Origin of the sequence: Chryseobacterium pyrolae (assembly GCF_025153485.1) — a bacterium.
In the GTDB taxonomy this organism is placed as follows: domain Bacteria; phylum Bacteroidota; class Bacteroidia; order Flavobacteriales; family Weeksellaceae; genus Chryseobacterium; species Chryseobacterium antibioticum.
Window position 1 is genome coordinate 1 of the sequence record NZ_JANZQH010000011.1, and the last position, 57,671, is coordinate 57,671.

Here is a 57,671-nt window from a genome sequence, read left to right on the forward strand (position 1 = left end):
ATTATATATAAATATTTTAAAATCAATTAATTACGACTTAAAACAAACATTTTGTCCTATTTTTGGTTTGAACCCAACCTAAAGAAAATGAAAAAACTAAAGGACTAAAAATTGATTATTCTAATCGCTCAAAAAAGTTTAAACGTATTGGAGACAGAGGTGAACAAATTGTTTTAAGAGCCGAAAGACAATTTTTAAAGAAAAATGGCAAAATGGATTTGGCAAAATTAGTTGACCAGGTTTCTGATAGAGATGATAGTGCTGGATATGATATAAAATCCTATGATTTAGATGGAACTGAAAAACTAATTGAAGTTAAATCAACTTTAAGAAAGATAGGAAAGACTAGTATCTTTCTTTCTGCAAACGAGTTACAAGTTGCCAAAAATAAGAAGAATTATTATTTCTATATTATTTACGAGGTTGGGAGTACAAGACCCAAAATATGGAGAATTAAAAGTTCGGATTTATTAGAAGATGAAAATATAGTGAAAGAACCTATTTTATTTAAATTGAACATGAGTACAAAATAAACTGGGAACAATGTCAGTGGAATAAAATGAAGAGTTGGTGTAAAATTCAAATTAAATTTTCTGCTTCGATTTCAACCACTTAATCATTCTGAAAATAGAAATAGTTAAAGTTAATCTCAAAAAACGATCATTAAGAATTGAATGGTTTTATTGCAATAATAATTCATTTAATAAAAAAAATAATTTTGAAATGTCTTTAGAAAATGTAATTATGTTGAATAACGAGGAGTTTTACCCCAAGTCTTTCTATGATTTTAAAATTGAGGACCAAATGACATATTTAAATTTTGGAAAATTTTATTTAAATGAGGAATTAGAGTATTCTCATTATAGTTCAGAAATTGATGAACTCCTAAGGAGATAGCTTTATATATATTTATCTGATGAGAATTAAAAAAAGAGGCTTTAAGCAATATCAATACTTTTTTTTAACCTTGAAATATTTTTAAAATTTGGATTTTAAAAAATCATCTTTCTTCCTCTCTTTATACATATGCTTTTCTTTAGGTTTATTATTTTCATCCAACCATTCTTTTTTACCCCAAACAGTGTCTTTATATGCTTTAGAATATTTGTAACTTACTAAATTAGATATTGTTTTTTTCTTTTTATTAAGTATAATAGAGATCTTTCCTTGTAGTCCTACAATATCATTGTGCTCCTTATTATACTTTAAAAAAAGTTGAGATATTTCTTTATTATGAAGAAATCTATTCTCCTTGTTTATTATAAAAAGTATCTGATCTAGATAATTGTTCTGAGGAAAAAGATGATGATCATTTTGCAAACTATTTTCATAGTTATACAAGTTTATTAAAATATCAATTCGTTCAATTATGCCTTGGTATAACTTTTTTTCATAATCTAAAAACTGGGGTACATCCATAGTAAATTTATTTAATATTAAATAAATAATATATTAAATAAAAAGCGTGGCACTAAGCACAGTCTGTGTAAGAGGTACCGCTAAGAACCCACAATCCAGAAAGACTTAGCCCACGCCGATATAAGGCACGGGCGTAAGTCTATCGAATTTGGATTGTTATGAAAATTAGCGGTTTTCTTACACCAATACGATAGCTTACGCTTGATATTAATTTCTTAAAAACAAAGATATAAAAAGATTTCGGTTTATATAAATTGAATAGGAGAGACAATTATATTAAATTCTCAATGGTATCATTATCTCTTCAACATCTAACCCCTTGGCATTTAGGTTATAAATTATTGCAGCCATTTTTAGAATTAAAACTTCTTTCTCTTTTTCAGATTCTTCAAGTTTTTCCTTATAATAATCAAGCTGTTCCTGTAAATTTTTCCTTTTTCTTTTACCTGTAGAATCTAACCCTATATTTTTCAGCTGCGTTATTCTGGCATTATCAATTAATTCGGCTCTATTATTTAACAACAATGTACTACGACTTTTTAGTCCAAGTTTTTTTAAAATAACTGAGCGTGAAATAGGAGAGAGAGCAAATCCATCATTTAGCATTTCATTTAAAATTTTCTTAAGATGAATATCAATTTCTTCTCCTCTTAACTTCTTATTTTTTTCCATTAATTAAATCCGTTTTTTTATTCGTATTCGAAAAATCAATTCCATTAGGAAATAATTGATGCTTTACACCCTTAGTTGCTAACTGCTGAACAAATTTCATGTTTGACAATTTTTTTTCGATATCTAAAATCCAGATATCAGATCCAAAGTCTCCTTCACCTTGATTTTTCATTTGCTCTAAAGCTTTTTCAGTACTATCAATTAGCTTATTTAGATTATCAATTTCATGCTTAGATCCGGTCAAATTTAGATTATTACAACCATTCCAACACTGCAAATGTTTTGGACATGGACTTAGGCTAAAATCATTAGAGCATGCACCAAAAGGAGTAATATGTAATGCATTTGTATGGGTACTAATAAATTCCTCAGCTATTACCAAACCTTGACTTTGTTTTAGTTTATGATAAGTATCTGTTAAATCTCCAATAATTGTTTTATCTCTAATACCTGTACGGAGAAAATTAATTTTCTCTGCAACTGAATTAAACGTAATAAAGTCTTTATGTACTTGTGTTGTCTCTTTAACTGTTAAATGTTTATATACTGTATTTTGATCAATTAACTGCCTTCCTAATGCCAAAGCTTGGTTGATATTTGACATTCCTGCTAATTCATACAAAGTATTTCTCCAATGTCTTGGCTGGTGGCTTGTAATTTTTATTTTACTCCCATCTGCTTCTTTTAAACCACGTCTTTCAAAAATTGATTCTGTTTTAGAACCACTCCCTAATGCCGCATTTATATCTTCTAATGTCAACTTACAAGGAACAACTCGAAATGTGTTTGCTTTTCTCTTAAACCTAAATGCACCTTCAAATTTTATAGAAAGTAAATCTCCAACTCTAAGAATTACTTTATTATTATCTTTCAATATGATGTTGCTTTCATATTTTTTGAAAAATAAATTTTCAATATCACCTGCTAAATAATAATGCTGGCATATTCTTTTTCCAGAATTATTAATGGGGTGCTTAATCTTTTTATCAATAGAATGTATTGCAATATTATTCCTTTTTAAGTATAAACTAAGATTATACGTATTTTGAAATCCTAAATATTGCAATAATCTAACATCTGAAATAATTTCATCCTTGTCATATTTCCACATTCGATTATATTGCTCTTGAAACTTTGCAACTTTTCGTACTTCTTCTGTAAACACTTTTAAATCATTGACTGCTCGATATGCAAATTGGACATCCTGCTCTGCAAGCCAGTGAACTCGTGATTCAAATTTCTTCTCAGCATAATATCTTATGCCTACATCTTTAATTGGTTTCTTTTTAGCATCTAATATTATTTTCCCATTCTCATCTTTTTTTTCTATTTCAACCCAACAATCATATGGAATATATGTTACCTCATTTGCTCTTTGTCCCATTGCAATTAGAAGGTCAATTGTTCTAAGAAGAATTTTTTCATCATTATTAATTGGTTTATTAGTACAAATTGCATAAGCAACCATTGCTTCATAAGAAGGAAGTTTTTCTTTACCTATTCTATCATCTTCAGAGTTTAATTCTGATAAACTTTTATAATCATGATAATAATGATTATTTTTCTCACAATTAATATAATTTATTGCTAGGGGAGTTATATCTAATTTGTCTAATAAGTCAGCTACTACTTTCAAATTAGCCGCTGCTTCATATATTTTTTTAAATTTATTTTCCTTTAAATCATCAATAACTTGATCGAAATGCCATTTTGTTAGCTGTACAGGGGAAACCTCATTTCTATTCTTCAAAACAACAGATAATTGTCTACATGCAATCACATAGTTTCTTATTGCCATAAATCCGACTTTTTTTGATCTATATAGATAGATTGCCAAAGCTTTTGTAAAATCACCAAATTCTTTCGGCATTTGAGAATCTAAAACTCTGGTTTTAAACTTATAAAGATTAAAATTAATGTGATGATCACTTCCTCTGTGAAACAGCCATTCTTTGGTATTCCATTGCATAGCATCCCAACTATCACTAATTGGGAGACTATTAAAGAATACTTTTTCTTTCTCTACAAAATTTACTAAGTTTTCATAACATACATTTATATTATTCATAATCTTTTATGTAGTTAATAATCTTTTTGACAGCAATAATTGTGTCTTCAAGCTGCCCAATTGTACGGTTATATTTTACATCCCCAGAACTAGTTCCTATATCAATAAATTTTTGGATATTTTCTTGTAATCCTTTTAATACTTTCTTATGTTCACCATCTTTAAAAGGATTAAATTTATCACATGTATAACAAGAATAAACTGGATTTTTGGGGCAAATCTTATCCAATGTACATCCACCTATTTCACCAATATATTGCATACCAGCAATGCCTTTGACCCATTTTTCTTTTTCAATATCAGATTTATTGATAACCTTCCCCGTGGTGAACATTTTCATTATATCAATATAATTATTATTTTTCCCTAAAGCTCTCGTTTTTATTTCAGCAATTTTGGGGGTAGCGGCAATGTATGCTCTTGCAGGAACAGTAGAGTTATGCCCCATTATATCGGCAATAATTTCAGCCGATGCACCTTGATCTGCTAATGACTGTGCAAGATTATGCCTTAATTGTATTGTTGATTCATCAATATCAAAATCTCCATGGATCTTTAACTGCTTAGAAATAATTATAATTAATTTTGTTGCTGATAACCTCTTACCTCTTTTATCTATAAATAAAGCAACATTATTAGGAAAAAACTCTTTTTGCAGATAAATTAGTCTTTCAATTTTATTCGCCAAATTTTCGCTTATCTGTCTATTTCTTACCTCTTTTTCACTCAGAAGTCTTTTTTTTGACATTGAGAGAAGTAATGATGAATAAGAATGATTTTCACCATTGATTCTTTTAAAATCTATATGATTTAGCATATAAATTTGTGATGGTCTAGGTGCTAATTCAAAGCACAATTGTAATAATACTAAATTTTGAAGATCATTGATTTTTAATAAACTATATTGTTTATTACTGTTAAAATAATTTACAAGCTTTAAACACTTTTTCTCTTCCAAATAAGTTTGACGTAAAAAAATCTTACTATACTGATTTTTTTGGGGCATTTTAATATCATTTATTTCAGAGAGTATATTTTTTTCAAAACCTTCAAATTTTTGATTATACCCCCATTTATAAAATGATTTTAAACAATAATAACTATTGGGATATTTTACCATTATAATATTAAAAAAATTAAGGATTTCGGCTAAATTCCATGGGAAGAATTTAAATTCATTATAATTATTTAATTGACGTAGGAAGGGGATATATGAATTTTTTATTGTTGTTGGTGAAAGATTTCTAAATTGACAATAGAAAAAACCTTTTAATAACTCTTTAAGTTCAACACTTATATTTTTATAATTATCCCAATGTATACAAGCTACTTCTCCATTAACATTAAATTTCCAATTATCAATGTCAATATTAAGTATCATATCTAAACCTGTTGGATCCTTACCGTAGATCATATCAACACCTAGAAAATAGTATTTGCTATCATTTGATACTATATTTTGGACTAGTTTCTTATTTTTAAAATTTCTTTTATTCATAATATTGAGAAATTCTTTTGATATTATGTCCATTAGATAATTCCCAAATATATTTTCCCGTATAATGCAAAGGAAGTGAGGAATTATTTTTCCAACCGCAAATTTTCCTAAGTTCATCTTTTGCTCTCTCCATATCATAATTATGTACTTCTATTAAGTACTTTAATAAATCATACGCAAAAGTATGCCTTAGAATGTGTGGAGTAATTTTTTCCCAAGTGGGAGAGGAAAGTATACCTACATTATTTATTTTATTAAATACATCATAAATAGCATTTATTGAAATAGGATCATTGTTTTTTGCTGTAAAAATATATGGATGACTGATTTTTGAATTATTCCTACGGTCTTTCTTAATATATAATAATAAGTTTTCATATAAATTTTTAGAAATTGCTACTAAACGATTAGATTGGTCTGTCTTAATACTTGGTCTTCTAGTTCGTTTATCTGTTGCCATATATTCATGTCGACCAATAACTAAATAGGGGACATCAGCAATGATCTTAATGTCTAATGTTGTCAAATTAAGAAGTTCACCGATCCTAATCCCAGTATCAAGCAAAATTCTTAATATTAAGTAATTACGATTCTGCAAGAAAACTGTAAATGGATTTAAATCAGAATTTACTTGAATAATTTCATGTAAAGATTTCAATTGTGAAGATGTCAAACTTTTAAATTGCAATCCAGTATTATTTCTTCTTAAAATAAATGTATTAAAAAAATCATCCAAGTTTACAGACTTAATATAATCAATATCAATTGGATTAGCGTTTCTATTCAAATGTCTATCAATAGACCATTTTATATAGTTTTTAATGCAATCAAGCTTTATTATTTGGTTTTGAATTTTAATCTCATTTTTAAAAATAAATAACTGAGCAGATCTACCAAATTCACTGAAAAATATTCTAAAATCTCCATTTAATAAAATATTATCAAGATTATAATCCAATATTTTAAAAGCATTGTATAATTCTCGAATTGTTATTAAATAGGAATATTGAGTATTATATCTAAGTCTTATGAATTTTGAAGTAATACAGAAAATAAAAGTATGTAACAAGGGTGTACCATCATCTTTTATTAATAGTGGTAATCTTTTATATGAAACTTTATTAAAAGTTCTAATAAACATACAATTAATTCATTAATATAAATATAGTAATTAATTAAATATTAAGCTTTTAATTAATATGAACAAATATGCCACCATGAATAATTTAACATAATATAAATTATAGGACAAAATAAACTTCCGAGATCATACCCCAAAAAGACATCTATATCAGCTACTTCCCAAATTTCCGCTCCATATACTCTTTTGTAACTTCTGTAAATTCTTCTCTGGTCATGTATCTGTCCAAAAAGTTTTCCAGACTTCCTTCATTCTCAATCTCCTGGAAATACGTTTCATGGTCTGTACTGTAGACTGTTGGATTCATTGGGTCTGGATCTGTTGTACATACAAAATAATGATCCGGATATCCGTAGGAATAAAATAGACAGATAAAATCCATTTCTGTTCCCTGTACAATTTCTCTGACTTCAGATTCCTCTACAAATCCCTCAAGCTCTCCATAATCTTCTGAGCCTTCTTTAAATGGCGTAAACAACCAGCTCTTATGAAAATCCTGTCCATAAAAAAATTCATGATTTGAAAAATAATGTTCCAGCAGATTTTTGTAGAAAATTTCCCTGCCATTCATGTACAAATCTTTGTTCTTGTCATAGAACTCATCAATCCCGTAAACATCCCATTCTTTATCATACAAATGATTCCTGAACGTTATGCTCTGCCAATTTTCAGCAAAACTCTTAGTTTCGCTTATATGATCTGTATGTCCGCCTAAAATATTCAGTTTTTCTATTATCTTCGTATACATTATGTTAAATTAAATACTGTAAATTATTTAAAATCAATGCTAAATTACATTATTTTTGATGTCATCCATATCTTCCTTTCAAAGGTTTTCGCTATATTTGATCTCAATATTCTAGATATGAACCACGCGAGCTGTTTGCCTCCTCCAAGATTCTAATATTTTCAAATTTATTTGAAGTATGCTCATGCCGTTAAATTTTTATTGACCTAAAGGGTAATGCTTCAGATTCTTACAAAAAAATATTAATTCAAATCTTTACAGTTCATTCTCAATGAAAAAATCATATTTGCTATTGCATCTGGCCGTGATACTGGCTGGCTTTACAGGCGTATTCGGAAAACTCATATCTCTCAATGAAGGATTACTGGTCTGGTACAGGCTTTTATTTTCCTCTGTCATTTTATTTGTTATTCTAAAACTGCTGAGAATCCCCTACACTATTTCTGCACAGGAAAAAGTGCGTATAATGAAAGCTGGGCTGCTCATCACATCCCACTGGTTATTTTTCTACGCCAGCATCAAGTACTCCAATATTTCAATTGGCGTAGTTTGTTATTGTCTGACCAGTTTCTTTACCGCTGTATTCAAACCTTTGATCGATATGGAGAAATTCAAAACCTCAGAATTGCTTCTCAGTACATTTACGTTATTAGGAATCAGCCTGATCTTTCACTTTGACACTTCTTATCAGCTGGGAATTATCTTAGGCGTTATTTCTTCCGCTTTTGGGGCACTTTATACCATTTATAATAATCGGCTGGTGAGACACTTTGATACGAAAGTCATCAACTTTTACCAGATGATTGCCGGAACTCTAGGCCTTGGAGCATTGTTGCCTGTTTACCTCCTCATTTTCCCGGCAGATAGCATAGTCCCTGACTTAAAAAACACCGCTTATTTGGGTATTTTAGCGCTTTTTTGTACCGTAGGATTATATGTGGCATTTGCGGAGGTTCTAAAGAAAATTCCTGCCTTCACCGTGAATTTAACCTTTAATCTGGAACCAGTCTATGCAATTATTATGGCGTTCTTATTTTTTGGCGAAAGCAAAGAAGTTGGTCTTTCATTTTATATAGGAATTTCATTGATCATTGCTTCGGTTATGCTACAGACGCTGATTTCAATTCGGAAAAAGTCTTAGTTAATATAATCAATGAATCGATCATATTAACAATATCAATATGTATACTATAAATTTTAAATCAATAATTTAATTCACTATTATTTTTTTCACTTAAAATTATATATTTGCTCATTACATAAACATATGAGTAAACCCATTATTTTTGGTGAGATTGAAGGTATTGATGAAGGGTATCATTTTAATAATAGAAAAGAAATGATGCCAACGAGTTTTCACAGAAATTGGGGGACAGGAATTGATGGCAATGGAAAAGATGGTACCGCTGCCATTGTTATTTCTGGAGGATATGAAGATGATTTAGATCTTGGTGAAGAAATTGTTTATACAGGTGCAGGTGGTAATGATGCTAATACAGGAAAGCAAGTAAAAAATCAATCTTGGGAAAATAGAGGTAATGCAGGACTTTTAGTAAGCATGGATCAAGGATTACCTGTAAGAGTTATCCGTGGTTCGGCACATAAATCTGAGTTTTCACCTCAAAAAGGTTATTCTTATGCTGGATTGTATAGTGTTGTAGAAGCTTGGGAAGAAATAGGAAAAAGTGGTTTTAAAATTTGTAGATTTCGTCTAAAATATTCTGGTAATAGTCATGTAAAAAAAGCAATTCATCAAATTGAACTAGATTATTCTCAAAGAGCAAAGAAAAGAACCGAAAGTACTGTCTTAAGAATCGTAAGAGATACCAAAATTGCATGGCAAATAAAAAGATTATATAACTTCAAATGTCAAGTTTGCCAAGTTGCTATTCCTACAAAATCTGGTCACTATGCAGAGGGAGCGCATATTAAACCATTAGGAAAACCACATGATGGAGATGATAACCCAGATAATCTTCTTTGCCTTTGCCCTAACCATCATGTAATGTTTGATAAAGGTGTATTTTCTATTACAGATCATTTACAACTCATTGGAAATATAACGGGTGAATTAGCAATGAATTCTAATCATCTATTAAATATTTCAAATTTAAAGTATCATCGTCAAATACACGATTTCGAATAAACTGTTAACCTCTCATCATCAATATTTTGAGAGGCTTTTTTATATTTTCTCAAAAAAAACTTGCGTAGTCAAATAACTTCATTTACATTTGTAGTCAAATAACTACACAATGAATTTAAGAAGAGATGTATTCCAGGCTATCGCAGACCCTACCAGAAGATCTATCCTGATGCTGGTGGCCGCGCAGTCCATGACCGCCGGGGCCATCGCTTCCAATTTCGATACCGCCAGACCTACCGTTTCCAAACATCTTCAGATCCTTACAGAATGCGAACTGCTAAGGTCTGAACAGAACGGCCGTGAAATTATCTATCACCTTAATCCCAATAAAATGAAAGAAATAGCCGATTTTATAGAACCTTTCAGCCAAATGTGGGACGACCGGTTCAACAAGCTGGAAAGTATTATGAAAGTTTATCAGAAGGGGAATTAGATTTTAGACTTCAGATGTCAGATTTCAGACTGTTGCAGTCGAAATTAGAACTCACAACTCTTATACTCTAATACACTCAAACTCTCAAACCCAAAACATCCTCAAAATATGGAACTCAAAACAAAAATTCACGCCGAAGACGGCAAACAGGAAATATTCATCACCAGAGAATTTGATCTTCCGGTTGAACTGCTTTTCAAAGCCTACACGGAAGCTGAAATTGTTGAACAATGGATGAGCACCAAAGTCCTGAAACTGGAAAACCATCCACATGGCGGCTACCAGTTTGAAACGTCCAATCCTCAGGGCGATGTCGTTTTCCGGGCCAACGGAACGATTCATGAATTTGTTCCCGAACAGAAAATCACGAGAACTTTTCAAATGGAAAATACACCTTTCCCTGTTCAGATCGATTTTTTGGAATTTGAAAAACTGACCGATACCACCAGTAAAATCACCATCCACACCGTTTACAAATCTGTTGATTTCAGAGACCAAATGCTAAAACTACCCTTCGCACAGGGACTTAATATGGCACATAACAGACTGGAAAAGATTTTTAAATAGATGTCAGATATTAGACGTCAGATCCCAGATATTGGAAGTTAGAAGTTGACATACCCTCAATACCCAAAAACTCTAAAACACTAATACCCTACTATTCTCAAACCCTCAAACACACCACCATGAATCCAAAAATTGATTTTTTCTTTGATAATGCCAATCAATGGCAGAAAGAATTTGAAAAATTAAGAACCATTATTCTGGGCACTGGCCTTGAAGAAGAACTGAAATGGGGCTGTCCATGCTACACACATCACAGCAGAAATATAGTCCTGATCCATGGATTTAAAGAATACTGTGCCCTGCTCTTTTTCAAAGGTGCTTTATTAAATGACACCGAAAATATTCTGATCCAGCAAAGCGAAAATGTACAGGCAGCGCGACAGATCCGTTTTACGGGTCTTAAGGAAATCACAGATCTTCAAAAAGTAATCCCCACCTACGTTTATGAAGCCATAGAAGTAGAAAAATCAGGGATAAAAGTTCCTATGAAGAAAACAAAGGAATTTGATATGCCTGAAGAATTTCAAAATAAACTGGATGAAAATCCCGAATTAAAAGAAGCTTTTGAAGCCCTCACCCCCGGAAGACAGAGAGCTTACCTGCTCCACTTTTCTTCAGCCAAACAGTCTAAAACTAGGGAAGCAAGAATTGAAAAATATATTCCACAGATCCTTACCGGAAAAGGACTAAACGATTAACCATAAAAAATCTACTCATGGAAACACAGAACAAATCACAAAAAAGAAACAGAATCATTTACTGGATCTTCACGATCTGGATGGCACTGGGAATGGTATCAACAGCCATAGTCCAGCTGATGAAAAATAAAGATGAATTGGCCAATTTCACCAACCTCGGCTATCCTGCTTACCTGATGACCATCATCGGAGTATGGAAAATTCTGGGCGTTATCGCTGTACTGATCCCCAAACGCCCGCTGCTGAAAGAATGGGCTTATGCCGGATTTTTCTTCGTTATGTCTGGCGCTTTTATTTCGCATATCATTATTGGTGATACTTTCGGGCGAACTTTTCCGGCCTTATTATTGTTGATTTTAGTGGGTATTTCCTGGTATTTCAGGCCAGCAGACCGAAAAATTTCAACAGACCATTAAAATAGATCTCAGGAACATCTGAAATATTCAAAAACAACCAAAACAAAACTTAATATGAACCAAAAGAAACTAACAGCCGAACAAAGCGGAGCACTTTTAAAGGTTTTAAAAAACCGTTTTGAGAAAAATATGAACCGCCACAAAGGCCTGAATTGGGAAAAAATCCAGCTAAAACTGGAAGCCGCCCCCGAAAAACTCTGGTCATTGAATGAAATGGAGGAAACGGAGGGTGAACCCGATGTAGTCAGCTATGACAAAAAAACAGACGAATACCTCTTCTTCGACTGTTCCATCGAAAGCCCGAAACGCAGAAGCCTCTGCTACGACTACCAGGCCTGGGAAGCCCGGAAAGCGAATAAACCGGAAAGCAATGCCATTGATAAAGCTTCTGAAATGGGCATCGAATTATTAACAGAGGAGCAATATCGCCAACTTCAGGAACTGGGAAAGTTTGATGTAAAAACATCAAGCTGGGTAAAAACACCTGCCAATATTCGCGAATTAGGCGGAGCCATTTTCTGTGACCGCCGTTATAATACCGTTTTTATGTATCATAATGGGGCAGATTCTTATTATGCTGCGAGAGGTTTTAGGGGAATGTTGAGAGTTTAGAGAGCTTTATTTGGTTCGGGTTTCAAGTTCCCGGTCCTCAAAACTTGTATTTTCTAATATTTGATTAAATATTAAACTCCCGCGGATTTCGCAGATTCTATTTTAATGCTGTAAAATTTATTAATCACTAAACGGAAGCATCTGCTCAATCTGTGAAATCTGCGGGAGATAATTGAAGCTAGTTATTTTTTAGCCAGGGAGATTCTACACTCCAGAAAATAATATTCACGCCCAGATAGTTTTCAGCGTAGTCTACAAACTCTTCTTTGGTAAAAGGCTTCTTAGTTTTCGGATTTTTATAGGTTAAGGTCGGCTCTTGTACCGCCATGGCCACTAGGGACAATTTTCCTTTGTACTGGTTAAAAAACGGATAGGAATTTTTCATCTGAGCATTTTTGTTCGGAACAATATCCGGCCCGCCTAATCCTATATTATTGTTATTAGCAAATTCGAATAACCTCAACATATATTGATGGTCGTTCTCCCATTCACAAGGGAAAAAGTTGACATATTGTAAAACATAAGATTTTTTGAAAGCATTTCTGGCAAATTTTAAATTATCCAGTTCAGCCTGAAAATAACGATCACAGCTGAAGCCCGTTTTATCTCTTTTCATGTCAATATCGATGGCCGTTTCCGGTAAATTGATTCCCTGAATTTTTCCATCAAACTTTTTAGCCAGCTCTCCTATCAACTTCTGATACCTTTCTTGAACTGCAGGATTCCACTGTTGTGTTACCCAGCCATTTCCGATAGGTTTATTTTCGCCCGGATTATCATATTGAGGTACAAGGCCGCCGGTATATTCTTTTTCATTTAAAATGTAATCCGGAACATATCTGGCTTCTGGTTCAAAAAACCTGTCCTGAAGCTGAATGAATAATTGTCTGTCTAATTGGGTTAGATATTTTAAATCATCTTCAATTCTTGAAAAATCGTAAACATCTTTTGAAGTTTCCAACGATCTCCAGTTGTATACAATCTGTACTCCGCCAATATCTTTCCGTGTAATCATTTTTTCGATGCTTTTCAGATCGCCTGATGAAGTGTAAATATAGTTTTGCGGAGTCTGTGCCGTAAAATAGTGTAATCCAAAAATAAGCCACCCAAAAAGGGCAAGTTGAAATGAACGTGTCATAAGTATAAAATATAAGCTATCATTCATCACTTTTCGTGCCTAAATTCTTCCTACCCGATAAAAATGCTTTTGAAAAAATATTATCAATCCTATGTATTGAAAAGAAATTATAAATTATTTTTATGGAGAATTATTCCTATTTGTATCTAATATTCTTTCATATTTAAATACTATTACTAATTTAGTAGATTGAAATTTGAATTTAATCTAACAACATTAGGTATGAAAAAATTAATCTTACTGGGTTCAGTATCGGTTTTTCTTGTAAACTGTAATAAAAAAACAGAAACACCAGCTCCAAAGGCTGAAACCGACACTACTGCGACAGTTGAGCCTGTAGTAGATACACTGGGGCCAAAATCATTCTGCTATATGGGCGTTACCGGAAAAGACAGTGTTTTTGCATCCATTGATGATAATCTGGGAACCATTACCGGAAAATTAAGCTATAAAAACAGCGAAAAAGACAGTTCAAAAGGAGATGTAACAGGCTTTAAATCAGGAGACACCTTGAAACTGACTTACGAATTCCAGTCTGAGGGTACAAAAAGCAAAAGAGATATTTTCTTCATTCAAAAAGACAATATTTTAACGGAAGGAATCGGGGATCACAAAGAGGAAGACGGACAATCCAAGTATGCCGATGAGAAAAAGATCAGCTATAAAGACGGCCAAAAACTGGAGAAGACCGACTGTAAAATCGTTGCTAAAGCTTTAAAGTAATCTAAAAACTAAATTATTCTCTGTTATTTGAAATATTCTGCATGGTATTTGCTATTTAAGAGTTTCGCACTTATAACAAAAAAACTATCAATAATCATGCAGCACATCAATGTAAGGCCATTTTCAAAAACTGAACTCATTGAAGGACTCAGGAAAACATTTCCTAAATACAAAATCCAGACAAGTTTTGGAGCATTGCAGGTTCGGACCAGCGGTTTTACTTTAACAGGAAACGTGAAAATAGATGCTCATCCGGAATCCGGAAAAATATCTACACAGACTCAACTGGATTCTACTTTTTTTCTCATCCTGTTTTTCCCTATCGGACTTTATGTGATGATGAAAAAAGAGAAAATAAGAAGACTTGAAAATGAAGTCATTAAAGGAATAAAGAAAATACTTGCTGAAGACCAATAGTTACGGTCTATCAATTAAAAAGAATACAAATGTGGCTTAGGAACTCTAAGCCACATTTTCTTTATATTTTACGGAAGTTCTTTTTTAATGATCTCTATAAAACGTTCTACCGCTTCATCACCCGTATTCCATGAAGTAATCAGGCGGATGGCAGAAGATTTCTCATCAATTTTCTTCCATACGAAAAATTCAAAATGTTGTAACAGCATTTCGATCAGTTCATTGCTGATAATCGGGAAAATCTGATTGGTATAAGTATCAGACAGAAACTGCACTCCCCTTTCCGTCATCGCATTTTTAATTTTCATAGCCTGAACATTCGCATGTTTGGCAAGATCAAAATACAGGTCATCTTTCATCAGCTCCATAAACTGGATTCCAAGAAGTCTTCCCTTGGCGAGTAAGGCACCTTTCTGTTTAATATTAAATGCAAAATCCGGCTGTAACTCTTTATTATTAATCACAATAGCCTCTCCTATCAATGCGCCGTTCTTGGTTCCGCCCAGATAAAAAATATCCGTCAGTTCCGCTACTCTTTCCAAGGTAAGATCGTTGATTTCACAAGTCAGTCCGTGTCCTAATCTGGCGCCATCCATAAACAGATACAGCCCCTTTTGACGGCAAAATTCTGAAAGTTCTTCCAGTTCCTGAGCCAGATAAACGGTTCCCAGTTCTGTAGAATTTGATATGTATACCAGCTTCGGCATGACCTGATGCGGAATATTACTATGGCTTTCCAAAACAGGAATAATATCAGAAGGTCTCAGTTTCCCGTCCTGCGTATCAATACTTAAAACTTTGTGTCCCGTAGCTTCAATAGCTCCCGTTTCATTATTTAAAATATGGCCTGGTGCTGCAGATATAACACATTGATAAGGCCTTAGAATAGCAGAGATCACAATAAGATTGGCCTGTGTTCCTCCGGAAACCAAATAAATTTCAGAATCTGGTTTTTTAATTTTCTCTTTAATGAGTTTTTTGGCCTGCAGAGAATATTCATCTTCTCCATATCCGGCTTGTTGCTCAAAATTCGATTGTACAAGTGCTTGTAGAATATTCGGGTGGCATCCCTCAGAATAGTCGTTTTTAAATGAAAATTTCATAGAGTAAAATTAAAAAAAGTTAAAATAACAAGCCCTAATTTTACATAATATTTTGTTAGATTTGTATTGAAAATCATCTAACATTTTGAAAACGACATTAACAGAAGAAAATTATCTGAAAGCTTTGTTTCATTTAGTTGACAATGAAGGGAAAGTGACGATTAATGAGCTTAGCAAATTTTTAGGCGTTAAAATGCCTAGTGTCAATAACATGATGAAAAAATTTGCCGACAAAAAATGGGTTATCTACGAAACCTACAAACCTTTGGGGGTTACAGAAAGTGGAAAACGCGAAGCTGCGTTGGTAGTCCGTAAACACAGACTTACTGAGATGTTTCTTGTGAAAAAAATGAACTTCGGCTGGGAAAATGTTCATGAAATTGCAGAACAGCTGGAACATGTACATTCACAGGTCTTTTTTGATAAGATGGATGAGATCCTGGATTATCCCAAATTTGACCCTCATGGAGAGCCTATTCCTGACAAAGATGGAAATATTATTGCACAGGATCTTCAGAAACTAAGCGGCTGTACAGCTGGAGAAACCGTAACCTTTGCTTCCGTTACCGTTTCTGATGATGGTTTCTTAAGTTATTTAAATGAAAGGAAACTTCTTCTGAATACCAGAATCAAGATCATTAAAATTGAAGAATTTGATAAATCAATGACCATAGAAATTGGTAACAATAAAGAAGTGATCAGCAGAAAAGCCACTGAAATTATATTGGTGAAGAAGTAAAAAAAGACATCATATATGTCAAAAACTCCAATCTGGTGGCTAAGATTCTCGAAGCCACCGGATCCCAACAATATTCTATACTAATAATTTTTTCACATAAAAAAATCCCGAAATTGAAGTTCGGGATTTATATTATTTATTGTTTTCATTAATCTAAAACGCTCCAGCCTCTCTTCGGATTGGTATTTGAAGAAACTTCCTGTTCGTTAACGATGATATTTTCTTTTCTCTGACCGATGTAGTCAAGCTCGCTCAGTTTAGAGAAAATGATTTCCAGGCTGCGAAGCATCTGCTGGATGTACAGCAATGGTTCTCCGCAATTGTGATGGTCATAATTGGTTTCTGCCACAATAGAAAGCTGGTTCAGTAATGTATGGGGTGCAATCTCGCTCCATTCCAAACTATAATTCAGCATTTCTTCCAGTTCGGCAGGTACCAGAAGCTGGGTAGAATTATAAAGATGAAGCGCCAGTTTTGCAAATGATTCAATTAAAAATACAGGTGGCTGCCATGGAATAATATTTCTGAACTGGAAATACATATCTCCAAACGTATTCACCAGAGTAGTACAAAGGAATTTAACGTTTTGGGCCAGTGCCGTATTTTGGTTTTTATGAGATGCCTTTTGAATGATCTTAAAGGCATACTGCTGAAGGTTTCCTATAGATTTTGCATAGCTGCTGTAGTAATCGATCAAAACAGGATGGCTCTGAATTGAGGTACACGGCGGAATAAAATTAGAATCTACCTGGGCAATATTCGCTTTTAAATCTACTTTTCCGATAATCAGATAATTCCCTCCGGAATAGCTGCTGTTGAGTGAAGTAACGGGAAGCAGTTCGATGTGGTGATTGGGCTGTGCATTTGGATGACGGGGTGGAATTTCCTCAGGGTCAATATCTCCAAAAGGCACCTTATCAAAAGGATTCACAGAGATAAGAATATAGTACTCTCCATCTGCCTGTTCTTCGGCCATAGATTTTGCCAAAGATTTCACGCTGACTCTCCTATCGCTTAAATCTATACGGTAACCCGCCATGGTAATCGCGCTGCATCTTTTGATAACAAGCTGTACATCATTGGTTGCGGTATTATGAACATCAAAAATTGTTTTGTCTGTAAATTCGTTAGAAATAGGCAGAAGTCCATAATTATATGTGTTGATCCCAAGTGAACTGGAATCTCTGATCGTATCAATTAAAAAATTGTCCTGATCATTAAGGTGTCTCTGGGAAACTTTCATCCCATCCACCCAATTGATCGCAAAATGTTTAATAGGCTGTATCATATGTAATACTTTTTAAATTTTGTGTGGTTATGATTTTTTCAATACTCCTTCTTCCTCATGCTGAATCACTCTTTTGCAGATCACGACTTCATTTTCGGAAATGCTGTTGGTAGAGATATCATGGTCGAAATCAATATATTTTCTAAAACTGAAAAATGATTTTTTGGTGTAAAAAATCCAGTAATAAGGTTCTTTTTCTATATCGGAAAGATGGATGATAGAGTTTGGGTTTTTATGGTTATAATCGTCCACTACTCTATAGAACCAATCCCCGAATGTTACCCCGGTCGGCAGTGTTTTAGCTTTGATTCTAAATCTGTTTGTATCTTCCAGATTTTTGCTTAATTCAACATTCAATACCATTAACCTGTCAAAATCAACCCCTTCAAAATCAGGCAATTTCTGGTCAGGAGAATATCTCCATGTCTTATAGATGTCAAAAGGAATACTGATAAACTGAACATAACAGTAATAAAATACCATGGGAACAACGAAGATCACCATACTTGTGGCTGCCATTACAGCATATCCCGCTCCTTTGCTTATCCAGTTAAAGATCAGGGTAAATAAAAATCCGCCGAAGGCAATACACGTCAAAGAAAGTATGGATTCAAACAAAATACTCATTCCTACTGAGTCAATATGCTTTCTGAAATATCTGTGCAGCAAATTAACATGAATAATCCCAAAAATAAGATAGAAAACCTGTGCAATAAGGTACCAGTAAGGATTAAAAAGATTTCCGGCAAAACCAAAAATCCCGGGCAGAGCCAGACACAGACTGCAGAGAAGGACATATATAATAATTACTTTAATTTTGATCGCAGGTTTGTTTCTTCTGAGCAGGCCCAAAATAAACATCATAATTACCGCGATTAAAGGCATTAAAATATACCTTAAAAAAATACCTTTTACTGAAGAAATTTCCATTAGTTTCTTTTCAAATTTATACTTGGTTGGTCGTTGTAAATATAATAAATTATTTTACAGAAATGTAGAGTATCCGAGACGGCTGGCATTTCTTTCATCATCTTCCAGGCTGAATGAATATTCTTCTTTTTCTGTAACAAAATTTTCCTCCACGTCTACCGTTACAGGAAGAAAATAATCATATAAAGCCTGCAAAACATTTCTGAACGGACTTCCTGAAATATATTTTTTCATATCCGCATAAGGAATGGGGCCAATATTTACCACCCAGTTCCGCTGTCCATCCATATGTTTTCCGCTTGGAATATAGGTAACCCCTAATTTTGAATTCCCCAATAACATAGAATCGTCATTCCTTTCTATTCTATCGATAATATTCGGTGCAAAAGTAACTTCTACCGGTACCTGCAGAAAAGCCGTCATACATCTTTCAAACCATCTCTTATTGCCTCTGATCTGGTGGAAAAAAGGCAAAATATAGATAAAAATATAAGCATTCTGTTCGTCAAGCATTTTAATAAGAGGCCAGAGCTCGCTCACGGTTTCCAAAAGCGTATCTGTACTGCTTGAAATATCAAACTCAGATTCTTTAAGCAGAGAACTGATTTCTGTAAAAAAAACTTCAAGTTCAAAAGGGCGGAAAAACTTCCGGGCATCTTCTTCTACTCTTTTCTGTTTACGGATCTCACGAACGACTGTATCCACATTTTTTCTGGAAGCTCCCAAAGACGGCGGATGAAACAGCCCTTCCGGGAGATAGTCATAAATACCCTCTCTATACGTTTCTATCGTAAAGACTTCTTCATCAAATCCTAAATAACTGCTCGAGATACTTTTGATATCCTTCAGGTAAGCACGGTCATTGATTCCGATCCGTTCTATAAATATATTACTTACCGCACGCTGATATTTCAAAAGGTTCACCGCCACGGCTTCAGCTTTGAAGTCGGTCTGCAGTTTATTGTAATACATGTCTACAATATTATTCTCATACATAGTGTTTCCTGTGATTATGACTTGTAAAGATAATATATCTCATAAGTTTGAAAAAATAATTTACCAATAATTTTAGTTTAAAAGTACTAATTTATTAACATTAATGGGGATACTATATGACAAATTCCGTGAAAATACGGTAATACAGCGTTTTTCCAAGTTTAAGCGTCAAAATTTTAATATCAAAGCTTCTCCTTGAGACATAGATATTTATAATGCAATATCCTTTTAATTTTCGAATTTCGGAGAATTTTATACCGGGTTCCCGTTATTTAGATTAAGTTTTATTAACATATCTGGGATAAGAAATTAATCATAATTGATGGAGGTTCGGAAACCGGACCGTATCTTTGCAGCTTGTAAAATGTTATTTATAATGAAAAGTATTTATTCTAAAATTCTGATTTTAGCATTCATTTCATCTTCACTTTACTCTTTTGCATGGGGCTTAACGGGACACCGTGTGATCGCAGAGATCGCAGAGAACCATCTTTCGGGTAAAGCAAGAAGAGAGATCAAAAAAATAATGGGTAAAGAACGTCTTGCTTATTGGGCAAACTGGCCGGATTTTATCAAATCTGATACCACCGGTGCATGGAAGCAGGCTTCATCATGGCATTACGTAAACATTGATCCACAGGCAGATTTTAAAGCTTTTGGTCAAAACCTGAAAATGCAGGCAGGTCCAAGTCTTTATACACAGGTGAACACTTTGTCCAGCCAGATCAAAGACGAGAAAACCTCTGAAAAAGACAGAAAAATTGCTTTGATCTTCCTTATTCATATTATGGGAGACCTTTCCCAGCCTCTTCACGTAGGAAGAGCTGAAGATCTTGGTGGAAACAAAATCAATGTTACTTATTTCGGCGATAAAACCAATCTTCACTCTGTATGGGACGGAAAACTGGTAGATTCTCAGAAATACAGCTACACAGAATATGCAAAACTTCTGGACATTAAATCTAAGGATGAAGTGGCGCAGATTCAGGCAGGAACTGTAGAAGACTGGTTGTATGATTCGCACAAGATCGCCAATAAGATCTATGCACAGACTCCAAACGATTCAAAATTATCGTACGATTATCAGTACAAATTCAATGAAACCCTTGAAAGACAGCTTCTTTACGGAGGTCTTAGACTGGCAAAATTATTGAACGAATTGTTTTAATGATTGTGGGTTTCCGGTTGCTCATTAATTGAGTTACCGATTCCTGATTAATAACTTAAACGATAAAAAGAATTTTTAATTTTTAATTATTCATTCTTCACTATAAAAGCGGGACTTTGGTTTCGCTTTTTTTTGTTGGGAATTTAAGGTTGAGGCTGAGAAAATAAAGGTAAAAAAATGATCATATAAATTTACGTTCAAACAACTCTGTCTGAAATCTGAGGTCTCTCATCTTGGCTCTTGGTTCTAGACTCTTGACTCTTTTATCTACCTTCCACCCCTTAATTTAAAAAATAATTAAAACTGGTGTAACCTTTTTACCCCTTCATACGTATAATATATAGTAACTCTTTTTTGAGGATAATAATAGATGAGACAATTAAAAATCACTAAGCAGGTAACCAACAGGGAAACTGCTTCATTAGACAAGTATTTGCAGGAAATTGGTAAAGTGGAACTGATCACTGCGGACGAAGAAGTAGATTTGGCACAAAAAATACGTGCGGGCGACAGAGCTGCACTTGAGAAATTAATCAAAGCCAACCTTCGTTTCGTAGTTTCTGTATCTAAACAATACCAAAATCAAGGTCTTTCTTTACCCGATTTAATTAATGAAGGTAATTTAGGATTGATGAAAGCAGCAAAAAGGTACGATGAAACTAGAGGTTTCAAATTTATCTCTTATGCGGTTTGGTGGATTCGTCAGTCAATTTTACAAGCTTTAGCTGAGCAGTCAAGAATTGTAAGGCTTCCGTTGAATAAAATCGGCTCCATCAATAAAATTAATAAGGCATACGCTCACCTTGAGCAGGAAAATGAAAGACCCCCTTCTCCGGAAGAATTGGCTGAAGTTCTTGACATGAGTGAGGAAGATATTAAAGAATCTATGAAAAACTCCGGAAGACACCTGTCCATGGATGCACCTTTAGTAGAAGGTGAAGATTCTAATCTTTATGACGTATTGCGTTCAGGAGAATCTCCAAGTCCGGACAAAGATCTGATGCTTGAATCTCTTCAGATTGAGATTGAAAGAGCATTGAATACTTTGACTCCAAGAGAGGCTGATCTGGTAAGATTATACTTCGGATTGAACGGAAAACACCCGATGACTTTGGAAGAAATCGGCGAAACTTTCGATCTTACAAGAGAGAGAGTCCGTCAGATCAAAGAAAAAGCGATCAAGAGATTGAAGCACAATACCAGAAGTAAGATTTTGAAATCTTATTTAGGTAAATAAATTTTAGCGCAAAACAATGTATGCGGAGTCTGTTTTCAGGCTCCGTTTTTTTATTTTTGTATCTATGAATGCAGATGTATACTTTTTGATCGGAGGGATCATTCTATTTTTTATTCTGATTAATCTCGTGCTTTATTTTTATCATAAGAATAGACGCACCCTTTTTTTTAGGTATATCAAAGACAGAAATTATACGGTAATAAAAAATATTGAAACCAATATCGAAAGCTATTCAAAAATGAGTACAAAACTTACTTATTGCAAGGCAGATATCGTTTTTTTAGAACATGAGGTCTTTATCATTCCTTTCAATAAACCGATTTTACAAGTGAGTAGTAGCCCGGAAATTTTCCCTTACGTTTCCCTAAACTTTAAAACTTCTTATAAAAAGATACATGATAATATACTGGAAATAAAAGGAGATACAGGCCTGGGAAGTTTTAAGATCACTTTAAATTTTAAAAATAAAAACTTCGATTTACATTCGGTTGCATAAAGGATGTAACAATTTTTAAAGTATTACCAACTAATAAGGAATACAACCCAATCTAAAAATTATGAAAAAAATACTTTTCGCTTCTGCACTGGCCTTATCAATACTTTCCTGTACAGAAAATAAGCCTGAGAATACTCCGGCTGTAGAAAATGCTGTTGATAATGCAAAATCATCAGTTTCAGGTTCTCTTGAGAGTTATCGTGATGAAAATATGGTTCACCAGATTTATGCTGAACTGCTGAAAAATGATAAAAATCTTCAGGCTTTGGACGATAGAGTAAAAAAGACAAATGAAGAAACAGAAAAAGTAACGTCTCAGTATAATGATGTACTTGGTAAGACCGAAACTTATTACGATAATGCCAATTCATTGACAAGAGCAATAAAAGATTCTCTTTTAAAACATGAAGTTGAAGCAGAAATCAAAACAAGCTCTGAAAAATATAACTTAAAAATTAAGCGTATAAAGGATCTGATTAGTGAAGTTAATAAAAATAGAGAAAAATTACATGATCAATATGTAGTTTTTAAAATCAGGAAAACCCTTCCTGAGATCGAAAAATACCAGAATGCACATCCTTTGAAAACAGACAGTCTGGAAAATTTCATCAATAAACAGAATCAATTACTTAATGAACTGAAAAAATTGAAATAAAGCAATGAACTACACCACAAAATGGCTTTCCGACACTACCCGGACTGAAGAACTGGTCGATTTTTTTATCACCCATAAAACGGATTCCTACATCTCGCATGGCGAAATTATTTCAGGCAGAGCTTTGGATTCAAACCACTGGAATCCTGACCTTAAAGCCATATTAACTGCACAGTTTGAATCCGGATTTGTTGCTGATCAAAATTCAAAATTAAACATTCTGATTGCTGAAAATGAAGCTGGAAAAATTATAGGAATGCTGGTTTTCAATATCATCAACGGATTCAAAAATTATGCGGTACTGGAAGATATGCTTTTAGACCATTCCCTCAGAGGACAATCACTCGGAAGCACCCTGTTGGAAAAGGCTGTGGAAGAATCTAAAAACTGGAATATCAGCTTTATGATGCTGGAAAGCGGGCTCAACAATACGGGAGCTCATCATTTTTTCAATAAATACGGATTTAAAAAAGTATCTGAGAATTATATTTTAACGCTTTAAAAAAGATCAAACCGATTCTGATGAACACCATTTCAATAATAGGCGCCGGAATCGGCGGACTGGCCCTGGGAAATATTCTGAAACAACATCAGTTTGACTGTACAGTCTATGAATCTGCACCGGAAATAAAACCTGTTGGAGCCGGAATTATGATGGCTGTTAATGCTATGCAGATCTTCGACAGACTGGGTTTAAAAGAAAAAATTGAAAATGCAGGAAATAAGATCCATGGGATTTCCATTACCGACGAGTCTTTAAAACCTATCACGAAGACCAGTATTCTTGCCCTTGAGAAAAAATACAATTCCTGTAATGTAGCCATTCACAGGGCTGAACTGCAGAGAATTCTGGCAGAAAACATCGGATATGAACATATTCAGCTCAATCACTCTTTAAGTAAGATTGAAAAGAAAGACCATTACTCCTTACATTTTGAAAATGGGGTTCAGGCAGAAAGTAAAATAGTTTTTGGCGCAGACGGGATAAAATCTAAGATCAGAGATCAGATCCTGGGAACAGGAAACATCCGTAATGCAGGACAGAAATGCTGGCGTGGACTGGCAGAATTTGATTTGCCCGAAGAGTTTAATCAGGAAGCCATTGAAATGTGGGGAAAGGGAAAGCGCTTCGGTTTTGTGAAGATTTCAGACACCAAGTTGTATTGGTATGCTTTGGTGAATGAAAAAAAGCACACCCATTATTTGAAACTATGTGATTATTTTGAAGACTTTCACCCTCTTGTTTTGGACATTCTTGAAGCAACTTTAGAAGAAAATATTATTCTTAATGATATTATTGACCTGTCTCCTATTCCTTCCTGGTATTCTGATAACCTGTGTCTGATTGGAGATGCCGCCCACGCAACCACTCCAAATATGGGTCAGGGCGCTTGCCAAGCTATCGAAGACGCTTATGTCATTGGCCAATTATTGGAAAAGAACCGGGATTTTAATGCTATTTTTGAAGAATTTCAAAAGATCAGAAGAAAAAAAGTTGATTACGTCGTAGACACAAGCTGGAAAATCGGTAAGATTTCTCAGTGGGAAAAGGGAAATGCCTTGCGTAATTTTTTGATGCGATTAATTCCGGAAAGCAAGAATCAAAAGCTGGCAGAAAAAATTATTCGGCTGGAAATGTAAAGCTTGTTTTCTATTTTTATTTTTTAAACATAGTTGACACTAATGCTTTCAAAATAAAAAAGACTGCCTTATCCGGCAGCCTCTCATTAGTAGGTTAAAGTTAATCCGGCTCCCCAGCCCATTTCATTATCATAATTTCCGGACACTGACACCCATTTCTGTAGAATATATCTCAGTCCTGTTGAAAATTCTCCGTCAGAATTGAGGCTGAAATTTCCTCTTATCCTTCTGGAAATGGGAATATCTTCCCTACTTAATTCCAGCAATACTTTTCCATTCTGATCAACACTTGCATCTGCGGTAACCAGCATCGGTAACATATACTGCACACCAACCATGAATGCATATTGGTCTTTTGCTGCTTTCTGTTGTCCAAACCAGGTCTTTTTGCCACGGAATTTCATTCCCATATCTTCAGCCATCTGTCTCTCCATGATCTCGTGGTTTTTCTGAATTCTGAATCCTGCATAAGGAAGCGCCCATTGGAATTTCCCCAGGAATCTTCCTACTTTTACATTGCCTTCAAAGTGATCAAAATCCCAGTTAGAATGAAACTGATTCAGATTGGCCCATCTTGGTCCGAACATCGTCATACTCTCTGCATGGACTTTATTGCTTGCAATATCCAGCATTCCCATGGAGCTGATCATTTTATTGTCCTTCAGGAAATTTTTCCAGGCCAGCTTTCTGTCCGGCAACTGTGGATTCGGTTTTGAATTTTCATAGCTGAATATTCTTCCCATTCCGGCCATCATATGGTATAAAATATGGCAGTGGAAGAACCAGTCACCGTCCTGATTGGCTGCAAACTCAATCGTATTGGTTTCCATCGGCATGATATCTACTACATTTTTCAATGGGGAATATTCTCCTTTTGAATTGATCAGTCTGAAATCATGGCCGTGAAGATGCATTGGATGGCGCATCATCGAATTGTTGTACATCGTAATTCTCAGGATTTCGCCTTTTTTAACCAGGATTTTATCTGTTTCTGTTACCGTTTTATTATCCAGCGTCCAGAGATACTGATTCATATTTCCTTCCAGTGTAAATTTTAACTCTCTTACATTCTCATCCGGCAGAATCGTCTTTTCAGGAGACTTTAAAAGATTGTATGACAGTCTTTTGATGGGCTTTTCTTCTTTCATATCCATATCTGAATGATTTCCATGTTCAGTGCCTGAATGATCTTCTTCCTTGGTTTTAACGCCCATCATTTCATTCATGTGTTTCATCGTCATTTTTCTCTGGCTTTCAGAAAGTTCGGGATACATCACTTCATTCATGTCCATCATCTGATTGCCCATCGTCATATTCATAGGCTTCATATTCCCGCTCATTTCCATCATTCCGTTCATCATTTTCATTCCTTCAAACAACAACAGTCTCGGCAGGTTCGGAGCCTCCACTTTTTCACCGGAACCCAGCCATAATGAAGCATGTCCTACCCTGTCTTCCGACGTCGAACGGAATTCAAAACTCTTATTCTCAGGAATTGTGACTTCAATATCATAGGTTTCGGAAACTCCAACGATAAGGCGGTCAACTTCTACCGGAACCACATCATTTCCATCGTTTCCAACTACTTTTATTTTTCCGCCACCGTAGTTCAGCCAGAAATATGTGGATGATCCGCCGTTGGCCACTCTCAGTCTAACTTTATCCCCTGCTTTCAGATTAGAATAGTCAGAGCTGGGAAGTCCGTTGATGAGAAATTTATCGTAATAGACATCACTTACATCCATAGCCTCCATTCTTTTCCACTCATTTAAGGCTTTTGTCCCAAAATTTCCGGATTTAATGGCTTCCCAATAACTTTGTACTGCATTTTTTTTAATAGCATACCAATCCGTATTCGCCATGTGGAGCCTTCTTGCGATCTGCATTGGGTCTTCATCGCTCCAATCCCCTAGCAGTACCGGAATTTCTTGTGTATAGGAAGGTTTAGGCTCGCCTTCTCTTTTATTGAATACTAAAATCCCATTCATTCCAATCTGTTCCTGAAGTGCTTCGTGGGAATGGTACCAATAGGTTCCGTTTTGAGATACCCTAAACTTATACAAATGTGTTTCTCCAGGCGTTACAGGTTTTGTGGTAAGGTATGGAACTCCATCCTGTTCATTGGGAAGAATCACTCCATGCCAGTGCAGTCCGGTATTTTCCTTCAGCATATTGTGAAGGTAAATTTCTGCGGTATCTCCTTCTGTAAAATATAAAGTCGGTGCCTGCAGTTTTCCATTGATGGCAAGAGCTCTACGGTTTTTTCCTGTAAAATTGACAATCGTATCTTTTACATAGAGATCATATCTCACTGTTTTTCCCCCGAAAGTCACTTTCCCGTTTTCAGAATTTCTTTTGAATACAGATGGATTTGCTTTCGGCTCTTCTGCAACAATATGCTGATGACTTTCATTTTCTACCAGTTCCATTCCGCATTTCGGGCATTTTCCCGGTTTATCCGAAGTCACTTCAGGATGCATGGGACAACTATAAAGAGATTTACTTTGAGATTGAGAAGATTGAGGTTGATGTTGAGAATGAGATTGGGAAGGTTTAGCCTTTGTATCAGGCTTATTTCTTCCGGCCTCTTTCATTTTTGGCTTTGCATTCATCTTAGCCTTAGCCTCAGTCTTAACTTTAACTTTATTCATTTTAATTTCTGCAGGCTTTTGTCCTGTTTTCTGCTCTGGCTTCGCCACAACTTTAGGTTTTACCACAACGGTTTTCCTGACCAGCGTCATTTTGCATTTTGGGCAATCTCCCGGTTTTGAAGACACCACCTCAGGATGCATGGGACAGGTATAATACGTTTTCGTTGTTTGTGCGAAAGTAAAAACAGAGAACAAAAGCACCAGAAATATGATTAGTTTTTTCATAATATTCCGAACTTTTTAAAGATGTACAGCTTAAAGTCACTTAGAACTTAAGCTATACAACTTATTGTTTTAAAATTAAATACAATAATTAATTGATTTCTGACTTTACATTTCCGCAAGAAAGCATAGATTTTCCGTAATATGGATTCGCGATCTGTTTTTCATTGCTTAACCAGCTTGAGTCGGCCATTGGACAATATTGTATGTAAACCGGTTTTTCAGAAAGCTTGAATTCTTTCGTTAAAGCGATCATATTCTCAGAAAGATTAGAAAATGTTTCTCTCTGAGCGGTAATATTTCGGGCATCCGAGATCACTGTGGCGTCTTTTCTTAGAATAGTAAGATTACCCTCCGAAATTGATTTATAATCAACGGTTGAGGCTGTTTTGATGAATTCTGAAGCTGCTTTTGAAGTTTTGTCTGCATCATCTGAAGCCAAAGCTGATTTAATAGCAATATAGTTCTGATATAGTTTTGAAACCTGAGCGTCTTTTTTAGACTGTGCAGAAAGTGAACTCATGGAAAATAGAGATATTGCTGCTGTAATGATATACTTTTTCATTGTTTTAAATTTTAGAATTAATTTTAATAAGAATAATTGAAACGCATGATGCGTTGAACCGTGTTGTCCACGAAGGAATGCTCATCTGAACACTACAGACAACAGACGGATCTTAAATTCTAAAATGACAATGATTGATGTAGATGGGAACCGGCCTGTACTCGGGCGGCCCATTGATTCTGATACGGGTGAATTTTGAAGCTGAAAAAGACTGGTCGGTAAAGAAAAACGGGTGCTGTGTAAACGTTGGAGCGATCTGGCTTAAAAAATCAATCATCAGCAGATTAGATTTCTGTGAATCATCTACTTTTACGACTTTAACCTCAGTTTTACAACATCCTTTTTTTTCCTTAACGCCACATTTGCCACAGATATCAGTGGTTTTCTGACTTACAGAAACAAACTCCTCCATACAGAAGTGTACGCTGAAAGCTGCTCCGGAAGAAAATCCAAAGTAGAAAACAGAGAAAAATATGGCGAGAATCTTTTTCATTGATAGGACAAAGGTAAAAATATCTCTGAAACCACTGTTATAAAATTCTGTATACTTGTTATAAAATTCTGCCCAATGAAAAAGCTTCTGAACAATTCAGAAGCTTTCTTTATTTTTCAGCTTTTGGTTTGATTAGTTTCTAAGCTGTAGGAAATCCCTACTAACTTCTAATCTCTAGCTTCTAATTTCTATAATTTAAATTCCAGTTTCACATTGAAGAAACGTCCTGTAAGACGCACTGGAACCGGATACATTACATTCGTATTATAATCTGTAATCCACTGGTTGGCCACTGTATTGTTGATATTAAATGCATTGAAAACCTGAACCCCTAAGGTTAATTCTTCAAAGTTACCCCAAAAACCGGAACGATTTTTCTTGTCTTTGGAATCGATGAATACTTTGGAAAGGCCTAAATCTACTCTTTTATAAGAAGGTAATGTTTTCTGATACTGATAAGGATCTGTGAAAACAGGTGCTCCGTTCGGAAGTCCCATAGCGTAGACCAAAGTAAGATTGACACGCATGGACGGGAATTTCGGCATATAATCCTGATAGAACATCGCAAATCTGAATCTCTGATCCGTAGGTCTTGGAATATCTCCTCTTCCGTCTATGTTTTCATATACTCTGGCGTAACTTGCAGACAACCAAGAATCTACTCCGGGAACGAATTCCCCGAACAGTCTGGTATCAATTCCATAAGCATAACCTGAAGCATTATTTTTACCGGAATAACGGATTCTCACATTATCCATATAGTAAGGAATCAGATCATCCATTTTCTTATAGTAAGCCTCTGTAGTCAGTTTAAATGGTCTGTCATACATATAAAACTCGTAGTCGTTGGCAAGAATTAACTGCATGGAACGCTGAGATTTTATATTGGAGTTGAAGTTTCCGTCAAGATCCTTGATTTCTTTATAGAAAGGCGCCTGATAATAAACTCCCCCTGAAAGTTTGAAGAGCATATCGGTATCCCAGTCAGGTTTTATTGCAAACTGAAATCTTGGTGAGAAGATCGTTTCTTTATTGAAACTCCAGTTGGAAACTCTGGCTCCGGCATTAACAAATATTTTGCTGGCTCCCCAGTAAAATTTCTGAGAATACTGTGCATAAGCAGAAAGTCTGGAAGGTTCTATATTATTTTTCCCGGCAATATGGTAAAACAGATTAAGGTCTCCGGTACCGCCAGTTCTTGGATCATCTATTGGGCGCGGAATGCTGTACCCTGCATTATCTACCAGTTTCCATTCATTGGTATTATCATTCAGGTTCTCTTTTTCGTACTTAAAGCCTACTTCTATATCGGTATTGATATTGGGAGAAAACTTGGCTCTGAACTGCGTTCCGTACGTTCTTACGTACAGATCATTTCTTGCATGCTCTATCTGTCCTCCTCCATCAAAAGAAGGATTTGGAGACTGTGTTATAGGATCAAAAGTCTGGATTTCATAACCTGAAGCAATAGAATAATATTCTTTTTCTCTGTTCTGATAGGCAAAACTGTCCAAGGTAAGCTTCCATTTGTCGGACGGCTTATAGTTCATGGAGAAAGTTCCCATCATATTTTTGTACATATCCTGCTCCTGTCCGCGATAGCCAATATTCACTGTAATAGGCTGATTAAGACTTCCGAAAGTGACACTTTTCGCTTTAGGAACCATTTCATAATCATTCTTGGAATAATATCCAATGAATGACAAGGAGAATTTATCGTTGAAATGATAGTTGATATAGGATTGAAAGTCCCAATACGTAGGGTTGAAATCCGTATCCTCATTCAATGTATTCAGAACAAGATTGGTATTTCTGTATCTGCCTGAAAACAAGGCAGTCAGTTTTTTATTTTTTGAAGCCAAACCCGCTGTCAGTCTTCCACCGATCAAACTTGCTTCTCCTGAAAGTTCAAATTTTTCAGGTTCACGGTAGTAAATATTCAGTGCTGAAGACATTTTGTCGCCATATTTAGGCTCAAATCCTCCGGCAGAGAAGTTCACTGCGGAAACCATATCAGGATTGATAATACTCATTCCTTCCTGCTGCGAATTTCTGATCAGAAAAGGTCTGTAGATCTCAATATCATTGATGTAAATAAGATTTTCGTCATAGTTTCCACCACGTACCATATATTGGGAAGAGAGCTCGGTGTTGGAGTTTACGGAAGGAAGTGTTTTAAGAAGTCCTTCAATTCCACCACTTATAGAGGCAACACTTTGGGCATCTTTTGCTGAAATCTTGACATTGGTAATGTCGTTCGTTCTTCCAACCACTTTTTTCTGGAAAACGACCTCCTCAATATCGGTTACTTTTTCTGCTGTATCTCTTTTTTTATTTTGAGAGAAAATAAGCATAGGAACCATAAGGCTCAACGGTAAAACTAGTTTTTTCAAAAGAAATATTTTAAGAATTTCTAAAAATAGGGATTTTTTAACAATTACAAAATTGATTCTCTGATTCTTGTTAATTTTTGTAACAAATCTTCCAATAAATCTAATCTTAACATGTTTGCTCCGTCTGATAAAGCGGTTTCCGGTGTAGGATGGGTTTCAATAAAGATTCCGTCTGCTCCTACGGCAATTCCAGCTTTCGCCACCGTTTCTATAAGATCAGGTCTTCCACCGGTAACTCCGGAGCTCTGGTTAGGCTGCTGTAATGAGTGGGTAACATCCAAAATAACCGGTGCGTACTCTCTCATGGTAGGAATACCTCTGTAATCTACAACCAGGTCTGTATATCCGAAAGAATTTCCTCTTTCGATGATGGCCACTTTCTGGTTATTGGAATCTGTTACTTTCTGAACAGCAAATTTCATGGATTCAGGAGAAAGGAACTGTCCTTTTTTCAAAGTAACGCATTTCCCTGTTTCTGCTGCAGCAATCAAAAGATCGGTCTGACGTACTAAAAATGCAGGAATCTGTAACACGTCAACGTATTGTGCAGCCAATGCCGCATGACCGTTTTCGTGGATATCCGTCGTCGTGGGAATATTGAAAGTTTCCCCTACTTTTCTAAGGATTTCCAGGGATTTTTCTTCGCCAATCGTTGTAAAAGAATCTACACGGCTTCTGTTCGCTTTTTTAAAGCTTCCTTTGAAAATATAAGGAATATTATATTTGTCTGTGATCTGGATTACTTTCTCGGCTATTCTCAATGCCATGTCCTCACCTTCAATGATACACGGACCAGCAATAAGGAAAAAGTTTTTTGAATCTTTGTGTTGGATATTATCTAAATACTGGATCATTTTTTATTTGAATTAAAAAGTTCAGTAAAAATACTTATAAAGTTTCAGAATCGGAAATTATTTTGGGGGAATAGATATAAGATTCCAGAACCAAGAACCAAGATGATAGACTGTAGATTAGAGATTAGAGATTAGAGATTAGAGATTAGAGATTAGAGATTAGAGATTAGAGAAAAATAATGAAGAGGGGTTGAAGATCAAAAAACATTTAGAATCAAATTATTAAAAAAAAATTATATAATCATTAGTATCAATCCGTGAATTCCTGGCTGAAATTATATTTTTTCCTCCCACAGATGTCACGGATTACGCAGATTTTTATCGGTGGGTTTTACAAATAACTTATAACCTCAATTATCCCATTATAATAGTTGAATAAAAATAATAAACAATCATCCCTGTAATCTGCGAGATCTGCGGGAAATAGTATTCTCAAAACGTCTCAAGAAATCATTTTCTTCAAAATCTTTTCAAAGGTATTCACATTCCGGCTGGTAAACTGATCTTTAAGATTTTTCTTTCCCAGGACTTTTCCAAATGATGAATCCAGAGTATTTCCTTTTGGGACCTGCCAGTACAATATGTTCTCAATGATTTCAGCTTTTTCGTTTTCAGTTTTAGAAGCCTTTGTAAACTCTTCCATTAAAACAGTTTCCACCCCGGGATTACCTACAAAAGCATACATGTGCAGATCATCATTTTTTTCAAAAGGAATGCTGTTCCAGAACACCTCCGTTTCTTCCTGGGATCTTATGAATAAAAAAGCTTCATAAGAAAAATGAACAGACATAGCTTGTTCTAAAATTCTCTTTAAATCCCCGGCATTTTTATCCGAAGAGAAAACAATATTTCCAGAAGCCAGCACAGAACCAACGTCATTCATTCCGGCTTCTTTAAAGACCTGACATACATCAGCCATTTTCATATTGGTTCCTTTTACATTGACGCCGCGGAGAAAAGCACAGTATTTCATAATTTTTTAGGGATTAGATAGTAGGTTTTAGGTTGCAGGGGAAAGTGTTTGAAAGTACTAAGTGTGCACATCTAACTTCTAATTTCTAGTTTCTAACTTCTTTTTTTAATCAATCTTCACATATAAATTATAATCCGTTCCGGATGGTTTAAGATGATAGATCTTTTCGAGGATACGGTTGTCACTGTTCAAATTGTCTTTTACTCTAAATTCTTTCAGAAGTTGGTAATGGGTTTGGTAATACTCTGCATCATCTCCTTCAAACAAGTTTTTGTAAGAAAGAAGATATTTGGGTTGTCTCTTTTTTACAGTATTGATCCAATAATGGGCTTTATCTTTTTTCACTTCCGTCTGGATCTGCTTGTCTACCAATCCTACTTCATCAATTGTTTTTAACCCCGAAAAATAAGGAACATAGCCAGCAGGTTCCAACAGAATCCACTGATTCTTATCTTTTTCATAACTATTTAAAAACAATCCGATCTTTCTGCGGTAATTCCATTCTCCGTTTCCTGTGGCAATGGAATGAATGGTTTGAAAAACCGTCATCGGGAAAATATAAAATACAACCAGAAGAGATAGCCATAGATTTCGTTTCTCCTTCTGCTCCAGCACAAAAATAAGAACCGGAACGAAAAGCAGAAGTTGGGGTACCCAGTAATACCAGTCGAATAAGCTTTTTTGAGAGATAAAAATAATCTGTTTCGCCCATCCGAAAAGGAAGATCATCCATAAATAATAATTCCTTCTTTCTCTTTGTCTTACAAGATAAATAAAACATAGCAATTCGAAGATCAGGACAATAACTGTTACCGGATTGAAGTTTCCCGGAAGTTTCAGCATTCCCCAGAAATTCCCGAAGCTTACCCAGAAATAGTTAAGATTCTGCTCAAAAGTGAAGTTGTGTTCGTAAAGGAGTTTCTTGGCTACAATGGTATTATTCACCAGTTCTCCAAAATAAAGCCAGTTAAAGGAAAGCAAAGACAAAATGCCCAGAAGACCTCCGAAAACGTATTTCCATCTGATCTTTCTGTTCCAAAAAACATCAACCAGGAATACAATTCCAAGGAAAATGACCGTGTCAATCCTCGTAAACATAATCAGAACTGGCAGGAGAATCAGTGCCCATTTTTTATTTTTACTGAACCCGTAATACAAAAGAGCCATTTCGAGGAAGAAAAGTATCCCGTATTCCATTCCTAAAATAGAGATTTTCACTGCTGGCGGCAGAATTCCTATCAGAAATATAAAAATAGCTTTATGCCAGGGATTTTTAAGCGTCAGATTCGCTAGAAATAATGTTCCTATGGTAAAAAGGATGGAATTAAAAATCAATAGTGGCTCTATAAAATATTCTTTCCCAAAAATCAGATTGAATAAATAGGATACGAAAACATACAGATGGGTGGTAGACGCTGAGATTTTGGAATCTCCATTGAAGCCTATCACTCCATAGTCTAACAAATTCTGAGCTACCCTCCAGGTAATGAACGCATCTTCCTGAATATAATGGGTCAATAAAAAAAGAAGTTTAAAAACTACCGTAAAAATCACGGCATAAATCGGGAGCCTGCTATTTTTAGTTTCAGTCATCATGTATTTTTAATATCACAAATATAATCTTAAAATTCATGAATCCCAATAACAAAAAAAACGGAACCGAAGTTCCGTTTTTATGAGTGAGTTTATTGTGTTACTTTGATAATCGATGTGGTGATCTGTTCTTCTTTTTCTTTTGAATAAGTAGAATCAAAAGGTTCCATCACATCAAATAAGTATTGGTAGAAAGGAGTGATCTTCTGCACATTTTCAGACTCTTTTATGGCTTTTTCTTTACCCATGAGCTGAAGCTCTTTGATAAATGTATTGAACTTTTTGTCGATCGGCTCTATAGATTTTACCAGGTATTCATAAGCTTTATCATCCTGTCCTAATTTCTTGTAAGCATCGGTAACTGCAGAAACAACAAGAGAATATTCCATTGGTTTTGTTCTCATCTGTCTTCTTGCAAAGTTCTGATCTGCCGGAGCAAGACTTAAATAATAATCATACTCTTCAAAAATTCCTTTCTTAAGGATTTCTGCCAGCTGAAGACCTTTTTTCTCCTGTCCTGCGATGATATATCCTGTTACCATAGCACTTAATGAACGTGGATCATTGAATTTCTCAGCCGGAATTTCTTTTGAAGCAAGATCTAATAATTCCACGGCTTTAGCTTTCTGCCCGTTTAATGCCAATGCTGAAGCTGCTCTGCTCGCTGACATTCTGTAGCTCATGATATTTGAGGTAGCCGTTTCGTCAAAGTGAGTATCTAAATGTTTAAAATTACCCCATCTGAAGTTTTTCACTACATTATATAAAGAATTGGTATCTACTCTTCCCATATCTCCGTCTGCATTTGGAGGTGTATGGATAGGAACTAAGCGGTAGCTGAATCCGTCAAACTGAAGATATTCGTTCAGATAGAAGATATTTTCGCTGTCGTAGATTCCTCCTGATGAGAAGTTAATCGGACGTTTCCAATCGAAATTCGCCAGCATATCAAGCATGATCAGGTTGTTTTTATAAAGGGTGTTTCCTTTATAAGTAATCATGATCTGGTTAACAACGTTTGGAAGGTCTGCCTGGGTAATGATTCCTGCTTTTAAAGCATTTTCCTTATTAACAGGAAGAATGAATTTGTTCACCGGAAGAATATTATATTTCTCAAATTTTTCTTCTCCGAAGTACATTTTAAGAAGTTCATCTTTTTCAGGAGACTTGAACTTGATAAAATTAACAGCCTCTTTCAAGGTTAGTGAATCCTGTGTAAGATATTTTCTGAAGGCTCCGAATTGGGTATCCGGAACGCCCTGTTCTTTTAACATAGAAAACACCCCTTCCCAGTCTTCTTTCTTCATCATATAGATCTGGTCATTCACACCATCTCTGTAATCTTCATGCGTCAATTCACTAGGAATTCCTGCTGCATTGTAAGTTTTTCTCTTAATCTGATCTAGGTTCCACGGCGTTGAAGCAAGGGTGAAGTTAACCACTTTCACGTCATCTCTGAATCTTTCAGTTTCCTGAATCGCCCATACAGGATAGGTATCGTTATCTCCGTAAACGAATAAAATATCGTTCTTCGGAAGTGACTTTAATACTGAATATGCATAATCATATGCTGTATATCTGTTGCTTCTATCGTGTACATTGTAGTTCTGGAAACCCATCATAAAAGGAACTCCTAATAAAACCACCCCTAAAGCGATATTCGCTCCATTCGATTTTACTTTAGACTGGATGAACCATAAAATAGCTCCGGCTCCCAGTCCGATCCAGATGGCAAATGCATAGAAGGAACCTACCATTGCATAATCTCTCTCTCTTGGTTCAAAAGGTTTTACTCCCGTATAAAAAACGATTCCCACACTTGTTAAAACAAATAATGAAAGCAATGCGTAAAATCTTCCGAAGTCTCTGTTTAACTGGAAAAAGAAACCAATCAATCCTAAGATTAAAGGTAAAAAGAAGAATTTCACGGTACTTTCATTTTGGAATTTAGCAGGCATTTTATCCTGATTTCCAAGTAAAGCATTATCGATAAAAGAAATCCCGGAGATCCAGTTTCCTTTTGTGTTTTCCATGTTTCCTTCAAGGTCATTTTGTCTTCCTACGAAGTTCCACATCAGATATCTTACGAAGTAATATCCATTTTGAAACGTAATGAAATAATCCATATTCTGAGCCAGTGAAGGCTTTTGAACATTGATTAAATTATAAGGTTTCACTTTCAGATAATCTGCTGCTGTGATCGATTTATCCTCATATTTCCCTCTCAACTCATCGAATATCTGTTTTGCCTGAGGATTATCAGCTACCTCTTCATTCGCGTAATTGAAGGTAAAATCCGGAGCTCCATACATTGAAATGTAATTAGCCATCACATCTTTATCTTCATTGAACATTCTAGGCATTAAGCTTATCTGAGACTTGCTGAACGTATAATTAAATCGGTCTCCTGTTTTTCTGTACGTTCCGGTTTTCTCATCTTTTTCGTAGATTTCACCCGTCTTTTTAGTTTTGAAACTTCCGTCTTCATTTTTTTCGATTCCGTTCGCATCAAGGAAAGCCGTATAATTTTGTCCGTAGATGGTAGGCCAGTCTCCATACTGCTCTCTGTTATAATAATCCAGCATACCGATCGCAGTATCAGGATCGTTAAGGTTCATTGGTGGATTGGCATTCGCTCTGATAGGAATTACCATCCAGCATGAGAAACCAATGATCATAAAAACAATAGATAACGCAGCGGTCTGGTAGATATTTTTCTTAGCCCTTCTGGCATATTTAATAATAAAGAAACATGCTACCGTCATTAAAATAAACGCGACTATCGTTCCTGAGTGGAAAGGTAGTCCAAGTCCGTTCACAAAGAATATTTCCAGTCTACCGAACATCGTCATGATCAAAGGGAATATAATTTTGAAAACAATGATCAAAATTCCCAGTGTGATTGCATTAGCCCAGATAAAGTTTTTCCAGGTAAATTTGTAATTTCTGGCGTAATAGACCAGACATACGGCTGGAACCGCCAACATCCCCATCATGTGTACTCCTACAGAAAGTCCTAATACAAAGAAAATAAGGATGATCCATCTTTCACTGTCTTTCGCCAGGTATTCGTTTTCCCATTTGGTAATCAGCCACACCAATAGCGCGATAAACATGGAGGCCATAGAATATACTTCCCCTTCTACTGCAGAAAACCAGAACGTATCTGAAAAGGTGAAACACAATGCGCCTACCGCTCCTGCAAAAAGAATGGAGATTTCCTGGTGCTTGGTTACTTCATCAAAATCCTTGTTTAAAAGTCTTCTTACAAAATGCGTAATCGTCCAGAATAAAAATAAAATCGTAAGCGCACTGAACAAAGCAGACATCGCATTGATTACGATCGAATAATTTTCTCCTTTTCCTAAAGCAAAAATGGCTGCCACGGCACCCACGATTTGGAATAAAGCCGCTCCGGGAGCGTGCGTTACTTCAAGTTTTACAGCTGAGGAAATGTACTCACCGCAGTCCCAGAAACTGAAATTGGGTTCTATGGTCGACAAGTACGTGAAAAATGCAATGACAAAAATCACCCATCCTAAAACGGTGTTCCATTGCTTAAAAGTCCAATTTTTCATAGTATTAAATCAATTACGCGAAAATAAGGCTTTTATAGCATTCTATGGTGTTTTTAACAAAATTTAAAAAATTTGGCGTAGTATTTGTGATGGTACTTGGCGGAAGATTGCAAATCAGAAAATAAATTTTGCTGAATCGCTGGCTTGAAATCAAACAAAAGTTTAGTAATTATTTATTTTTTTGTATTTTTGCGGTCAGATTTTTATTGAAAATAACAAATAATGAGTAATGTTTACGATAATATTCTTGGCCTAATAGGACATACTCCTATGGTGAAGCTTAATACTGTTACAAAAGATATTCCTGCAACCGTTTATGCCAAGTTAGAATCATATAATCCTGGACATTCCACAAAAGATAGAATAGCACTTCATATTATAGAAAACGCTGAACAAAAAGGTTTATTAAAGGAAGATTCTGTAGTTGTAGAGACTACCTCCGGAAATACCGGTTTTTCTATTGCAATGGTATGTATTATTAAAGGATATAAATGTATTCTGGCGGTAAGCGATAAAACCAAGCCTGAGAAAATTGCTTATTTAAAAGCATTAGGGGCTGTGGTATACATCTGCCCCGCTAATGTTGCAGCAGACGATCCGAGATCATATTATGAAGTAGCTAAAAGAATAGCTTCAGAGACACCCAATTCAGTTTACATCAATCAATATTTTAATGAATTGAATATTGATGCACACTACAAGACTACCGGTCCTGAAATTTGGGAGCAGACAGAAGGTAAGGTAACGCACCTTTTTGCCTGTACTGGAACAGGTGGAACATTGTCCGGTTCGGGAAAATTTTTAAAAGAAAAAAATCCCGATATTAAAATCATCGGTGTGGATGCCGACGGTTCTATCCTGAAGAGCTTCCACGAAACCGGAGAGATCCATAAAGAAGATGTTCATCCTTATCAGATTGAGGGAATGGGGAAAAATTTGATCCCTGCAGCCCTTCTCTTTGACAAGGTAGATGAGTTTGTGCGGGTAAATGACGAGATGTCTGCGTATAGAACCCGTGAAATAGCCCTTAAGGAAGCTATCATGGGTGGATATACTACAGGAGCCGTAACCCAGGCGCTGATTCAGTATGCCCAGTCTCATGAACTTACAAAGGATGATATCATTGTCCTGATATTCCCTGACCACGGATCGAGATATATCACTAAGGTATACAGCGATAAATGGATGGCTGAACAAGGTTTTGTGAACAACTGCGTACATAATTACGATGAAGTTTTCAAAACGGAATTCATCAAATAGAAATAAATAAACCACGATACCCATAAAGTCTTTTTGTGTTTTACAGGAAAGGCTTTTCACTTAAAATTACTATACAAAATGTTAGATATTTTCGAACGTATTAAACAAAATCCAGGTCCACTGGGACAATTTGCTGATTATGCTGAAGGGTATTTTGTTTTCCCGAAACTGGAAGGTCCAATTGGTCCAAGAATGAAATTTCAAGGTAAAGATGTAATTTTCTGGAGTGCAAACGATTATTTAGGACTTTGTAATCACCCGGAAGTTTTAGAAGCTGATGCAAAAGCGGCGGCAGAATTCGGAATGTTTTATCCGATGGGCGCAAGAGCTATGTCAGGAGAAACTCAGCAGCATCAGCAGTTGGAAAAAGAATTGGCAGAGTTTACTCAAAAAGAAGCTGCTTATTTACTGAATTTCGGTTATCAGGGAATGGTTTCAGCCATTGATGCATTGGTAACAAGACATGATGTGATTGTATATGACGCAGATTCTCACGCTTGTATCGTAGACGGAGTTCGTCTTCATATGGGGAAAAGTTTTACGTTCAAACATAATGATATTGAAAGTTTAGAAAAAAACTTAGCCAGAGCAACCAAGGTAGCAGAAGAAAACGGAGGTGGAATCTTAGTGATCACTGAAGGGGTTTTCGGAATGAGAGGAATGCAGGGGAAGCTGAAAGAAATCTGTGATCTGAAATCAAAATTCAACTTCAGACTTTTGGTAGACGATGCCCATGGTTTCGGAACTTTGGGTGAAACCGGAGCCGGAGCAGGTGAAGAGCAAGGTTGCCAGGATCAGATTGATGTATACTTCTCTACTTTTGCCAAATCTATGGCAGGTTTCGGAGCTTTTCTTTCCGGAGATGAAACCATCATCCGATTTTTAAAATACAATCTTCGTTCTCAGATTTTTGCTAAATCTTTAACAATGCCAATGGTAATCGGAGGTTTAAAAAGACTTGAGCTTTTGAGAACACGACCAGAAATTAAAGCTAAATTGTGGGAAAATGTAAAAAAACTGCAAGATGGTCTGAAAGAGAGAGGGTATAATCTTGGAAATACCAATACTTGTGTTACACCAGTTTTCATAGAAGGAACTACGATTGAAGCTACTCTTTTAGCTAAAGATCTTAGAGAAAATTATGGAGTTTTCACATCCGTAGTAGTATATCCTGTAATTCCTAAAGGAATGATCTTATTAAGATTAATTCCTACGGCTTCTCACACAGATTCAGAAATTAATGAAACACTGGCTGCTTTTGACGGCATCCGTGAGAAATTAACTTCAGGGCATTACAAAGAAATGGAAAAACAAATGAATATCGAATACAAGCAAATGTAATACGATATCACCATACCATATAATAGAAAAACCACTGATTTACTTTCAGTGGTTTTTTATAAAATAAATACGAATGAAAGTAAAGGGTTATGCATTAGGTATTTTGTCGTCAGTTTCATTTGGACTGATTCCCATCTTTATCCTGCCGCTGAAGCAGGCTCATTTTTCAATGGACATTACTTTGTTCTATAGATTTTTATTTTCGGCCTTAATGGTAGGAGGATATCTTTTGTATTCTAAAGAAAGTTTCAGAATCAACAAGAAAGAAGCGTTGATCCTTTCTGTTTTGGGAGTCTGCTATGCCCTTTCTTCAGAATTTTTATTCATAGGATATGATTTTCTTACCCCGGGCATTGCTTCTACCGTATTGTTCATCTATCCGATGATTGTAGCTTTGATTATGTTTTTCTTTTATAAAGAGAAACTTACAAAACTTGCTATAGCTTCACTGTTGCTGGCTTTTGCAGGAGTCATTGTTTTATGCTTAAAGGAAAATGGTTTGGAGATCAATTTTGCAGGTCTTGGGATTGTCATGCTGAGTTCATTGTTTTATGCACTCTATATGGTCATCGTGAATAAATCGAATATGAAAGTGTCAGGGTTCAAGCTTTCGTTCTACTCTATGCTTTTCACTTCAGCATTTTTTATGATTAAAGCTTTTACAGAGAGTGAGTCCTTTGAGATTCCTTCCGTATCAATCTTTTTAAATTTTATTGTTTTTGCTTTTCTTACCACCGTTATTTCCAGCCTGTGTTTAGTGTATGCGATAAAATATATTGGATCTATCCCCACTGCTATTTTAGGAGCACTGGAACCAGTTGTTGCAGTGATGGTAAGTGTTCTTATGTTTCATGAAAAGTTCACTACGAATTTACTCATCGGAATTATACTGATTCTTTTAGGAGTCATTCTTAATGTCCTTTCTGGCAACAGACAATCAAGACGTAATAAACATAAAGACTTAAAAAATGCCTGACCAACGTCAGGCATTTTTTTTCATATTAAAATACTACACGTATTACTACGAATATTTTCATTCCTTCTTGTTCAAATAATGAAAAAACAAGATTCGCAGCCAATCAACATATATATTATCAATAATCGTGCTTGCAGCATACCCTACAAATTGCCTATCTTTGTGGCCGCAATCCGGGAGGAGGTTTTAAGGATGACATAATCAATAAAACACTGTTATACAATCCCTTACCTTCCGGTTGAATGTAAATAAATTAGAAAAATTTCCTGTTGAAAGATCTGCTTCTTATCACTCCGCCTTTTACCCAGCTCAATACTCCTTATCCGGCAACAGCTTATATAAAAGGCTTTCTGAATACCAAAAATATTTCCAGCTATCAGATCGATCTGGGACTGGATGTTATTTTGGCGTTATTCTCCAAAAAAGGACTCCGGAAAATTTTTGAAACAGAAGTTAATCTTCAGGACATATCAGAGAATTCGCAGAGAATTTATGCGCTTAGCGAAGAGTATTTAAAAACGATAGATCAGGTCATTCCTTTTCTACAGGGAAAAACTCCAACGCTGGCAAGACAGATCTGCAGTATGAATTTCCTTCCCGAAGCTTCCCGTTTCAACCAACTGGATGATATGGATTTTGCCTTTGGAAATATGGGACTTCAGGACAAAGCCAAACACCTGGCTACTCTGTATTTGGAGGATATTTCTGATTATATCATTGAAAATATTGATTCAGATTTTGGATTCAGCAGGTATGCGGAACGACTAGGAAAAAGTGCTAATTCTTTTGACGAATTGTACTCTAAACTAGCTGATGAACAGACCTTTATTGATCATTTCACCCTGGAAATCCTTCAGGAAACATTAGAATTGGTTCAGCCAAAGCTGATTTGCTTTTCTGTACCATTTCCTGGAAATTTGTATGCTGGTTTCAGGTGTGCCAAATTCATCAAAGAGCACTATCCTCACATCAAAATTGCGATGGGCGGAGGTTTTCCCAATACAGAATTAAGAGAGGTAAAAGATCAGAGAGTTTTTGAATTTTTTGATTTTATTACCCTTGATGACGGTGAAATTCCTCTTGAACTTCTTTGCAACAGTGTATTGAATACTTCAGAAGGTGAAGCTGAGTTCAAAAGAACATTTTTAATTGAAAACCAAAAGGTTACTTATAAAAATAACTCTAAAAGACACGATTATAAACAGGCAGATATCGGTACCCCGGATTATACGGATTTAAAATTAGATCAATATATTTCAGTGATCGAAATTGCCAATCCCATGCACAGTTTATGGAGCGACGGAAGATGGAATAAACTGACGATGGCCCACGGCTGCTATTGGGGAAAATGTACTTTTTGTGATATTTCTCTGGATTACATCAAAATCTACGAACCTATTTCTGCAAAAATATTGGTCGACCGAATGGAGGAGCTGATCAGAACGACTGGTGAAACGGGATTCCATTTTGTAGATGAAGCAGCGCCACCGGCATTGATGCGGGAAGTGGCTCTGGAAATTCTTAGGAGAAATCTGGTCGTTACCTGGTGGACTAATATCCGGTTTGAGAAAAGTTTCACCAGAGATTTATGCTACCTGTTAAAACTTTCAGGATGTGTTGCTATTTCGGGAGGGCTTGAAGTAGCCAGTGACCGATTGTTACAATTAATTGACAAGGGCGTTTCGGTAGAACAGGTTGCCAAAGTAACAAGGAATTTTACTGAGGCTGGTATTATGGTTCATGCCTACCTGATGTACGGCTACCCGACTCAGACTGTTCAGGAAACTGTAGACTCTTTGGAAATGATAAGGCAGATGTTTGAAATGGGAATTCTTCAAAGTGGGTTCTGGCATCAGTTTGCAATGACTGCCCATTCACCTGTTGGAATAAATCCCGAGAAATTTGGAGTGACTCCTGTGAAAGAAGAAATTCTGTTCGCCAACAATGATATAGATTTTAAAGATAAAACCGGAATCGATCACGGTAAATTCAGTTTCGGATTAAAAAAATCTCTTTTCAATTATATGCACGGAATCAATTTTGAATTTCCACTTCAGGAATGGTTTGATTTCAAAATTCCAAGAACAACCGTTCATCCTGATTATATTCACGACTGTCTTCTGGATGATGCCCCGTTTAGTTTTAAAGGGAACTCAAAAGTCATTTTTTTAACCCAAAATGTAATCGCTGAGAATCGCGTAAAAAATAAAAAGAAATACTCTGGTACATATACACTTCTTACATTCCACTTAAAAACTAATACCATCAAGATAGATCTGGAACAGGATAAAGCAGAATGGCTGATGAATGTGCTGAAAGAAAATTCTATAGAAAATCCAAAAAAAGTTACAGCTCAGCAACTTAAGAATCAATTTGAGGAAAAATTTGAAGATTTTGAGTTATTTTGGTTTTCAAAACCAATGCAGCAGTTGAAGGAAAATGGTGTTATTTTAAGTCTGTAATTTCTAACAAAATAAATCCCGGAAAATGAATTTCCGGGATTTTTTATGAATTATCAGATTTGAACCATTAAGAACATTGAAGGAGGTAAGAATAATTAAGATAAAATCTGAAGATTTTTAAAAGCATTATCCCTTAGCAAAGCTCAGCTTAATATTCTTAAAAACTAATGGTTCAAATTTTTATTTCCCACAGATTTGGGATAGTTGTTTCAATTTTTATTTTCCCGTATTAACTTTCTCTACAGGACCTATCGTTACTTTTTCCTGAACTTTAATAAAATTCGGATCCATAATGGCCATTCTTTCTGCAATAGCTTTATAGGTTGGAAATTTTAATAATGCAGCTCTGCCAGACATTTCCCTGTAGATCGTAAATATCTTACCGTTGGCTGTTTTAATTTGTTTTGTAGTGGTAATATATTTTCCAATGTACTTACTTTTAGCATCATATACTTCTATATCGATGAACGTTTTATCAGTAATCGTGTCTTCTGAACCAAAACTCACAGGAAGATTAGTAAAATACCCCACCGGAACACCATTGCTGATGATCTCTCCTACTTTATTGACCTCAATATTCAGCTTATCAATTTTATTTCTTATGGTATAGGCATCTTTTGTTTTGCTGTCTAACTTTCTTTTTGGGGCATTTTGGAAAATTTCATCCAGATTTTTGATATTGATTCCTTTGTTATCAATGACTTTTAAACCCTTTATCGATGTATAAACCGCTGATTTTTCTTCACCAGAAAATGCTGACGGGGAAATATAGTCCATCTCTACGGTTTTGTCCCTGTTGTAAACCCTGTTAAGTTTAATGTAACTGTCTCGTACGGAATCTACTATACTTTTATCTATAAATTCCATGGTATACATCGGTGTCTCCCCTAGATCCATGAATGTATAGATGTTGGATTTGTTGGAGACTTTAGCGACGTGTACTCCGTCAAGACTTACAATACCTCTTTTGGTTTTGAAATTCTGGGCATAACACAAAATTCCCAGAACGGTAAAGAATATGATTGTACTTTTCTTCATAAAATCAGACTTTTACACAACATAAAAAAAGTGTAACCAAAGTTACACTTTCTTGAAAATATATTTAGCTTTTCATTTAATTATTCACAAAGGATGATTCCTTTATCATGATTAAATTCTACAACACCGCTTTTGATAGGATAAGAAAAAACAGAGTCTTTCTCAGATTCTTTAGTGAAGTTTTTAGCATAAGCTTCTCCAATTGAACTTGTAAAAAGCTTTACTTTACCTCCCATTAAAGAAGAAACGATTCCTGCGTGGTTTTTCATGATGTGGAATTCCCCATCTTTTCCAGGCAATAATACAGAGTCTACCTCTCCTTCAAAAACTACGTATTCTGGTGTTAAAATTTTTATATTCATTTTAATTTAGATTAAAGAGAAAAGAGAAAAGAAAAAAGAGAAAATATATCTTTACTCTTTTTTCTTTGTTCTATTTATTCTAGTTAAGCGTTTTCAGCTAACATTTTTTGTCCTGCTTCAATAGCTTCTTCGATAGTTCCTTTCAAGTTGAAAGCAGCTTCTGGTAAGTGATCTAATTCACCATCCATAATCATTGTAAATCCTTTGATGGTATCTTTGATATCTACCAATGATCCCGGAATACCTGTAAACTGTTCCGCTACGTGGAAAGGTTGAGATAAGAATCTCTGAACTTTTCTAGCACGGTAAACTACTGATTTATCTTCTTCAGAAAGTTCTTCCATACCAAGAATCGCGATGATATCCTGAAGAGCTTTGTATCTCTGAAGAATTTCTTTTACTCTCTGAGCACAGTTATAATGTTCTTCCCCGATAATTTCCGGAGCAAGGATTCTTGACGTTGAAGCCAATGGATCTACTGCCGGGTAAATACCTAATGAAGCAATTTTTCTATCTAGTACTGTAGTAGCATCCAAGTGAGCAAACGTCGTTGCAGGAGCCGGGTCAGTTAAGTCATCCGCAGGTACGTAAACCGCCTGTACTGAAGTAATTGAACCATTTTTAGTTGAAGTAATTCTTTCCTGCATTGCTCCCATCTCAGAAGCAAGAGTTGGTTGGTAACCTACCGCAGAAGGCATACGACCAAGTAGTGCAGATACCTCAGAACCAGCTTGTGTAAAACGGAAGATGTTGTCTACGAAGAAAAGTACGTCTCTACCTTGTCCGCTTTCACCACCATCTCTGTAGTACTCAGCTAATGTAAGACCAGAAAGTGCTACTCTAGCTCTTGCTCCTGGCGGCTCGTTCATCTGTCCGAAAACGAACGCAGCTTTAGATTCTTTCATAGCTTCTAAGTCTACTTTTGAAAGATCCCAACCTCCGTTTTCCATAGAGTGCATGAAATCATCACCATATTTGATAATTCCTGATTCAAGCATCTCTCTCAAAAGGTCATTTCCTTCTCTCGTTCTTTCACCTACTCCGGCAAAAACTGAAAGACCTCCGTGTCCTTTTGCAATATTGTTAATCAACTCCTGGATCAATACTGTTTTACCTACACCGGCACCACCGAACAATCCAATCTTACCTCCTTTTGCATAAGGCTCGATAAGGTCGATTACTTTAATACCTGTGAATAAAACTTCTGCAGAAGTTGAAAGTTGATCAAATTTTGGAGCTGGTCTGTGAATTGGCAGACCACCTTCTTTAGAAATATTTTGAAGTCCATCGATAGCATCCCCAACAACGTTGAATAGTCTTCCGTTTACAGCATCACCGATTGGCATTGTAATAGGATTTCCGTATCCAATTACTTCCTGCCCTCTCTGAAGCCCGTCTGTAGCATCCATTGCGATACATCTTACCGTATCTTCACCAATATGTTGCTCTACTTCTAAGACTACTTTTTCACCGTTTGTTTTGATAATTTCCAACGCATCATAAATACTTGGAATTACTTCCACGTCTGTAAATACTACGTCGATTACCGGACCAATAATTTGAGAAATTTTACCTTTAATTTGGTTTGCCATTGCTAAATTTTTTCTTGGTGCAAATATAATGATTCTTCATAAACCTACAATTGGTAAAAAAAAGATTTTTATCATACTTTTTTAAAAAATGTAGCAATATAACAATGTAGCAATTTACCAATAGTAATTCAGTAAAATAGGCAATTTTATTGTTATATTATCACATTGTTATATTGTTACATTATTTCTATATTTGCATTCAAATTTTTCCGTTTTGAAAGTTTTCAAGAATTTTAAAGATTATTCCTCTCAAAAGCCTTTAGCATTGTCTTTAGGAATGTTTGACGGAGTACATCTCGGGCACAAAAGTATCATCGACGAACTGATAAAAGTGGGTACAAAGAATAATCTGGAAACAGCTATACTTACTTTCTGGCCCCATCCAAGGTTTGTTTTTAATCCAAATGAAGACCTGAAGCTTCTCAACACGGTAGACGAAAAGAAAGACCTGATTGAAAGATATAACATTGATCATCTGTTTCTTAAAGAATTTGATGAAGAATTCAGAAATCTTACCGGAGAAGAATTTGTACGCCAGATCCTGATTGACAAACTGAATGTAAAATACCTTATTATAGGCTACGATCATTCATTCGGAAAAAATAAAAGCGGAAATTTTGAGCTCCTTCAAAAACTTTCCAAAGAACTTGATTTCGATGTAGAGCAAATGGAGGCTATCAATATTCACGAAAATAATATCAGTTCAACCAAAGTTCGTAACGCCCTTCTGACAGGGAATATTAAAGAAGCCAACGAAATGCTGGGCTACACCTACTCTGTCTCCGGAACGGTAGTTCATGGGAAAAAAATAGGCAGAACAATCGGTTATCCAACCGCCAATATTGATACAGAATCTATTAAACTCCTCCCTAAAAAAGGCGCTTATATTGTAGAAACCGAAGTGAAAGGTCAACAATATAAGGGAATGCTGAGCATAGGCACCAATCCTACTGTGAACGGTGAAAAATTAACCGTTGAAGTCTATATCCTTGATTTTGATGGTGATATTTATGATGAAAAGATCACAGTAAGGTTCAGGGACTTTCTTCATGACGAAATTAAGTTTGAAGGTCTTGAAAAATTGATAGAAAGATTGGATGAGGATAAAAGGCTGACCCAAGAGTTTCAATTTTAACTATTGGCAATTTCCTCTTTCGCTTTTTTGGTTAATGAATTAAAAACCAATTCATAAGACTGATCGATCATTTTACAGATCAAATCCTTTTTCAACCCGTCCAACTGCACTGAATTCCAGTGAGTTTTGTTCATATGAAATGCGCCCGTGATCTGCGGATGCTGTTCGCGAAGTTCTGCACTCCACTCAGGATCGGTCTTTACGTTGATCCCCAATGGCTGTCTCTCCAGCCCCATGAGTAAAAACATTTTTGTTCCTACTTTCATCACAAGGGTTTCATTATCAAAAGGAAAGGTTTCTGTAACTCCTTTTTTGGCAAGGCAATAGTCTAAAATGTCGTTAGCATCCATGAGTTTTTATTAATGATAAGTGATTAATGATTATTGATATTAATTTCAAATGTAGTAAATTTAAGAAAGAAAATACGATCCATACAAATCACAACTATTATGAAAGCTTTAGTCATCGGCGCAACGGGCGCTACAGGAAAAGATCTGGTTAAGCAACTGCTTAATGATAAGGAGTTTGAGGAAGTGGATATCTTCGTAAGAAAACCTGTGGATGTTCAGAATGATAAGCTGAAAGTTCATGTAGTCGACTTTGAAAAACCGGAAGAATGGAAAGATAAAGTGAAAGGCGATGTTGTATTTTCATGTTTAGGAACCACATTGAAGGATGCCGGAAGCAAAGAAGCCCAAAGAAAAGTGGATTTCGGCTACCAGTATGAATTTGCCAAAGCCGCTAAGGAAAACGATGTGGAGGATTATGTCCTGGTTTCTGCCTATGGAGCCAATCCAGCGTCTAAAATCTTCTATTCTAAAATGAAAGGAGAGCTGGAAGATGCTGTAAAGCAGTTGCATTTTACTAAAATTACTATTTTTAAACCCGGAATGCTCGAAAGAAAAGACTCTGGAAGAACCGGAGAAGTCCTGGGCAGCAGAATTATAAAATTCGCCAATAAACTTGGATTGCTGGAAAGTCAAAAACCTTTGCCTACAGATATTTTAGCCAAAGCTATGATCAATTCCTCCAAAATAAAGAGTAACGGTTATTCCAGTATTAAACTGGGGAATATTTTCTGTTTTGCGGAGAAAAGTAACAACTAAAAAGCAAGCAGCTTTGAATTATAAACGCTTCGACTCCGCTCAGCGTGACATTTCTAATACTAAATGTATTGTTGAAACTGTCGTGCTGAGCGGAGTCGAAATGTTATTTTATTCTTTTTATCTTACTTCAGATATTTGGTAATAGCCTCGTCAGTAGGTTTTGTTGTACTTACGAAAGTATCTAGCAATTTTCCGTTTTCATCGATGAGGAACTTTGTAAAATTCCAAAGGATGGTTGTATTTTTTACTCCGTTTAAGTCTTTCTCGGTTAAGTATTTGAAAATAGGTGCTGTATCATCTCCTTTTACCGATACTTTTGCGGCTAATGGAAATGTTACCCCGTAATTTTTCTGGCAAAAAGCCCCGATCTCAGTATTGGTTCCCGGCTCTTGTGCTCCAAAATTATTGGCAGGAAAACCTACAATGACCAATTTATCTTTATATTCTTCGTATACTTTCTCCAGATCTGCATACTGCGGTGTAAATCCACATTCAGACGCTGTATTGACAATAAGGATCTTTTTTCCTTTAAAATCGGCAAAGTTGATTTCGTTACCATCAAGGCTTTCAACTTTGAAGTCATATATTGTTTTTCCCATAAGTTCTTTGGTTTTAGCTAAAGAAATTTCACTTTTTTGGTTGGTACAACTCTGTAAAAATGCCACTACAGAAAGCAGCCATAAGAAAATATTTTTCATTCTTATCAATTTTAGTTGGCAGTTTTGCCGAAGTTATTTATAGCTTAATATAACGTTAATCATTTCATTAAGCTTTTATTATATTGAATTAAAACTTAAAAATATTAGAAGGAAATACTTTATTGACATCAATTCTGTTCAAAATCATCGTATAATCTCCATCTTTTTTAGTGCTTGAGGACTCAATTCTGAACGGCATCACCAGATTTCCCGCTTTTTTATAATCCGAATAGACCAGCGTTTCATCTTTTTTAACTTCTTTTAAAAGCATATATGTTTTTACGTCAAAATAATAGATGTTCTTATTGACATTTTTAGTCAGTTCCACTTTGTGGCAGTAGATCTCTCCTACTTTTTCTTTTCCGAGATATTTTGCATCAAAACCTTTATTCTCCCAGTCGATAAAATCGTTATCAAAGCTTTCAGAAACGTATTCCTTGTATTCCTGAAGCTTATTGGTTGCATAGTTCATCGCGTAGCCTTTAGTTCCGTCAAAGCCTTCAATTGCAGTTTCTTTTCCGTTAATGCTGATGACAGTCTTAGTGAGGTTAGGACGCTGCTGATAAATTTTTATAGGATATTCATCTTTGATCCCCAGGATCACTTTCCCCTGCAGTAAAACTGAATTCAGAAGCTTCCAATTCGTTAATCCTCCTGACAGTTCAATATTTTTATCTATAATTTCCTTTGCGGTTTGTGCAAAAGATAACTGCGAGAATATCAGTACGAATACTAAAAGTAATTTCTTCATTAATCTTATTTATAAATTCAAATATAGGGTGAATTGGGCGAAAAAGCAAAGAAAGCGGAGATCACAATCCGTCTTATTTGCTTATCTGTACTATTTTTAAATTAATTTTCTTGCTTTTTCCAGATCTTCAGGGGTATCGATTCCTACGCCGATGAAATTGGTTTCAATCAATTTGATCTTCATCCCATATTCCAGATAACGAATACATTCTATCTTTTCTGATATTTCCAATGGTTTCATTTCCAGTTTGGAGAACTGAAGTAACGCATGTTTTCTGAACGCATAGACTCCGATATGTTTAAAATAGCTTATGTCGTAAGAAACCTCTCTGTGGAAAGGAATAACCGAGCGGCTGAAGTAAAGCGCAAATCCGTTGTTATCTGTAATCACTTTTACATTATTCGGGTTTTCAATTTCTTCTTTTTCCGTCAGTTTTATTTTTAATGAAGCCAGAGAAATCTCCTGATTTTCATCTTCCTGAAAAACACCGATAAGCTGTTTTAAAGGCTCTAATTTAAGGAAAGGCTCATCACCCTGTACATTGATGACAATATCACAGTCGATGTTCTGTACAGCCTCTGCGATTCGGTCACTCCCCGTTTCATGCTGCCCGGTCATGACGGCTTTCCCTCCGTTTTTCTCGATTTCGTTAAAAATAATTTCTGAATCCGTAGCCACAAATACTTCATCAAATAGTCCTGTTTCTACAACATTCTGATAAGTAGTCGTAATGACTGTTTTTTCGCCCAACATCTGCATCAGCTTGGCAGGAAAGCGGCTTGCTTCGTAACGTGCAGGAATAACAGCTATGATTTTCATTGATTACTTATTGTTAAAATTATAAATTAAAAGTTATGAATTATGAGTTAAATAATTCGCCAATAAAATAATTCCGGTTAGCTTCCAGGAAAGACTTTCTGGGAAGTTTCATGAATATAACCCAGCTTTTATATTTTATTTCCAAAAAACGCTTCGACTCCGCTCAGCGTGATATTGCTAATACCAACTATTGACTATAAAGATGTCATGCTGAGCAAAATCGAAGCATCTGTTTTTTTAATATGACAATATAATAGTGTAACAGTTTACCAATATTGTAAATACAGGAATTGTTACATTGATACATTGTTATACTGTTACATTAAAAAAACTATTTAAGATTATTTAAAGCATTTTCAAGCTTTGGAAGCATCACTTTGATCTCATCAACTGCTAAACCACCTACAGAAGCACGGAACCAAGGTTCAGATTTTGCTTCTCCAAACGCTGAAAATGGAACCAATGCAACACCTGCATCATTAATCAGATAGAAAACCAAATCAGAAGAATTTTCAATTACAGAACCGTCCGGTTTTGTTTTTCCGATATAGTCCAATCTGATGGTAAGATATAATGCTCCCATCGGTTCGATGCTTTCTACAGCTAATCCTTTCCCTTTTAAATCCTGGATTCCACCGTGAAGAACTTTTAAGCTTTCTTCTAATTTTCCTTTGAAATCTTCTACGAAAACGTTTACATTCTCAGGGTTTTCATAGAACTTCGCAGTAGCTTCCTGTTCAGGTTTTGGTGCCCATGCTCCAACATGCGTCAGAAGTGCTTTCATTTTATCAAGAATATGTGCCGGACCGAAGCCCCATCCTACGCGTACCCCTGTTGCTGCAAGGCATTTAGAGATCCCGTCGATATAGATGGTATATTCTTTCAATTCAGGGAAAAGAGAAACCGGATCTACATGTTCTGCCCCAAAAGTAAGGTTAGAATAGATCTGGTCATACATCAGGTACAATGGTTTTTCATCTTCTCCTCTTTTTTTATTTTCTTCAAGAACCAGTTCGCAGATATCTGAAAGCTGCTCTCTGGTAAACATTGTTCCGGTAGGATTCAATGGTGAGCATAGTGCAAGTAAAACTGCGCCGCCTAAATGAGGTCTTAAATCGTCTGCTGTCGGAAGAAAGTTATTTTCAGGGGTTGTCTTTACTTCTACTGCGTCTGCGGAAGTAAGATAAGCATAGTGATTGTTGTTCCAAGACGGTGTAGGATACACTACTTTATCACCTTCGTCAACAATTGTTTTATAAACCGCGTAGATCAATGGTCTTGATCCAGCAGTAATTAAAATATCGTTGGGAGAATAATCCAGGTTCCATCTGTTTTTCAGGTCTTTGGAAACTTCTTTTCTTAAAGATAAAAGTCCGTTGGCTGGCGGATAATTCGTCAGATTATTCTGATATGCTTTCTGAATCTCTTCCTTCAGCAATGCCGGAATAGGATATAGATTAGAATTCAGGTCACCAATAGTAAGATTGGCTATCTCCGCTCCTTTTGCTTTTAAATCATTAACTTCATTACCAATTTTTACGATTTCGGAACCAATCAGGTTCGCCGCTAATTTTGAAACTTTCACTTTATTTTTATTTAAATTTACTAATATTATCTTCCTATCTGTAAGAAATTAATCTAACTTCAAATCCTTTCTTACATCCTCGATTTTAGCTTCTAATGATTTCAGTTTATCTTTAAAATCTGCTTCGGACGTCACCTTATCTTTTACAGAGATATAAAATTTAATTTTCGGTTCGGTTCCTGAAGGTCTTACACAAACTTTGGTTCCGTCCTGAGTGTAATAAATCAATACATTCGATTTTGGAATGTCGTTCATCACTTTTGTTTCGTTCTTTGAAACCGTGAAACTGGTTTGTTCTTTAAAGTCTTTCACTTCTTCTACTAATGATCCGGCCAGTTCTTTTGGTGGATTTTCGCGGAAGTTTTTCATCATATTCTGAATTTCTTCAGCGCCTTCTTTTCCTTTTCTAACGATGTTGACCAGTCCTTCATAGTACATTCCCAGATCTTCATAGATCTCGATCATATACTGATACATGGTTCTTCCATTGGCTTTACACCACGCAGCAATTTCACATGCCACAAGAATACTTCCACATGAATCTTTATCGCGGACAAAATCTCCGGTCATAAAACCGAAACTTTCTTCGCCACCACAGATGAATTTTTCTTTTCCTTCTGCTTCACGGATCATTTTCCCGATCCATTTGAATCCTGTTAATCCAACTTTGCAGTCAACACCGAATTTTTGAGCGATATCAAAGAAAATATCTGAAGTTACGATTGTGGAACCAATGAATTCTTTTCCAGTGATTCTTCCTTGCTTTCTCCATTCATTTAAAATGTAATACGTCAGGATTGTATTGGTCTGATTACCATTCAGAAGCTGCATTTCACCGTCAAGGTTTCTTACGGCAATTCCCAGTCTGTCACCATCCGGATCTGTTCCGATAACGATATCTGCGTTGGTAATTCTAGCCAGATCCATTGCCATTTCCAAAGCAGCAGGCTCCTCCGGGTTTGGAGATTCTACAGTGGTAAAATTACCGCTCGGGATCATCTGCTCTTTTACCAGATCCACTTTTTTAAATCCTGCTTTTTCTAAAGCCTTGGGAATCGTTGTGTATGTTGTTCCGTGGATAGAGGTGAAAACAATATTTAAATTCTCTTTTCCTACATTCTGATAGGTTGAGTTTTCAAGACAGGCATCTATATACACATCATCCTGCTCTTCCCCGATCCATTCGATCAGATCATCGTTTCCGTTGAATTTGATTTCGTCAAATTTCACAGAGTATACTTCATTGATAATCGCTTCATCATGAGGTGGTACGATCTGGGCACCGTCATTCCAATATACTTTATAGCCGTTGTATTCAGGCGGATTGTGAGATGCTGTCAATACGATTCCTCCATTACATTTTTTGTCTCTTACCGTAAAGGATAATTCCGGAGTTGGTCTGTGGTCTTTGAAAAGAAGCACTTTAATCCCGTTAGCTGTTAAAACATCAGCAACAAGCTTCCCGAATTCTTTTGAATTATGGCGAACGTCATAAGCAATAGCCACTTTGATTTCCTCTCCTTTAAACTGCTGAAGCATATAATTGGCCAATCCCTGTGTTGCCTGACCCAATGTATATTTATTCAAGCGGTTGGTTCCTACTCCCATGACACCTCTCATTCCTCCTGTTCCGAATTCAAGTTCTCTGTAAAAAGAATCTTCCAGATCCGGAGAATTGCTGTCGATCAATGCCTGTACAGCATCTCTTGTTTCTTTATCGAAGGTATCACTTAACCAAAGTTTTGCTTTTTCTAATGTTGTCATATGTGTATCTAAGTTTGGAAGCGGGAGGCGTGAAGATGGAGGTAATTCTACGTCCAAATTCAAAGTTCCTGCTTTTTATTACTATTCTTTTATTTTTATTTGGAAGATGGAAGCTTGAAGATGGGAGAAATTTTGCACCCAAATTCAAATTTCCTTCTTTGTTTTTAATATTCTATTTATTTTTTGTTTAAGGGAGGCTCGAAGATGGTGAAATTTTTGTTTCACCTTCAAGCTTCCACTTATTTTTTACTTTTATTTATTCGATTTTCCCCTTAATCCTTTAACTGATTTCTAAAGGCTATGATCTGATTCATTAAATTATAACTCTCATTATACATGAAATTAAATTCTTCTTCTGAAATATAATTTCGGTTTTTTGCCTTATACAAGCAGGTCACGGTTTCAGCTAAAGAACGGATTGCATATCCTAAAAATTTCTTAAACTCCGGCTTCGACTGCAAAATACTTCCTTCCGAAATATTAAGTGCAATAGAATCTGATGCTCTTCTTATCTGCGAGGTTAAGTTATAAGCTTCATCCTTTGGAAAATTTTGTGACAATTTAAAAATAGTTTCTCCAAAATCCATCGATTTTTGCGAGATAATCAATTTCTCAAATTTGAAACTCATCCATTTCTTTTTTTCCTATGATAACCTCCCTCTTCCATCTTCTATCTTCCTTACTTTTACTGCAATTTCTTATTCTCTACACGAGTCGTTTTATCAATTTTAAAGACACGAATCGGGTTATCATAATAGATAAATTTAGCCGTATTCTGAATATGTCCCTTCAAAGAATCTTTTACGTTAACTTCTGCATAGTTTCCGTTTTTAGAATCAATGTTCAGGTTTTCTATTTTCCAGTATGGCGCAATGAGACTTGCTGTGTCTGAGATCTTTATCACTGCATTTTTCGTCAGTCCCAAAAAGTTGGCCCGACTTTTATTCTGCATGTCTACTTCTGCTCTTCTTGTGTTCACTGAACCCATAAAAGTAGCATTATTTTTTAAATTAAGCCTAAAATTATCGGTCTTAATTTCGCTTGAAATATTCATTTCTACAGAATCTGCAACAGCTACTTTCTCAAGATTATATTTTGAGTAAATGGTCACATTATAAAAATCTACCCCTTTTGTACCTCGCTTTTCTTTAATAAAAAGCGTTTTATCTTTTACCTCTACATCCAAATTGCCAGCTACATTGGGATACGTTTCAATTTCTACAAAATTTTTATTGCCTCTGGCATAAAATACACGGAATTTTCCTTCCAGATCCAGATTCACAAATTCTGAAACATCCACGTCTTTCTTTTCAATATTCCCTTTTGGAGAAACTTTTCCGCAGGAAACCGCCGCTACAAGCAGGGATGTGTACAATATCTTTTTCATATTCAATTTAAAATATTCTATATAAAATCGTAATTATAGCAAGGCTTTCCATTCCCATCAGAACATACAGTACCGACACTCTCCAAAGCAGGCCCGGTTTTGAGTATGAATTTTTAAATGCATTCCAATACGTAACTGCCGGAAAAAGAATAAGAAGAATGAATGAAGCCTTGTCTAAAATACCGAAAATCTCCGCTGCAGGTTTCCACAGACCGATAAGACTTACCATATCATTAAACAAAAATAGGATTAAAATTCCTAACAGGCTTACTGTTCCGATGATAAAATGCCCGGCAATATTCAATTTTATTTTTTTGAAAATGACAATGCGTTGGTTCATTGCAAAGGCGCAAGGTTTTTATCTGCGATAAAATTGATCGTGTGATAAATGTAGATTTTGGTACTACTATTTTTATTTTTTGGAGAAGCCTTAGCTTGTGTATATTTTTAACAAAGAAACTAGAACAAAAAATACCCCAAAAAGTTGAGAACTCTTCAGGGTATTTTATTATTTATCAGAATTTTACACTATTGAGTAAAACCTATTTTAATAATTTTCAAGTGACGCTGAGTAAATCATCAGTGCTACAAGAACAACAACGATAACTGCGCCAATAATCAATGGTTTCCATATTGCTTTCTTAGGGTATTGCTCCTCATTCGGAAAATATTTCGGAACAAAATAATAAGATAGAAGACTTCCTCCTGCAATACCACATATATACGACAGTGAACTTTTAGGATTCTCCGGTATATTAACAATAAAAATGGTCAAAGCTGTAATTAAAATAGAAATTCCAAGTACAATATAGGCCTCTTTCTTTTTATTGGCATCCAGCAGATTCTGAAACAATAAAACACCGCCAAAAAGCGTAGAAAGAAAAATCGAAAACCCTAAAATTGCTTTCCTGGAGTATATTTTGGGTAATTTCTCTTCCATTATTAAATTACTTCGTCAATATTATAATTCTTATGTTCTCTGTTGGTTCTGATGATCATTTCCCCTAAGAATCCGGCTATGAAAAGCAATGTTCCCATAATCATCATTGTTAAAGCAATAAAAAACCATGGATTGTTTGTGATCAGATGGCCATAAATTCCTCTTGCAACATCAATCAGTTTTG

At 35.5% G+C, this 57,671-nt stretch carries 56 protein-coding genes (1 of these 56 running past the window's edge); 23 read left to right on the forward strand and 33 right to left on the reverse strand.

Translation table 11 applies throughout. The annotated features are described in order from the left end of the window. Positions 1-167: 167 nt before the first annotated feature. Positions 168-533 (forward strand): protein NO VEIN domain-containing protein, encoded by a 366-nt coding sequence (locus NZD88_RS18660; RefSeq protein ID WP_259831264.1) that lies wholly within the window; start codon positions 168-170, stop codon positions 531-533. A 445-nt stretch (positions 534-978) separates the two neighbouring features. On the opposite strand, the gene NZD88_RS18665 is transcribed toward NZD88_RS18660, so the two are convergent. The 6 genes from NZD88_RS18665 to NZD88_RS18690 all read right to left on the reverse strand — a co-directional run bounded on the left by NZD88_RS18665 (position 979) and on the right by NZD88_RS18690 (position 7,546). Next, positions 979-1,419 carry a hypothetical protein gene (locus NZD88_RS18665; RefSeq protein WP_062161377.1) on the reverse strand — a complete coding sequence of 147 codons (441 nt, stop codon included), beginning with the start codon at positions 1,417-1,419 and terminating at the stop codon, positions 979-981. A 276-nt stretch (positions 1,420-1,695) separates the two neighbouring features. Beyond that, the gene (locus NZD88_RS18670; protein WP_259831135.1) at positions 1,696-2,091 is read right to left on the reverse strand and encodes a hypothetical protein; all 396 of its coding nucleotides are present in this window, start codon (positions 2,089-2,091) and stop codon (positions 1,696-1,698) included. Beyond that, positions 2,078-4,159, reverse strand: coding sequence for a hypothetical protein (locus NZD88_RS18675; RefSeq protein WP_259831136.1), 2,082 nt, complete (start codon positions 4,157-4,159; stop codon positions 2,078-2,080). The genes NZD88_RS18670 and NZD88_RS18675 overlap by 14 nt, the downstream gene beginning before the upstream one ends. Then, positions 4,152-5,657: a tyrosine-type recombinase/integrase gene (locus NZD88_RS18680; protein WP_259831137.1), complete on the reverse strand. Its 1,506-nt coding sequence runs from the start codon at positions 5,655-5,657 to the stop codon at positions 4,152-4,154. The genes NZD88_RS18675 and NZD88_RS18680 overlap by 8 nt, the downstream gene beginning before the upstream one ends. Next, positions 5,650-6,798: a site-specific integrase gene (locus NZD88_RS18685; RefSeq protein ID WP_259831138.1), complete on the reverse strand. Its 1,149-nt coding sequence runs from the start codon at positions 6,796-6,798 to the stop codon at positions 5,650-5,652. Before NZD88_RS18685 ends, NZD88_RS18680 begins: the two co-directional genes overlap by 8 nt. A gap of 154 nt (positions 6,799-6,952) precedes the next feature. Next, the gene (locus NZD88_RS18690) at positions 6,953-7,546 is read right to left on the reverse strand and encodes a hypothetical protein (RefSeq protein WP_259831139.1); all 594 of its coding nucleotides are present in this window, start codon (positions 7,544-7,546) and stop codon (positions 6,953-6,955) included. Between the two features lie 271 nt (positions 7,547-7,817). Here NZD88_RS18690 and NZD88_RS18695 point away from each other — a divergent pair, with 271 nt between their 5' ends. The 7 genes from NZD88_RS18695 to NZD88_RS18725 all read left to right on the forward strand — a co-directional run bounded on the left by NZD88_RS18695 (position 7,818) and on the right by NZD88_RS18725 (position 12,418). Continuing rightward, positions 7,818-8,687 carry a DMT family transporter gene (locus NZD88_RS18695; RefSeq protein WP_259831140.1) on the forward strand — a complete coding sequence of 290 codons (870 nt, stop codon included), beginning with the start codon at positions 7,818-7,820 and terminating at the stop codon, positions 8,685-8,687. A gap of 126 nt (positions 8,688-8,813) precedes the next feature. After that, a complete protein-coding gene (locus NZD88_RS18700; protein ID WP_259831141.1) occupies positions 8,814-9,692 on the forward strand; it encodes a YDG/SRA domain-containing protein in 879 nt (292 codons plus the stop codon). 109 nt (positions 9,693-9,801) lie between these two features. Continuing rightward, positions 9,802-10,125, forward strand: a complete 324-nt coding sequence (locus tag NZD88_RS18705; RefSeq protein WP_259831142.1) for an ArsR/SmtB family transcription factor — start codon at positions 9,802-9,804, stop codon at positions 10,123-10,125. Between the two features lie 108 nt (positions 10,126-10,233). Further along, on the forward strand, positions 10,234-10,692 hold the full coding sequence (locus tag NZD88_RS18710; RefSeq protein WP_259831143.1) for an SRPBCC family protein: 459 nt from the start codon (positions 10,234-10,236) through the stop codon (positions 10,690-10,692). 119 nt (positions 10,693-10,811) lie between these two features. Next, positions 10,812-11,390 (forward strand): YdeI/OmpD-associated family protein, encoded by a 579-nt coding sequence (locus NZD88_RS18715; protein WP_259831145.1) that lies wholly within the window; start codon positions 10,812-10,814, stop codon positions 11,388-11,390. 17 nt (positions 11,391-11,407) lie between these two features. Next, positions 11,408-11,806 carry a DoxX family protein gene (locus NZD88_RS18720; RefSeq protein ID WP_259831147.1) on the forward strand — a complete coding sequence of 133 codons (399 nt, stop codon included), beginning with the start codon at positions 11,408-11,410 and terminating at the stop codon, positions 11,804-11,806. Positions 11,807-11,860: 54 nt separating this feature from the next. Continuing rightward, positions 11,861-12,418 (forward strand): DUF4256 domain-containing protein, encoded by a 558-nt coding sequence (locus NZD88_RS18725; protein ID WP_259831149.1) that lies wholly within the window; start codon positions 11,861-11,863, stop codon positions 12,416-12,418. A gap of 178 nt (positions 12,419-12,596) precedes the next feature. On the opposite strand, the gene NZD88_RS18730 is transcribed toward NZD88_RS18725, so the two are convergent. Beyond that, a complete protein-coding gene (locus NZD88_RS18730) occupies positions 12,597-13,556 on the reverse strand; it encodes a hypothetical protein (RefSeq protein WP_259831150.1) in 960 nt (319 codons plus the stop codon). Between the two features lie 222 nt (positions 13,557-13,778). Here NZD88_RS18730 and NZD88_RS18735 point away from each other — a divergent pair, with 222 nt between their 5' ends. Both NZD88_RS18735 and NZD88_RS18740 read left to right on the forward strand, forming a co-directional pair. Continuing rightward, positions 13,779-14,279, forward strand: coding sequence for a hypothetical protein (locus NZD88_RS18735; protein WP_259831151.1), 501 nt, complete (start codon positions 13,779-13,781; stop codon positions 14,277-14,279). Positions 14,280-14,375: 96 nt separating this feature from the next. Next, positions 14,376-14,696, forward strand: a complete 321-nt coding sequence (locus NZD88_RS18740) for a hypothetical protein (RefSeq protein ID WP_259831152.1) — start codon at positions 14,376-14,378, stop codon at positions 14,694-14,696. A 68-nt stretch (positions 14,697-14,764) separates the two neighbouring features. On the opposite strand, the gene NZD88_RS18745 is transcribed toward NZD88_RS18740, so the two are convergent. Beyond that, the gene (locus NZD88_RS18745) at positions 14,765-15,799 is read right to left on the reverse strand and encodes a threonine aldolase family protein (protein WP_259831153.1); all 1,035 of its coding nucleotides are present in this window, start codon (positions 15,797-15,799) and stop codon (positions 14,765-14,767) included. Positions 15,800-15,884: 85 nt separating this feature from the next. On the opposite strand from NZD88_RS18745, the gene NZD88_RS18750 reads away from it, so the two are divergent. Continuing rightward, positions 15,885-16,538 (forward strand): metal-dependent transcriptional regulator, encoded by a 654-nt coding sequence (locus tag NZD88_RS18750; protein WP_259831154.1) that lies wholly within the window; start codon positions 15,885-15,887, stop codon positions 16,536-16,538. Positions 16,539-16,686: 148 nt separating this feature from the next. Here NZD88_RS18750 and NZD88_RS18755 read toward each other — a convergent pair whose 3' ends face one another. From NZD88_RS18755 to NZD88_RS18765, 3 genes are read right to left on the reverse strand one after another with little or no spacing between them, the layout of a single operon-like run. Continuing rightward, positions 16,687-17,826: a hypothetical protein gene (locus NZD88_RS18755; protein WP_169233109.1), complete on the reverse strand. Its 1,140-nt coding sequence runs from the start codon at positions 17,824-17,826 to the stop codon at positions 16,687-16,689. Between the two features lie 27 nt (positions 17,827-17,853). Beyond that, complete coding sequence (locus tag NZD88_RS18760; protein ID WP_259831155.1) at positions 17,854-18,756, reverse strand: TssN family type VI secretion system protein; 903 nt, start codon at positions 18,754-18,756, stop codon at positions 17,854-17,856. 54 nt (positions 18,757-18,810) lie between these two features. Next, positions 18,811-19,728, reverse strand: coding sequence for a type VI secretion system baseplate subunit TssG (locus tag NZD88_RS18765; protein ID WP_228464548.1), 918 nt, complete (start codon positions 19,726-19,728; stop codon positions 18,811-18,813). 400 nt (positions 19,729-20,128) lie between these two features. Between NZD88_RS18765 and NZD88_RS18770 the strand changes: the two genes are divergently transcribed. The 6 genes from NZD88_RS18770 to NZD88_RS18795 all read left to right on the forward strand — a co-directional run bounded on the left by NZD88_RS18770 (position 20,129) and on the right by NZD88_RS18795 (position 24,949). Further along, positions 20,129-20,920: a S1/P1 nuclease gene (locus tag NZD88_RS18770; protein ID WP_259831156.1), complete on the forward strand. Its 792-nt coding sequence runs from the start codon at positions 20,129-20,131 to the stop codon at positions 20,918-20,920. Between the two features lie 370 nt (positions 20,921-21,290). Then, on the forward strand, positions 21,291-22,157 hold the full coding sequence (locus NZD88_RS18775) for a sigma-70 family RNA polymerase sigma factor (RefSeq protein WP_055859010.1): 867 nt from the start codon (positions 21,291-21,293) through the stop codon (positions 22,155-22,157). A gap of 238 nt (positions 22,158-22,395) precedes the next feature. Continuing rightward, positions 22,396-22,653 (forward strand): hypothetical protein, encoded by a 258-nt coding sequence (locus tag NZD88_RS18780; RefSeq protein ID WP_259831161.1) that lies wholly within the window; start codon positions 22,396-22,398, stop codon positions 22,651-22,653. A 61-nt stretch (positions 22,654-22,714) separates the two neighbouring features. Further along, complete coding sequence (locus NZD88_RS18785; protein WP_259831163.1) at positions 22,715-23,308, forward strand: hypothetical protein; 594 nt, start codon at positions 22,715-22,717, stop codon at positions 23,306-23,308. 4 nt (positions 23,309-23,312) lie between these two features. Then, the gene (locus NZD88_RS18790) at positions 23,313-23,810 is read left to right on the forward strand and encodes a GNAT family N-acetyltransferase (RefSeq protein WP_259831165.1); all 498 of its coding nucleotides are present in this window, start codon (positions 23,313-23,315) and stop codon (positions 23,808-23,810) included. A 20-nt stretch (positions 23,811-23,830) separates the two neighbouring features. Next, complete coding sequence (locus NZD88_RS18795; RefSeq protein ID WP_259831166.1) at positions 23,831-24,949, forward strand: FAD-dependent monooxygenase; 1,119 nt, start codon at positions 23,831-23,833, stop codon at positions 24,947-24,949. Positions 24,950-25,035: 86 nt separating this feature from the next. Here the strand turns inward: NZD88_RS18795 and NZD88_RS18800 are convergent, their stop codons facing one another. From NZD88_RS18800 to NZD88_RS18835, 8 genes are all read right to left on the reverse strand, one after another. Continuing rightward, on the reverse strand, positions 25,036-27,825 hold the full coding sequence (locus tag NZD88_RS18800) for a multicopper oxidase domain-containing protein (RefSeq protein WP_259831167.1): 2,790 nt from the start codon (positions 27,823-27,825) through the stop codon (positions 25,036-25,038). A gap of 88 nt (positions 27,826-27,913) precedes the next feature. Then, positions 27,914-28,387, reverse strand: a complete 474-nt coding sequence (locus tag NZD88_RS18805; protein WP_259831168.1) for a DUF3347 domain-containing protein — start codon at positions 28,385-28,387, stop codon at positions 27,914-27,916. Positions 28,388-28,499: 112 nt separating this feature from the next. Continuing rightward, positions 28,500-28,880: an HYC_CC_PP family protein gene (locus tag NZD88_RS18810; protein WP_259831169.1), complete on the reverse strand. Its 381-nt coding sequence runs from the start codon at positions 28,878-28,880 to the stop codon at positions 28,500-28,502. A gap of 188 nt (positions 28,881-29,068) precedes the next feature. Further along, positions 29,069-31,273: a TonB-dependent receptor plug domain-containing protein gene (locus NZD88_RS18815; protein WP_259831170.1), complete on the reverse strand. Its 2,205-nt coding sequence runs from the start codon at positions 31,271-31,273 to the stop codon at positions 29,069-29,071. Positions 31,274-31,317: 44 nt separating this feature from the next. After that, entirely contained in the window at positions 31,318-32,127 is an 810-nt protein-coding gene (gene kdsA / locus NZD88_RS18820) for a 3-deoxy-8-phosphooctulonate synthase (RefSeq protein ID WP_259831171.1), read from the reverse strand. Positions 32,128-32,569: 442 nt separating this feature from the next. Further along, a complete protein-coding gene (locus NZD88_RS18825; RefSeq protein WP_259831172.1) occupies positions 32,570-33,100 on the reverse strand; it encodes a DUF1697 domain-containing protein in 531 nt (176 codons plus the stop codon). Between the two features lie 105 nt (positions 33,101-33,205). After that, positions 33,206-34,693 (reverse strand): hypothetical protein, encoded by a 1,488-nt coding sequence (locus NZD88_RS18830; protein ID WP_259831173.1) that lies wholly within the window; start codon positions 34,691-34,693, stop codon positions 33,206-33,208. A gap of 92 nt (positions 34,694-34,785) precedes the next feature. Further along, a complete protein-coding gene (locus tag NZD88_RS18835) occupies positions 34,786-38,271 on the reverse strand; it encodes a glycosyltransferase family 117 protein (protein WP_259831174.1) in 3,486 nt (1,161 codons plus the stop codon). Positions 38,272-38,493: 222 nt separating this feature from the next. Between NZD88_RS18835 and NZD88_RS18840 the strand changes: the two genes are divergently transcribed. The 4 genes from NZD88_RS18840 to NZD88_RS18855 all read left to right on the forward strand — a co-directional run bounded on the left by NZD88_RS18840 (position 38,494) and on the right by NZD88_RS18855 (position 44,310). Continuing rightward, a complete protein-coding gene (locus tag NZD88_RS18840) occupies positions 38,494-39,531 on the forward strand; it encodes a PLP-dependent cysteine synthase family protein (protein WP_169233095.1) in 1,038 nt (345 codons plus the stop codon). A gap of 78 nt (positions 39,532-39,609) precedes the next feature. Beyond that, positions 39,610-40,872, forward strand: coding sequence for an aminotransferase class I/II-fold pyridoxal phosphate-dependent enzyme (locus NZD88_RS18845; RefSeq protein WP_259831175.1), 1,263 nt, complete (start codon positions 39,610-39,612; stop codon positions 40,870-40,872). A 73-nt stretch (positions 40,873-40,945) separates the two neighbouring features. Further along, on the forward strand, positions 40,946-41,848 hold the full coding sequence (locus NZD88_RS18850; protein ID WP_259831176.1) for a DMT family transporter: 903 nt from the start codon (positions 40,946-40,948) through the stop codon (positions 41,846-41,848). Positions 41,849-42,117: 269 nt separating this feature from the next. Beyond that, on the forward strand, positions 42,118-44,310 hold the full coding sequence (locus NZD88_RS18855; protein WP_259831178.1) for a B12-binding domain-containing radical SAM protein: 2,193 nt from the start codon (positions 42,118-42,120) through the stop codon (positions 44,308-44,310). Between the two features lie 216 nt (positions 44,311-44,526). Here the strand turns inward: NZD88_RS18855 and NZD88_RS18860 are convergent, their stop codons facing one another. From NZD88_RS18860 to atpD, 3 genes are all read right to left on the reverse strand, one after another. Next, positions 44,527-45,348 (reverse strand): hypothetical protein, encoded by an 822-nt coding sequence (locus NZD88_RS18860; protein ID WP_259831180.1) that lies wholly within the window; start codon positions 45,346-45,348, stop codon positions 44,527-44,529. A gap of 80 nt (positions 45,349-45,428) precedes the next feature. Next, positions 45,429-45,710, reverse strand: coding sequence for a FoF1 ATP synthase subunit delta/epsilon (locus NZD88_RS18865; RefSeq protein ID WP_169233090.1), 282 nt, complete (start codon positions 45,708-45,710; stop codon positions 45,429-45,431). A gap of 83 nt (positions 45,711-45,793) precedes the next feature. Further along, positions 45,794-47,302 carry a F0F1 ATP synthase subunit beta gene (gene atpD / locus NZD88_RS18870; RefSeq protein WP_259831182.1) on the reverse strand — a complete coding sequence of 503 codons (1,509 nt, stop codon included), beginning with the start codon at positions 47,300-47,302 and terminating at the stop codon, positions 45,794-45,796. A gap of 214 nt (positions 47,303-47,516) precedes the next feature. On the opposite strand from atpD, the gene NZD88_RS18875 reads away from it, so the two are divergent. Beyond that, on the forward strand, positions 47,517-48,437 hold the full coding sequence (locus tag NZD88_RS18875) for a bifunctional riboflavin kinase/FAD synthetase (protein WP_259831183.1): 921 nt from the start codon (positions 47,517-47,519) through the stop codon (positions 48,435-48,437). Here the strand turns inward: NZD88_RS18875 and NZD88_RS18880 are convergent. Then, on the reverse strand, positions 48,434-48,787 hold the full coding sequence (locus tag NZD88_RS18880; RefSeq protein ID WP_259831184.1) for an MmcQ/YjbR family DNA-binding protein: 354 nt from the start codon (positions 48,785-48,787) through the stop codon (positions 48,434-48,436). The two genes, NZD88_RS18875 and NZD88_RS18880, sit on opposite strands and share 4 nt — an antisense overlap. A gap of 99 nt (positions 48,788-48,886) precedes the next feature. Between NZD88_RS18880 and NZD88_RS18885 the strand changes: the two genes are divergently transcribed. After that, the gene (locus NZD88_RS18885) at positions 48,887-49,543 is read left to right on the forward strand and encodes an NAD(P)H-binding protein (RefSeq protein WP_259831185.1); all 657 of its coding nucleotides are present in this window, start codon (positions 48,887-48,889) and stop codon (positions 49,541-49,543) included. 122 nt (positions 49,544-49,665) lie between these two features. On the opposite strand, the gene NZD88_RS18890 is transcribed toward NZD88_RS18885, so the two are convergent. From NZD88_RS18890 to NZD88_RS18935, 10 genes are all read right to left on the reverse strand, one after another. Next, positions 49,666-50,241, reverse strand: coding sequence for a glutathione peroxidase (locus NZD88_RS18890; RefSeq protein ID WP_259831186.1), 576 nt, complete (start codon positions 50,239-50,241; stop codon positions 49,666-49,668). 88 nt (positions 50,242-50,329) lie between these two features. Beyond that, complete coding sequence (locus NZD88_RS18895) at positions 50,330-50,992, reverse strand: outer membrane lipoprotein-sorting protein (RefSeq protein WP_259831187.1); 663 nt, start codon at positions 50,990-50,992, stop codon at positions 50,330-50,332. 96 nt (positions 50,993-51,088) lie between these two features. After that, complete coding sequence (kdsB, locus tag NZD88_RS18900; protein WP_259831188.1) at positions 51,089-51,811, reverse strand: 3-deoxy-manno-octulosonate cytidylyltransferase; 723 nt, start codon at positions 51,809-51,811, stop codon at positions 51,089-51,091. A gap of 331 nt (positions 51,812-52,142) precedes the next feature. Continuing rightward, a complete protein-coding gene (locus NZD88_RS18905) occupies positions 52,143-53,396 on the reverse strand; it encodes a pyridoxal phosphate-dependent aminotransferase (protein WP_259831189.1) in 1,254 nt (417 codons plus the stop codon). Positions 53,397-53,444: 48 nt separating this feature from the next. Beyond that, positions 53,445-55,160, reverse strand: a complete 1,716-nt coding sequence (locus NZD88_RS18910) for a phospho-sugar mutase (protein WP_259831191.1) — start codon at positions 55,158-55,160, stop codon at positions 53,445-53,447. 272 nt (positions 55,161-55,432) lie between these two features. Further along, the gene (locus tag NZD88_RS18915) at positions 55,433-55,789 is read right to left on the reverse strand and encodes a four helix bundle protein (RefSeq protein ID WP_259831193.1); all 357 of its coding nucleotides are present in this window, start codon (positions 55,787-55,789) and stop codon (positions 55,433-55,435) included. Between the two features lie 56 nt (positions 55,790-55,845). Beyond that, a complete protein-coding gene (locus NZD88_RS18920) occupies positions 55,846-56,547 on the reverse strand; it encodes a DUF2807 domain-containing protein (RefSeq protein ID WP_259831195.1) in 702 nt (233 codons plus the stop codon). 7 nt (positions 56,548-56,554) lie between these two features. After that, entirely contained in the window at positions 56,555-56,887 is a 333-nt protein-coding gene (locus tag NZD88_RS18925; RefSeq protein ID WP_259831197.1) for a hypothetical protein, read from the reverse strand. Positions 56,888-57,094: 207 nt separating this feature from the next. Then, a complete protein-coding gene (locus NZD88_RS18930) occupies positions 57,095-57,487 on the reverse strand; it encodes a hypothetical protein (RefSeq protein WP_259831199.1) in 393 nt (130 codons plus the stop codon). 2 nt (positions 57,488-57,489) lie between these two features. Further along, positions 57,490-57,671, reverse strand: partial view of a glycosyltransferase family 2 protein gene (locus tag NZD88_RS18935; protein ID WP_259831201.1) — the 3' portion only. Its footprint extends 769 nt past the window's final position; only the last 182 of its 951 coding nucleotides appear in the window; its start codon lies beyond the right edge, outside the window — the gene reads right to left on this strand; the stop codon is at positions 57,490-57,492.

What these genes read in the sequence shown, in the direction of transcription:
- NZD88_RS18665 (WP_062161377.1), bottom strand. Translation starts at nt 1,419, where the DNA reads ATGGATGTACCCCAGTTTTTAGATTATGAAAAAAAGTTATACCAAGGC.
- NZD88_RS18670 (WP_259831135.1), bottom strand. Translation starts at nt 2,091, where the DNA reads ATGGAAAAAAATAAGAAGTTAAGAGGAGAAGAAATTGATATTCATCTT.
- NZD88_RS18675 (WP_259831136.1), bottom strand. Translation starts at nt 4,159, where the DNA reads ATGAATAATATAAATGTATGTTATGAAAACTTAGTAAATTTTGTAGAG.
- NZD88_RS18680 (WP_259831137.1), bottom strand. Translation starts at nt 5,657, where the DNA reads ATGAATAAAAGAAATTTTAAAAATAAGAAACTAGTCCAAAATATAGTA.
- NZD88_RS18685 (WP_259831138.1), bottom strand. Translation starts at nt 6,798, where the DNA reads ATGTTTATTAGAACTTTTAATAAAGTTTCATATAAAAGATTACCACTA.
- NZD88_RS18690 (WP_259831139.1), bottom strand. Translation starts at nt 7,546, where the DNA reads ATGTATACGAAGATAATAGAAAAACTGAATATTTTAGGCGGACATACA.
- NZD88_RS18695 (WP_259831140.1), top strand. Translation starts at nt 7,818, where the DNA reads ATGAAAAAATCATATTTGCTATTGCATCTGGCCGTGATACTGGCTGGC.
- NZD88_RS18700 (WP_259831141.1), top strand. Translation starts at nt 8,814, where the DNA reads ATGAGTAAACCCATTATTTTTGGTGAGATTGAAGGTATTGATGAAGGG.
- NZD88_RS18705 (WP_259831142.1), top strand. Translation starts at nt 9,802, where the DNA reads ATGAATTTAAGAAGAGATGTATTCCAGGCTATCGCAGACCCTACCAGA.
- NZD88_RS18710 (WP_259831143.1), top strand. Translation starts at nt 10,234, where the DNA reads ATGGAACTCAAAACAAAAATTCACGCCGAAGACGGCAAACAGGAAATA.
- NZD88_RS18715 (WP_259831145.1), top strand. Translation starts at nt 10,812, where the DNA reads ATGAATCCAAAAATTGATTTTTTCTTTGATAATGCCAATCAATGGCAG.
- NZD88_RS18720 (WP_259831147.1), top strand. Translation starts at nt 11,408, where the DNA reads ATGGAAACACAGAACAAATCACAAAAAAGAAACAGAATCATTTACTGG.
- NZD88_RS18725 (WP_259831149.1), top strand. Translation starts at nt 11,861, where the DNA reads ATGAACCAAAAGAAACTAACAGCCGAACAAAGCGGAGCACTTTTAAAG.
- NZD88_RS18730 (WP_259831150.1), bottom strand. Translation starts at nt 13,556, where the DNA reads ATGACACGTTCATTTCAACTTGCCCTTTTTGGGTGGCTTATTTTTGGA.
- NZD88_RS18735 (WP_259831151.1), top strand. Translation starts at nt 13,779, where the DNA reads ATGAAAAAATTAATCTTACTGGGTTCAGTATCGGTTTTTCTTGTAAAC.
- NZD88_RS18740 (WP_259831152.1), top strand. Translation starts at nt 14,376, where the DNA reads ATGCAGCACATCAATGTAAGGCCATTTTCAAAAACTGAACTCATTGAA.
- NZD88_RS18745 (WP_259831153.1), bottom strand. Translation starts at nt 15,799, where the DNA reads ATGAAATTTTCATTTAAAAACGACTATTCTGAGGGATGCCACCCGAAT.
- NZD88_RS18755 (WP_169233109.1), bottom strand. Translation starts at nt 17,826, where the DNA reads ATGATACAGCCTATTAAACATTTTGCGATCAATTGGGTGGATGGGATG.
- NZD88_RS18760 (WP_259831155.1), bottom strand. Translation starts at nt 18,756, where the DNA reads ATGGAAATTTCTTCAGTAAAAGGTATTTTTTTAAGGTATATTTTAATG.
- NZD88_RS18765 (WP_228464548.1), bottom strand. Translation starts at nt 19,728, where the DNA reads ATGTATTACAATAAACTGCAGACCGACTTCAAAGCTGAAGCCGTGGCG.
- NZD88_RS18770 (WP_259831156.1), top strand. Translation starts at nt 20,129, where the DNA reads ATGAAAAGTATTTATTCTAAAATTCTGATTTTAGCATTCATTTCATCT.
- NZD88_RS18775 (WP_055859010.1), top strand. Translation starts at nt 21,291, where the DNA reads ATGAGACAATTAAAAATCACTAAGCAGGTAACCAACAGGGAAACTGCT.
- NZD88_RS18780 (WP_259831161.1), top strand. Translation starts at nt 22,396, where the DNA reads ATGAGTACAAAACTTACTTATTGCAAGGCAGATATCGTTTTTTTAGAA.
- NZD88_RS18785 (WP_259831163.1), top strand. Translation starts at nt 22,715, where the DNA reads ATGAAAAAAATACTTTTCGCTTCTGCACTGGCCTTATCAATACTTTCC.
- NZD88_RS18790 (WP_259831165.1), top strand. Translation starts at nt 23,313, where the DNA reads ATGAACTACACCACAAAATGGCTTTCCGACACTACCCGGACTGAAGAA.
- NZD88_RS18795 (WP_259831166.1), top strand. Translation starts at nt 23,831, where the DNA reads ATGAACACCATTTCAATAATAGGCGCCGGAATCGGCGGACTGGCCCTG.
- NZD88_RS18800 (WP_259831167.1), bottom strand. Translation starts at nt 27,825, where the DNA reads ATGAAAAAACTAATCATATTTCTGGTGCTTTTGTTCTCTGTTTTTACT.
- NZD88_RS18805 (WP_259831168.1), bottom strand. Translation starts at nt 28,387, where the DNA reads ATGAAAAAGTATATCATTACAGCAGCAATATCTCTATTTTCCATGAGT.
- NZD88_RS18810 (WP_259831169.1), bottom strand. Translation starts at nt 28,880, where the DNA reads ATGAAAAAGATTCTCGCCATATTTTTCTCTGTTTTCTACTTTGGATTT.
- kdsA (WP_259831171.1), bottom strand. Translation starts at nt 32,127, where the DNA reads ATGATCCAGTATTTAGATAATATCCAACACAAAGATTCAAAAAACTTT.
- NZD88_RS18825 (WP_259831172.1), bottom strand. Translation starts at nt 33,100, where the DNA reads ATGAAATACTGTGCTTTTCTCCGCGGCGTCAATGTAAAAGGAACCAAT.
- NZD88_RS18830 (WP_259831173.1), bottom strand. Translation starts at nt 34,693, where the DNA reads ATGACTGAAACTAAAAATAGCAGGCTCCCGATTTATGCCGTGATTTTT.
- NZD88_RS18835 (WP_259831174.1), bottom strand. Translation starts at nt 38,271, where the DNA reads ATGAAAAATTGGACTTTTAAGCAATGGAACACCGTTTTAGGATGGGTG.
- NZD88_RS18840 (WP_169233095.1), top strand. Translation starts at nt 38,494, where the DNA reads ATGAGTAATGTTTACGATAATATTCTTGGCCTAATAGGACATACTCCT.
- NZD88_RS18845 (WP_259831175.1), top strand. Translation starts at nt 39,610, where the DNA reads ATGTTAGATATTTTCGAACGTATTAAACAAAATCCAGGTCCACTGGGA.
- NZD88_RS18850 (WP_259831176.1), top strand. Translation starts at nt 40,946, where the DNA reads ATGAAAGTAAAGGGTTATGCATTAGGTATTTTGTCGTCAGTTTCATTT.
- NZD88_RS18860 (WP_259831180.1), bottom strand. Translation starts at nt 45,348, where the DNA reads ATGAAGAAAAGTACAATCATATTCTTTACCGTTCTGGGAATTTTGTGT.
- NZD88_RS18865 (WP_169233090.1), bottom strand. Translation starts at nt 45,710, where the DNA reads ATGAATATAAAAATTTTAACACCAGAATACGTAGTTTTTGAAGGAGAG.
- atpD (WP_259831182.1), bottom strand. Translation starts at nt 47,302, where the DNA reads ATGGCAAACCAAATTAAAGGTAAAATTTCTCAAATTATTGGTCCGGTA.
- NZD88_RS18880 (WP_259831184.1), bottom strand. Translation starts at nt 48,787, where the DNA reads ATGGATGCTAACGACATTTTAGACTATTGCCTTGCCAAAAAAGGAGTT.
- NZD88_RS18885 (WP_259831185.1), top strand. Translation starts at nt 48,887, where the DNA reads ATGAAAGCTTTAGTCATCGGCGCAACGGGCGCTACAGGAAAAGATCTG.
- NZD88_RS18890 (WP_259831186.1), bottom strand. Translation starts at nt 50,241, where the DNA reads ATGAAAAATATTTTCTTATGGCTGCTTTCTGTAGTGGCATTTTTACAG.
- NZD88_RS18895 (WP_259831187.1), bottom strand. Translation starts at nt 50,992, where the DNA reads ATGAAGAAATTACTTTTAGTATTCGTACTGATATTCTCGCAGTTATCT.
- kdsB (WP_259831188.1), bottom strand. Translation starts at nt 51,811, where the DNA reads ATGAAAATCATAGCTGTTATTCCTGCACGTTACGAAGCAAGCCGCTTT.
- NZD88_RS18910 (WP_259831191.1), bottom strand. Translation starts at nt 55,160, where the DNA reads ATGACAACATTAGAAAAAGCAAAACTTTGGTTAAGTGATACCTTCGAT.
- NZD88_RS18915 (WP_259831193.1), bottom strand. Translation starts at nt 55,789, where the DNA reads ATGAGTTTCAAATTTGAGAAATTGATTATCTCGCAAAAATCGATGGAT.
- NZD88_RS18920 (WP_259831195.1), bottom strand. Translation starts at nt 56,547, where the DNA reads ATGAAAAAGATATTGTACACATCCCTGCTTGTAGCGGCGGTTTCCTGC.
- NZD88_RS18925 (WP_259831197.1), bottom strand. Translation starts at nt 56,887, where the DNA reads ATGAACCAACGCATTGTCATTTTCAAAAAAATAAAATTGAATATTGCC.
- NZD88_RS18930 (WP_259831199.1), bottom strand. Translation starts at nt 57,487, where the DNA reads ATGGAAGAGAAATTACCCAAAATATACTCCAGGAAAGCAATTTTAGGG.